This window comes from Mycobacterium sp. JS623 (assembly GCF_000328565.1).
GTDB lineage: Bacteria > Actinomycetota > Actinomycetes > Mycobacteriales > Mycobacteriaceae > Mycobacterium.
In genome coordinates this window covers 628,497-683,296 of record NC_019966.1, presented here as the reverse complement: position 1 = coordinate 683,296, position 54,800 = coordinate 628,497, and the positions used below count along the sequence as shown (strand labels likewise).

Sequence of the window (54,800 nt, the reverse complement as noted above, 5' to 3'; positions counted from 1 at the left end):
TCATCGAAAAGTAGGCCACCTAAACTCATGACCTGTGAGCAAGAGCCCGCTGCGCAGGCTGTCCGAGAGTCTGCTGCTGACCAGCATGCGGCCAGCCCTGACCGAACAGGCGCTGCGCCGCCGCCGCGACCCCGTTGACCTGGCGGGCAAGCGCGTCCTGCTGACCGGGGCGTCGTCGGGCATCGGCGAGGCCGCCGCCGAGAAGTTCGCCCGCCGCGGCGCCCGGGTTGTGGTCGTCGCGCGCAGGCAGGAACTGCTCGACGCCCTCGTGGAACGCATCACCCAGGCAGGCGGCGACGCCACAGCACATGCGGCGGATCTGTCCGACCTCGACGCCGTCGACGAACTCGCCGCCAAGGTCGAGCAGGACCTCGGCGGCGTGGACATCCTGATCAACAATGCAGGCCGGTCGATCCGCAGACCGCTCGCAGAGTCGCTGGACCGCTGGCACGACGTCGAGCGGACGATGAAGCTGAACTACTACTCTCCACTGCGGCTGATCCGCGCCACCGCGCCCGGCATGATCGAGCGCGGCGACGGGCACATCATCAACGTCTCGACGTGGGGTGTGCTGAGCGAGTCATCGCCGTTGTTCTCCGTGTACAACGCATCAAAGGCGGCGCTATCGGCGGTCAGTCGAGTCATCGAAACCGAGTGGGCGAGCAAGGGCGTGCATTCGACGCTGCTGTACTACCCGCTGGTGAAGACGCCGATGATCGAACCGACTCGCGCCTACGACGGTCTGCCAGGGCTGACCGCAGCCGAAGCCGCCGACTGGATGATCACCGCCGCGCGCACCCGCCCGGTGCGCATTGCGCCGCGGATGGCCGTCACCGCACACGCGGTGAACAGCTTCGCGCCCAACGCGGTTGACGCGATCATGAAGCGGCAACGGGTCCAGCCCAAAGACTGACCATGCCGCATCCCGATATCGCCACGATCGCCGACATCGTGCGGGTGCACGCGGCCGAACGGCCCGACGCCGTCGCCCTCGTCGTCGGCGACAGCACGATCACCTTCGCCGAGCTCGACGCCCGCTCGAGCCAAGCTGCACAGGCGTTTTCGGCCGCCGGCGTTGGGTACGGCGACCGGGTGGCGTTCATCGAAAAGAACGGAGCGGAGTTCTTCGAAGTCGTCTGCGGGCTGGCCAAACTCGGAGCCGTCGCCGTGCCGGTGAATTGGCGCCTGGCCGCACCCGAGATGTTGCACATCGTCGAGGATGCGCAAGCGAAGGTGGTTGTCGCCGGCTCGCAGTTCTTCGACCACGTGGAGGCCATCGAGGACCGGCTCACGGCGTCTATCGTGGCCGTCGGCGACCACGCTCGCTGGCCGGACTTCGACACCTGGGTGTCCAGTCAACCCGCCGAAGATCCCGGCGTCACAACGGAATCCGATGATGTTGCGTTCCTCATGTACACCTCGGGAACCACCGGGCCGCCCAAGGGCGTCATGCTGAGCAACAACAACTATTTCAGCAAGGCCACCGGCATCGCGGACAAGTGGCGGTTCGATTCCGAGAGCGTGAGCCTCGCCGTGATGCCGATGTTCCACATGGCAGGCTCGGGTTGGGCGTTGGTGGGGCTCGCTGAGGGCTGTACCACGGTGGTGCTGCGCGATGTCGATCCGCCCGTGATTCTCGATGCCATTGCGCGGCACCGTATTACCAACATGCTTCTGGTGCCCGCCGTGATCCAGATGCTGCTTGCCACGCCCAGCGACACCGACTTCTCGAGCGTGCGGGCGATTGTCTACGGCGCCTCGCCGATCACCGACGACGTTCTGGTCAAGGGGCTGAAGCGGTTTGGTTGCGAGTTCCTCCAGGTGTACGGATTGACCGAAACCACCGGCTCTATCACACAACTCGACGACCACGATCCACTGTTGCGGCCCGGGCTGTTGCGCTCCTGCGGCAAGCCCTACCCGTGGGTGGAGGTGCGCATCGTCGACAAGACGGGCGTCGGCGTCCCGGAGGGCACCGTCGGCGAGCTGTGGACCCGGTCCTCCCAGAACATGCTGGGCTACTGGAACAATCCCGATGCGACGGCCGCGACCGTCACGCCCGATGGCTGGCTGAAGACCGGAGACGCCGGCTACCGCGATGCCGAGGGCTACATCTATCTGCATGACCGCGTGAAGGACATGATCGTCTCGGGCGGTGAGAACATATCGCCGGCCGAAGTGGAGAACGTGCTGATGGCACACCCCGCTGTCGGTGACGTCGCGGTCATCGGCGTCCCTGACGAGAAGTGGGGCGAGGCGGTCAAGGCGATCGTTGTGCCTGCGGCCGACACGAAGCCGAGCGAGGCCGAGCTGATCGCCTACGCCCGACACCGGCTCGCGGGGTTCAAGTTGCCCAAATCTGTTGGCTTCGCTTCAGCACTGCCCCGCACTCCCAGCGGAAAGCTGCTCAAGCGCACGCTGCGCGAACCCTATTGGGAGGGTGTCGGGCGGCGGATCGGCTGACGCGGCGTGATAGACACAAGGTCATGGAGATCCTGGCCAGCCGGATGCTCATTCGGCCGGCCGACTACGAGCGGTCGCTGCGGTTCTACCGCGACGAGCTCGGCCTTGCGATTGCGCGCGACTACGGCGCGGGCACGGTGTTCTACGCCGGTCAGTCGCTGATCGAACTCGCGGGCCATGGCACGCCGTGTGCGGGCGGCACAATGTGGCTACAGGTCCGTGACGTCTACGCGACCGAGCGGGAACTCACGGACCGCGGCGTCGAGATCGCCCGCGAGGCAAAGCAAGAGCCGTGGGGACTACATGAAATGCATGTCGTCGACCCCGATGGGGTTCTGTTGATCTTCGTCCAGGTGCCTGAGAACCACCCCTTGCGGCGCGACACCAGAAGCTGACGGCCCCCCGCTCGCCAGAGCAGAGGGCCGGCAGATGGAGAGATTCAGCTGGCAGGTGCTCCCAGCGGCCACCCGACGGAGGCCAGCCGCGCAGCGACCTGATGGATCTCCTCCGGGTTGGGTTCTTTTTCGATCACCGCCTGCACGGCGTTACGGATCTCGTCTTCGGTAACGGTGTCGGAATCGCTTGCCTTGAGGACGGATTGCGCGGCCTTGATGACCTCCTCCTCCGTCAGCGATCGCTTCAGCAGCGCCAGCAGCGGAAAGTAATCCTTCTGTGGAACACCTTCGGGGTAGCCCTCGTGCAGCCACCCGAGCACGTTGTCCAGGACAGTACGGTTCTCGGTCATTGTGATCAGCCCTTCTTTACGCCGGGGAACGGATCGATGCCGAAGTGGTGGATGATCGTCCCCCTGGTGATCCAGAGCAGCGCGGCCACGACCACCAGTCCGACGAGCACGAACAACAACAGCCCGAAATACTTCAGCATCGGGTTTGGCGCGGTGATGGTGCCGTTCGGGTGTTCGCCGCCGGCCCCGGCCGAGAAGGCGACCATGCCCGCCGCGAAGACCGCGGGCAATCCGGCGCCGAGAACAAGTCCCACAATGAGGACCTTGATGATGGCTTCTAGATAGTGCATCAACGCTTCCTTTGTTCGTCGTGGCCGGCCGGCTAGACCGCCGCGGTGTCCTTGGGGGCCTTGGCGGCCTCGCGGACCTCGGCGGGTACAACCGAGTTGGTCGAGTCGTCCCAATCGGCGTTGACGTTCTTGCTGTCGACCTTCTGCTGCTGGGCGCGCCAATACATGTAGCCCGACAGAGCGACCAGGATCAGGAAGATGACGCCGTCACCGACGAGGTCCGAACCGGTCACCGACTCGATGCCCTCCGAGATCCAATACGACAGCGCGCCAACGAGTGCCGCCGCGGGCAGGGTGACCAGCCACGCGACGACCATGCGGCCGGCGACGGCCCAGCGCACCTCGGCGCCCGGCTTGCCGACGCCGCTGCCCAGGATCGAACCGGTCGCGACGTGAGTGGTGGACAGCGCCATGCCTGCGGCACTGGAGCTGAGGATGATCGCGGCCGACGACGCCTCGGCGGCCAGCCCCTGTGGCGACTCGATCTCGACGAGACCCTTTCCGAGAGTGCGGATTACGCGCCAACCACCGATGTAGGTACCGAGACCGATAGCGAGGGCGCAGCTGAAGATGATCCAGAACGGCAGGCCGTCCTTCTTCACGTCGCCAGTCAGATGGCCGGTGGTGATCAGCGCGAGCGCGATGACGCCCATCGTCTTCTGCGCATCGTTGGTGCCATGCGACAGCGCCACAAGCGAGGCGGTTGCGATCTGGCCCCAGCGGAATCCCTCTTCACGGCGCTTTACCATGACACTCCGGGTGATTCGGTACACCAGCCAGGTGCCGCAGGCCGCGACGACGCAGGCGATCACGGGAGCGGCAATCGCGGGGATCAGCACCTTGGAGGTGATGCCACTCCAGTTCACACCCGCGGTCCCTAGGGCAGCGAGGCCGGCGCCGATCAGGCCACCGAACAACGCATGCGACGAGCTGGACGGGATACCGAACAGCCAGGTGAGCAGGTTCCAGAGAATGCCGCCGATGAGGCCGGCGAAGATGATCGTCAGACCCATCGACGGGGTGATGTTCGGGAGCAAGTGCCCGCTCTTGCCGTCTTGCACCTTCAGCACCGACGTGGTGACGGTGACGGCGACCTCGACCGAGAGGAACGCGCCGACGAGGTTCAGCACGCCGGCCAACAGCACCGCGGTCTTCGGCTTGAGGGCACCGGTGGCAATCGAGGTCGCCATGGCATTGCCGGTGTCGTGGAATCCATTGGTGAAGTCGAATGCCAGTGCTGTCGCAATCAGCAGCACCAGGATGATCATCTCTGCGCTCATGGCTGCTAATTCTGGGGCCCTGATGGCAAATTTGACCAGCCCGCTAGCTACTATAAAGGGGCCCTGTGAGCTGCGACTTTGCCATCCCCAGTGAGGTGTTCATCTAGTGTTCACCCCGCGGGCGAGATGCGTTTGTCTAGCCCCTCGGTCCGCACCGCGGCCGACCGGTTTCTGACTGGAGGGCCCACCGTTACGATCGCGCTGTGACCAAGTTCCTGGCAAAGATCGTCGCGTGGATCACCGCCGGCTATCCGGAAGGTGTCCCAGGCGCCGATCGTGTGCCGCTCTTCGCGCTGCTGCAACGGCGGCTTGGCGATGACGAGGTCAAGGCGGTCACCAAAGAGCTGATGGATCGCGGTGAGTTCGACAACGTCGACATCGGAGTGCTGATCACCGAGATGACCGACGAGCTGCCGACCCCCGACGACATCGAACGGGTGCGGGAGCGCTTGGCCGCCAAGGGATGGCCGCTGGACGATCCTCGTGAGCCCGAGGAGACCGAATAGCCGTCCTTCGCCCCGTCGCCGTCAATGCTGGCACTTCAGCGCTGTCGCTGTTGCCGGCGTTGGAGGACGCGCTGGCCGGCCGCGGCGCGCTGCTTCCCGTCCCGGCCGATGACGAACGTCAAACCTCTTTGCTGACAACGTCATTGCGTGCCGGGGAGTCGATCGAGGATGACGTCGCTGTGGTGGTCTCGACGTCGGGCACGACGGGTGTGCCCAAGGGCGCGATGTTGCCCGCATCGGCTTTGATGGCCAGTGCCGACGCCACCCACCGTCGACTGGGCGGTTCAGGGGCCTGGCTGCTGGCGCTGCCCGCGTATCACGTCGCGGGATTGCAGGTGCTGGTGCGCAGCATCGTCGCGGGAACCAAACCAGTTGCAATCTCCGCCGGATTCGACGCGACCGAATTGGTATCCGCCGTCGGATCGTTGGGCCGCGGGCGCCGGTATGCGTCACTGGTGGCCGCGCAACTGGACAAGGCGCTGCGCGACGCCGAGGCAACGGGCGCGCTGGCATCGTTGGATGCGGTACTGATCGGCGGCGGGCCGATGCCGCAGGGATTGGCCGAAAGAGCTTCAGCCGCAGGTGTTTCGGTGGTGCGAACATACGGGATGAGCGAGACGGCCGGCGGCTGTGTGTATGACGGCGTCCCCCTCGACGGAGTGCAGGTGCGCATCGAGGATGGCAGGGTCATCCTCGGCGGCGCGACGCTGGCGAAGGGCTACCGCAACCCCGTGCAGCCCGACCCGTTCGCCGAACCGGGCTGGTTCCGCACCGATGACATTGGCACCGTTGACGATTCGGGTGTGTTGCGGGTGCTTGGCCGGGTCGATGATGCGATCAGCACCGGCGGGTTGACAGTGCTGCCGCAGTTGGTGGAGGCGGCGTTGGCGACGCACCCAGCGGTCGCGGAATCGGCGGTGTTCGGCGTCGCGGACGAGCGGCTGGGCCAGAGAGTGGCCGCCGCGGTGGTCGTCGCACCCGGCCATGCGGTACCGGCTTTGGACGAGCTACGCGCGCACGTCGCGTCGACACTGCCGTCGACGGCAGCGCCGCGCGAGATCCACATCGTCGACGAACTTCCCCGCCGCGGCATTGGCAAGCTCGACCGCCGCGAGCTCGCCGCCCGATTCGGTTAGCTGCCGAGGGTCTTCGTCGACGTATCGTGCCCGTCATACGGCTGAGCGCTCTGCCCGCGAACGTTCCGTACCGCTCGAAAAATCTGCGAAAAGTCGAGCGGTAAGGAACGTTCGGCCCGTTGAATCGGGTGACGGTGACGCGTCGGCAGACAGCCCGGTACGGCTGTGCTCGTAGCTGGTCTGGGGATTCTGGACGACGTCGGTCATCGGCGGAGTGTGACAAACGTGACCGACCGCAAAGTGAACGCAAGGAGGATGATGAGGCAATGCGTCGCGAAGTGAACACCGTCGATGAGCTGCGTGCGATCGTCGGGCAGCCCGACAAGTACGTCGCCAACAAGGTGAAGGACCGGCTGTCGCCGATTCATCGTGACTGGCTGGCGCATTCGCCGCTGGGTTTCGTCGCGACCACCGATGCGCAGGGCCGCGTCGACGTGTCGCCCAAGGGCGACCCGCCGGGATTCGTCCATGTCATCGACGACACGACGATCGCGATTCCCGAGCGGCCGGGCAACAAGCGGGCAGACGGCTACCTCAACATCCTGCAGCAGCCGTATGTCGGCACGGTGTTCCTGATTCCCGGTCGCGGGGATACGTTGCGGATCAACGGTTCTGCGCGCATCCTGGCCGATGCCGACTACTTCGACGCACTGGTTGTCAAGGGCAAGCGACCGATCCTCGCGCTCGAGATCGACGTCGAGGAGGTGTTTTTCCACTGCGCCAAGGCATTTCTGCGTTCGGACGCCTGGGATCCGTCGACGTGGAATCCGACCGCGGTTCCCAGCGCCGCGCAGCTGGCCAAGGCCATCCGCTACGACTGGAGCTTGGAAGAACTGGAAGCGCGCTACAGCGAAGACAACGTCCGCAAGGTGTTGTACTGACCTGTGCACACAAGCTCTCATTTCGGGAGCAGCGCGATCATCTGCTCGGCCGACGCCTTGAGCTGTGCGGGCTTCACGCCGCCTTTGTGTAGCGCTTCCTGTCCTCGCATGAAGGCCAGCAGAGTTGTGGCCAGCGCTTGCGGATTCTGCTTCGCGTCGATCGTTCCGTCGCGCTGCGCCTCTTGGATGCAGTCAGCGAGTTCGGTCGTCCACGCCGCGTAGGCACGCTCGACCGCCTGTTCAACGGCGGCGTCGGTGGCGCTCAGTTCGGCGGCGCTCTTGGCCATCATGCAGCCGCGACGTGACGTATCGGCCGCGATGGCCTTCAGCTGGCCACGAATGTGTCGCACCAGCCGGTCATAGGCGCTGTAGCGGGTGTCGTGGAGTTGGGCGCGGATCCGATCCAGCGTTGTCCCGATGTAGTCGTCGAGCGCGCGCAGATACAGACCGTGCTTGTCGCCGAACGCGCCGTACAGGCTGCCCTTGCCCAAACCGGTGACGGACGTCAGGTCGTCGATCGACGTGGCGGTGTACCCACGCAGCCAGAATTCGTCGCGCGCAGCGGCGACGACATCGCTTTCATCGAACGTACGAGGGCGAGGCATGCCTCCAGGTTACGTGGTTATGGACCGATCGGTACGGATCAGCCCTTGACGAGGATCGCTCGCGTAAATTTGCCGCGTCTCAGGGGTCCAACACGGCCCGGGCGATGCACCGTCGCGCGCCAGCCGATGCGTCACCGATTCGTCAGACGAGTCGACGCCGCCGCGCAATAGGCTGGCGGTGTGCGGGTTGGTCGCAGGGAGGCGGTGGCGGTCACTGTCGGCGTGCTCCTTGTCGTCGCCGCGTTCGTCGTGCCGCATCTACACCTCGGGATCGTCACCCCGCTGATCAACGCATCCGCCAAACGGCTCTACAGCTTCGCCGACACGGCGCCGATCTTCGGCTGGTGGAACGCGCATGTCGGCTGGGGCACCGGCCCTGCAATCGTCATCGGCGCCGCCGCTGTGCTGTGGGGACCGACCGTGGCCCAGCGGCTGCCGTGGCGCGCGCTTCCCTGGGTCACCTGGGCGACGTCCTGCGCGTGGGCATTCTCGCTCGCGATGATCGACGGCTGGAACCGCGGCTTCGCGCATCGGCTCGTCGCGCAACACGAGTACCTGCGCCAGGTGCCGACCGTCACCGACATTCCTGAGGCGGTCCGCACATTCGCCAGCAGAATCCCTGACTTCCAACCGAATTCGTGGATCACGCATGTATCGGGGCACCCGCCGGGCGCACTGCTGACCTTCGTCTGGCTCGACCGCATCGGGTTGAGCGGCGGCGGGTGGGCGGGAGTGCTGTGCCTGCTCGTCGGTTCCAGTGCGGCGGCGGCGATCGTCGTGGCGGCCCGCACGTTGACGGACGAGGGTGTGGCGCGATCGGCTGCGCCCTTCGTCGCCGTTGCACCGACGGCCATCTGGATCGCGGTGTCGGCCGACGGCTACTTCGCCGGGGTAGCGGCGTGGGGCCTCGCGCTGTTGGCGTTGTCTGTCCGACGCGCGGTGCGGTGGCCGGCCGTGGTCGGTGCCGGTGCGGGGCTGCTGCTCGGCTGGGGCATCTTCCTGAACTACGGCCTGGCGTTGATGGCGCTGCCCGCGGTGGCGGTGCTTCTCGCGGCAGTGGATTGGCGCGCTGCATTGGGTGCGCTGGCTCCTGCCGTGCTGACCGCGGTGGCCGTCGTCGTCGTGTTCGCGGTCGCGGGGTTCTGGTGGTTCGACGGCTACACGCTGGTGCAGGAGCGCTATTGGCAGGGCATCGCGAACGACCGGCCGTTCCAATACTGGTCGTGGGCGAACTTCGCATCGGTGGTCTGCGCGATCGGGCTTGGCAGCGTCGCCGGTATCGGTCGAGCCTTCGACATCGCAGCGGTCAAGCGCCGCTCCGGCCTGCATCTGGTGGTGCTCGGCGCACTGCTGGCACTCCTGTTCGCCGACCTGTCCATGCTGAGTAAGGCTGAGACAGAACGCATTTGGCTGCCGTTCACAGTCTGGCTCGTCGCGGCCGGGGCGTTATTGCCACCACGCTCACAGCGTTGGTGGCTTGCGGCCAACGTCGTCGGGGCGCTATTGCTGAACCACTTCATCCTGACGAACTGGTAGTCAGCCTCGTCTGCTGCTGCACACGCGACAGCTTCTCCGGATTGCGCACGATGTAGAGCCCGGTGATCCGGTTGTCGTCGATGCGCGCGGCCACAACGCTGTCGATCTCGCCGTCGATGCGGAGGATCAAGGCCGGGCCGCCATTGATTTGCACAGGCTCGACCGAAACTTCACCGACGATTCTTGGCAGACCAAGGCCCAGCACACGCGCCACCCGACGGGCGCCTGTGATGGGCTGCAGCAGAGCCTGTTTGACGCCGCCGCCGTCGCTCAGCATTACGACGTCAGGTGCGAGGGCGTCGACGAGGCTTTGCAAATCGCCGGTTTCGATCGCCCGCTGGAATGCCTCCAGCGCGTCTCGCGTTTCCTCGGGCGACACGACGCCGCGAGGGCGGCGTGCAGCGACGTGTGACCGCGCGCGGTGGGCGATCTGACGGACCGCAGCCGGAGTCTTGTCGACGGCGTCGGCGATCTCGTCGTATTCCAGCGCGAACACGTCGCGCAACAGAAACACCGCCCGTTCGGTCGGGGTGAGCGTCTCGAGCACGAGCAGCATCGCCATCGAGACGCTGTCGGCCAGTGCGACGTCCTCGGCGACGTCGGCTGTGGTCAACAGCGGCTCAGGCAGCCAGGGCCCGACGTAGGACTCCTTGCGCCTGCCGAGCGTGCGCAACCGGCCCAGCGCCTGACGGGTAGCGATCCGGACGAGGTAGGCGCGCTGATCACGCACGGTGTCGAGATCGACGTCCACCCAGCGCAGCCACGTCTCCTGAAGCACGTCTTCGGCGTCGGCCGCCGAACCCAGCAGCTCGTATGCCGCGGTGAAGAGCAGGTTGCGGTGCGCCAGGAACGCCTCGGTGGCAGCGTCGGACATGCGGCTCCTTTCGTCTGTCACCACCAGACACCGGCCATGGCCATTTTGTGACACCCGGGTGGTTGTGGTGCACGTCACGCCATCGCGCTGTCACAGCGAGCGGTCCGTCGGCATCTCATGTTCGTCCGTGCACACACGACTGAGGAGAAGAGATGAACGCCCGAATGAACATCGTGGAAAACGAGCTCGCCGCCAAGTTCGCCAAGCGGTTCATGGGCGCCAGCCTGGTGCTCGACCAATCGTCATTGCCGAAGGCCACGCAAGAGTTGGTGAGTCTGCGGGCTAGTCAGATCAACGGCTGCGCCGTGTGCATCGACATGCACACCAAGGAAGCAGCCGCCGCCGGTGAAGACGCGGTCCGGCTGAACCTGGTTGCGGCGTGGCGCGAGGCCACCGTCTTCACCGGGGCCGAGCGGGCGGCGCTGGCGCTCGCCGAGGAGGGCACCCGGCTCGCCGACGCACACCTCGGCGTGTCCGACGAGACCTGGGCGCAGGTCCGCAAGCATTACGACGACGACCAGGTCGTCGCGCTGGTGTGCCTGGTCGCGTTGATCAATGCGGCCAACCGGCTCAACGTCATCGTGCGGAATCCGGCAGGCTCGTATCAGGCCGGGATGCTCGCCAGTATGTCCAGCTGAGGTAGAGCGGCACGCAGGCCCACACGACGGCGAGCGAAATCCACAGGCCGACAGGGTAATTGCGGTCGAGCACGGTCATGTTGTCCGGCCGCATACCCGGTTTGCCGTAGACGGGGATGGCCAGCAACACCAGCACGACGCTGCACAATGCGGCCACCGCAATCGGTGGCCGCCACCTACCCGGGAGCAGCCTGCGGGCCGCGAACCCCAACGCCACGCAGACCGGCGCGAACACCAAGTCGTGCAACACAATGCCGACCAAAGCCCACACCAGGATTCGCATGATGATCACCGGCGGGTTCTCCCACAGCAGGACCGCACCGTAGCCGCCAAGGGCGATGCCAAGTACGACGAGAACAACCCTCACGGCGCCACCACCTCGACGCGGGACAGCCATTTCGTTTGCAGCACACCGGGTCTGGTCGGCGCGATCAATCGACACGGATAGCCGTGGTCGAGGTCCAGGGGCTGACCGTTGAGCTTCAAGGCGATCAATGTCTTGTCGTCTCGGGCATGGCGCGCGGGCAGCACCGTCCGCGAGTACGGCCCCGGCGGCTCTAGAGAGATCATCCGCACATCCGAGTCGCGCGAACCACCTACCGCGGCAACGAGATCCGCTAGTACCACCCCGGTCCACTCGGCGTCAACGCTCCATCCTTCGACGCACGCGATGGGCAGCCGGTGTGTGGTCTGTGGCATCGCCTGCAGATCAGCAACGGTGAACGCCCGCGTCGTCGCTCCGTTCGTCAGCGTCAAGCGGTAATCCGGTGACCGCGCGCTGCGCAGCACTCCCGCGGCGATCGCCGACCGATTGATCGGAACCCCTTGCGGCCCCTGACCTGAGCGCGGCGCGAGCACCGACACCTTGCGCAGCAGCGGGATCGTCTGCCCCGCCGTGACCACCGTCGCCAGCGCGACCGCAAGCCACGTTCCCCTCAGCACGGTGCGCCGCGTGGGCCCGGCGACGACCGGCGCACTGTCGAGGGTTTCGCCAAGCACGCGACGGATGACCGGCAGCTTCACGCCGATGTGCACGAGCACCGCGCCCGCCGCGACGTACGCCATCGCGTAGTGACTGGTGGTGAAGAAGAACTTGAACGCATACCACTGCGCGATGTTCATCAGGCCAGTCGACAGCTGAAACAGCATCGACCCGACCAGCACCAGGATCGACAACCGCTCGATCTGCCGGACCAGCCCGCCGATGATGGGCCGCTCGAACAGTTTCGGCCACACCGACCACAGCTTCACGATGATCAGCGGAATGGCCGCAATGCCCGAGATGACATGCAGACCCTGGGTGACGCGGTAGAGCCAGACCGGTCGGGTGGGCCACCAGAACCAGGGCTGAGGGTGCTGGATGAAGTGACTGATCAGCCCGGTCACGAAACACACCGCGACCGCGATGCCCAATGCGAGGCCGACGCGCGCGGTGACGGCTGTGCCGCGAAGGGTTTCGGTCTTCATCTCGCCGCCAGACTGGCCACCACGCGGCGGCCGATCGGATGGACTTCCGCGACGGCCAGACCGACGTCGTCGGCCAACCGCGCCGCACAGTCCACGCCGACCGACGCCCACCGGAACCACGGGCCGATCGTGCGCCTCGATTCGAGCCGAACCCACCCGCTGTGGATTCCGTCGATCGCTGAGTCGAATTCGGCGAAGCAACGACCGCGCGGGCGCAGCAGTTCGGCTGCCCGCCGCAGGATTCGCCATGGGTCGCCGCCGAGGCCGACATTGCCGTCGGCCAACAGGACGTTGTGCCAGCGCCCAGTCCCCGGCAGCGGATCGAACACATCGCGACGCAAGGCCGGGGCGCCGCTGCGGCGCGCCAGCGCGACCGCGGTGGCAGACTGGTCGACCCCGAGGGCGGGCACGCCACGCTGGACCAGATGGGCCACCAATCGGCCAGGGCCACAACCCAAGTCGATGGTCGGGCCCTGGCACAGCCCCACCACGGCATGGTCGAACTGTTCGTCGGCGTTTCGGCCGCCGAGCCAACTGCGCACCGGTAGCCGATCGACCCGGCCGTCGTCGTGGCGAACCCAGCACCGCTCGCCATCAAGGGCGCGATCATAGAGATTACCGAGCATGCGAGAGCCCCTCGGTTGCGCGCGCGAACCGGCTGTCGGGCGCGCAGTTCCGCCGGACCGCGTCGACGTCATCGACCGTGTCCACATCCGCCAGGGTGGGAACCAGGCTCACATTGACTGCAGTGTCGTCAAGAGCGGCCAGCGTTACAGCGCCGGTGTCGGCCCGCGACATCGGAATCGTGCGCACGCAGTCGGCCATCGCGGGAGTGGTCACGCCGAGCACCCACCAGCCGCCGTCTCGAGCGAGCCCGAGCACTGCGTCGGCTGCGAGCAGTTCGCGCGCGCATTCCCCGATCAGCTCGCCGGTCACCTGCGGGGTGTCCATGCCGATCTGCAGCACCGGTAGCCCACCGCTGGAAGCGGCGGCGTCGAGGTGCGCATTCGCCAACCGCTCGGCGAAGCTCGCGCCGCGCTGTGACACCACGGTGAAATCGGCCAGCCGGGAGCGGATCTCCGCGCCCGCGGACGCGCCGTCGAGGTTTCCCGTCAACGCCACCACCCGCTCCGCGACGGGCGCATGGGCGACGGCATCCAGCGTGTCCAGCAGCGCCGCAGCGGCGATGTCGGCGGCCGCCCGATCCCCGACTGCGGCTGCCAGCCGGGTCTTCGCCTGGCCGGGGACCGGCGCCTTGGCGACCACGAGCACTGCGACGGGGATCATCCAATCACCCGCCAGAAGTCCAGCGCCGCAATGAAACTCCCGCGGATCGAGCCGCTCACCTTCGACTTCCCGCCGGTGCGCGGGCCGTATGCGACGTCGTGTTCGACCACCCGCCAGCCCGCCTGCGCCGCGCGCACCAGCAGTTCCAGCGGATAGCCGAACCGACGGTCCGTCACCCCCAGCGCCAGGAGCGCCTCGCGGCGGGCCACCCGCATCGGCGCGATGTCGTGTACCGGCAGCCCGTAGCGGGTGCGCAGCCGCCAGCACACCGCGGCGGTGCCAAGGCGTGCGTGCCAGGGCCACCGAAGTCCGTTGACGGCGCGGCGCCTGCCGATCGCCATGTCGGCGCCACGGTCCAGCTCGTCAACCAACGCGGGCAGTTCGCGTGCGTCGAGCGACCCGTCGGCGTCGATGACCGCCACGATGTCCGTCGTCGCCGCGACCACCCCGGCCTGGACGGCCGATCCGTAGCCGGGCCGCTGTTCGGCGACCACCTCGGCGCCGTGCCGACGGGCCACCTCCGCGGTGCCGTCGGTGCTGTTGTTGTCGACCACCAGCGCCCGATACCCGTCGGGCACCGCCGCGAGCACGCCCGGCAGCGACGCCGCCTCGTTGAGGCAGGGCAGCACCACCGTCACGTCGGGCATATCTGTGGACGGTAGGCCGTCCAAGACGCCCGCGGCAACGAATGAACAGTGACGGAACAATGACATAGGCGCTGGTAGCGGCGCCGCGACGATAAGGTCACAAATATGACGCGAGTGCTGATCGCCGACGACGACATCGTGGTGGGCGATGTCGTGCGTCGATACCTGGAGCGCGACGGCCTCGACGTCTCGATCGCACACGACGGTACGGAGGCGCTGCGACTGCTCGGCTCTCAGCGCATTGACGTCGCGGTGCTCGACGTGATGATGCCCGGACCGGACGGTCTGACGCTGTGCCGCAATCTGCGGCAGCGCAGCGGCTACACCATGCCCGTGATCCTGCTGACCGCGCTTGGCGAGGAAGACGACCGCATCGCCGGCCTGGAGGCCGGAGCAGACGACTACTTGACCAAGCCGTTCAGCCCGCGGGAGTTGGCCCTGCGCGTGCGTTCGGTGCTGCGGCGATCACCGTCGCCGTCGAGCGTGCTGCCGCTGGATCTCGCCGTTGGGAACATGACCGTGTCCACGGCCGCCCGCTCGGTGACCATCGACGGGCAGCCGGTCAGCCTGACCAACCGTGAGTTCGACTTGTTGATGTTCTTCCTCACCCACACCGACACCGTGTTCTCCCGTGAGGCGCTGTTAAAGCAGGTGTGGCACTGGGACTTTGGTGATCTGTCGACAGTCACCGTGCACGTCAAACGCCTGCGCTCCAAGCTCGGCGAACACCACCGGGTGCAGACGGTGTGGGGCCGGGGATATCTGTGGATCGGCGGCGATGAGCGCCTGCGCGAGGAGCAATCCTGATGCCCACTGACCTATGGGAGATCGCCGCGTGGGCACTGGCATGTTCGGTGCCCGTCGTGCTGGCCGGAGCGATCATCATCAGGCTGGCCCGATCGTGGTCGCTGGCAGTCAGCATGGTGGCGCTCGTGCTGATTCCTGTGTTAGCGACGTTTACGGGTGTGCTCGGCGCAAGCGGATTCATGATCACTGACACGTTCGAGCGGACCGCCGTCGTTCTGGTGATCGTGTCGGTGGTGACGATCCCGGCGGCGGTGATGCTGGCGCGCTATCAGGCCCGAAGGACGGTGTGGGAGCAGGAGATCCGCGATTCTGAGCGGGCTGCCGAGCACTCGCGGCGTCGACTGGTGGCATTCGTCAGCCACGATCTTCGTACGCCGCTGGCCGGGATTCGGGCGGTGTCGGAGGCGATCGCCGACGGTGTGGTCCCCGATTCAGAGGTCCGAGTACACGCGAAAACTATTGAACAGGAGTCGATTCGGCTCTCCGAGATGGTCGACGATCTGTTCGAGATGTCGAAGATCAACGCGGGCGCGGTGGAGCCGGTGTTCGACAGGGTGGCTCTCGATGAGGTTGTCGACGACGTGCTCGCCGCACATCACATCGCGGCAGAGCGTGCAGGCGTGGCGTTGAGGGCGGACCTGCCGGACAAGCCGGTGCAGGTACTTGGCAGCGACCGCGCGCTGGTGCGGGTGCTGTCCAATCTCGTGGCGAACGCGATCGCACACACGCCGTCGGGCGGCAAGGTGCTACTGGCGTTGGGGTCTGACGAGAACGGTGCATGGGCCCGCGTCGACGACACCGGGGTCGGCATCGACGAGGCGGATCTACCGCGGGTGTTCGACGTGGCGTACCGCGGCTCCAACGACCGGGTGCCGCGGGCGGACTCGTCGCTGCCGAGCGGGTCGGGATTGGGGTTGGCGATCGCCGCGGGGCTTGTGCAGGCGCATCGCGGCACGTTGTCGGCGCACAACTTGGCGACCGGTGCGCGGTTCGAGGTGCGGCTGCCGCTGGCGGAGTAGGCTGGCCCTTGTAGTTGAGTGATCGTTCTATTATCGTCGTTCACTATGGCAAACAAGGCGCTGCGCAAGTTCAAGTTCGAACGACGGGTCGGCCGCACTGTGGTAAATCCCCTGATCGCTGCGATGGACCGCATCGGCATCCGCTCAACGCTTGTGGTGGACCTGGAAACCACCGGGGCCAAGACGGGTCAACCGCGCCGCGTGCCGCTTACCGGTCGCGCCGACGACCGGGGTGTCTGGGTGATCTCGCAGCACGGTCGCCGCGCCGGTTGGGCGCACAACATCGCGGCAAATCCGAAGGTGCGCGTGCGCATCGACAACCAATGGCGCAGCGGCACAGCAACTTTCGAGCCCGACGACGATGTCCGCGCCCGGGCTCGCAGTTTTGGCGGCAACGGCAAGCTCGGCCAGTCGGCCGCCGTCCTGGCCATGCGCGCGATGGAGAGCGACCCGATCTCGGTGCGCATCACCTTCGACGACTGAAAGACCCCGCGTTTCGGCCCCTCCGGGGCGGGTACTCCTGACGCCGGTCGCAGCGACAAGGAGGGTCCATGAAATCGGGTGCAAGGACGGGCATAGCGCTATTCGGCGGGGCGGCGGCAATGGTTCTGGCCGTCGGATGCGGCGGCGGCGATAAAGGCGGATCAACCAGCACGACCACGACAACGACGACGACAACAACCTCGGCGACCACTACTGCTCCGATGACCACGACCGGAACCGCGGTGCCCGGCGCCCCTACCGGCGGTGGCGGCACAGAGGGCGGCGGTGGCGGCGTCCCGGGCGGCCCGACAGGTGGCGGGGGCCCAGGAGGCGGCGGTGGCGGCGTGCCCGGCGGTCCCACCGGTGGCGGTGGTCCCGGCGGCGGTGGCGGCGGCATTCCCGGCGGTCCGACCGGCGGCGGGGGCCCCGGCGGAGGCGGTGGCTGCGTGCCCGGCGTCGGCTGCGTCAGCGTGCCGTAAGTCGGCTACTCGGGCAGCGAATTGCTCAGCCGCTCCGTGGCGGCCAGGTAGTCCTCGATGAACTCGCGCACCACCTCGCGGGCGGGCTTCACCTTGTTCATCAGCCCCACACCCTGCCCGACGAAGTAGGTGGCCAGCGCCCGCGCGCCGGGGTGCCCTTGTGACGCCAGCGCGTCGACCCGCCGAATGGTCGGCTCGGCCAGCATCGACTGCAGCGGCAACGGCAGCGGTTTCCTGCCGCCGTCGTTCGGCTGCCACGCGTCCGTCCACTCCGACTTCAGTTGCCGCGCAGGCTTTCCGGTGCGTCCTGCGGACCTAATGGTGTCGCGCGACGTCGCCTCGAGCATCTTCTGCACGGTGTGCGGCGCGGTCTCGGCCTCCTCGGTGGTCAGCCATACCGATCCGGTCCACGCGCCGTCCGCGCCCATCGCGACGGTCGCGGCCATCTGCCTGCCGGTCACGATCCCGCCGGCTGCAAGCACCGGCACCGCGCCATCGATGGCGTCTATTACTTCAGGGATGAGAACCAACGTCGTCACCTCGCCGCAGTGGCCACCGGCCTCGGTGCCCTGCGCGACGATCAGGTCCACCCCGGCCTGCACCTGCTTGACGGCGTGCTCCTTGGCACCCACCAGCGCGGCGACGGGCACGCCCCGCTCCTTGCCCGCGTCGATCATGTAGTCCGGCGGCACGCCCAGCGCGTTGGCGATCAGCTTGATCGGATGACTGAACGCGACCTCCAGCAGGTCCTTGCCGGTGTCGCCGGACAGGAACGACGGCCCGGTGCGCGGGGACTCCTCGGGTTCGATGTCATGGGCCGCAAGCAATTCCGCGATGAATCCGCGGTAGCCGTCAGGGATGCGGGAGGCGAGTTCACCCGGTGCGAGCTTCTCGCCCTTGCCCTCGAACTTGGCAGGGACGATGAGGTCGACGCCGTACGGCTTGCCGTCGACATGGTCGTCGATCCACGACATCTCCTTGTCCAGCCAGTCGGGCGTGAATGCCGTCGCACCGAGCACGCCAAACCCGCCCGCGTTGGTGACGGCTGCCACCACGTCCCTGCAGTGACTGAACGCGAACAGCGGGAAATCGATGCCGTACTGCTCACAGATGGCTGGCTTCATGCCACCAGTATTACTAAGTGAAACCTGTTGTCGACAAGCGGCCCGGCACGCCTCTAAGCACGGAGGGAATCGATCAACCGGTCCGGCGCAATTCCCTGATTGACTGGGCGCGCGGGCGCTTGGTCGCGAAGTCGTGCTCGCGCTCGCGGCTCGAACCGAGCGCCGTCGCACTGCGGGGTATCTATCCGCGTAACGGCGCGTAGGCGAACTCACGCAACCCGTCGCGCGGGTCGACCGCTGCCCGGAAACCCCACACGTCAGCCGCACGGGACGGATCGGCCACGATGTGGCGCACGTCGCCGCTGCGGTACTGGCCGGTGACGAGCGGCAGCACGTCGCCGCGGGTCTCACACAGCTCGGTGGCCATCTCCAGGATCGAGATCGGCCGCCCGGAGCAGACGTTGAACGGCTCGAATCCGCCGAGCCCGGCGTCGACGGCAGCGACGTTGGCGGCGGCGACATCGTCGACGTGAACGAAGTCGCGCATCTGCCCGCCGTCCTCGAAAACCCTTGGCACGTCACCTGCTTCGAGCTCCGAGCGGAAGATCGCCGCCACCCCGGAGTAGGGCGTGTCGCGTGGCATGCCTGGGCCGTAGACGTTGTGATAACGCAGCGCGACGACCGAGCCCCCGGTCGACTCGGCCCACGCCAGCGCGTAGTGTTCCTGCGCGGTCTTGCTCGCCGCGTAGAGGCTGCGGGGCCGAAGCGGCGCCTCCTCGTCGACCAGCCGCCACTGCACCGGCTGTGCGCACGTGGGGCAGCGGTGTTCAAAGATTCCTGCGTCGAGGTCGGCCCGCGCGCGTGGCAACGGGTCGACGAGCCCGTGTTCTCCGCACTCGAATCGGCCCTGCCCGTACACCACCATCGACGACGCCAACACCAGCCGCTGGCAGCCCGCGGCGAACATCTCCGCGAGCAGCACCGCGGTGGCGAAGTCGTTGTGGCTGCCATAGGACGGCGCGTCGGCAGCGTCCACGCCGGCGCCGACGACTGCCGCCTGATGACAGACGACGTCGACACCCTTCAGCAGCGGGGCCAGCGCGGCAGCGTCGCGCACATCGACGCGCTGAACATCAAGTGGGAGTTCGGCATTGGGGCCATGCGCGGTCGGGAGCATCGCGTCGACCGCGGTTACCTCGTGGCCTGCATCAGCCAGCGCCGCGGCCACCCGCGTCCCGATGAATCCGGCCGCGCCGGTGAGTAGCACCCTCACGGCAGATCGAAGGGCAGCTCGACGCCGTCGTGCGGCAGGCAATGGGTACACGTGCGTTCGGTGTCGACGTTTTCGATGGCCTCGCGCATCAGCTTTTTGAACGGCACCAGGTTCCGTTCGAATTCGGCGAAAACATCAACAGCTCTGACGGCGCTTCCACTGTCGATGCCTGCGTCGAGATCGGTGACCAAAGCGATAGCGGCATAACACATTTCGAGCTCGCGGGCGAGCACCGCCTCCGGGTAGCCGGTCATGTTGACCAGCGTGAACCCCTGCCTTGCGAACCATTGACTCTCGGCGCGAGTGGAGAACCTGGGCCCCTGAACCACCACCATCGTGCCGCCGTCCACCACGCCGGGCAGGTCGGCGGCCGCCGCCCTCAGTGTGGGACAGTACGGATCCGCAAAGCCCACATGTATACCCCCGGAGTCGAAGTAGGTGTCGTCGCGGCCGGTGGTGCGGTCCACCAACTGATCGGGCACGACCATCGCGCCCGGACCCAGGACCGGTGTCAGGCTGCCGACCGCGCAGGGCCCGAAGATGCGGCGCACACCCAGCGCGCGCATCGCCCACATGTTCGCGCGATACGGCACCGTGTGCGGCGAGAACTCGTGCTTGACGCCGTGGCGCGGCAGGAACGCAACCTCGTGTTCGCCAACCGTTCCGACCGTGATGGGCGCGCTCGGTGCGCCGTACGGGGTGTCCAGGCTGATGGTGCGGGAGTCGGGTCCGAAGAACGTGTAGAAACCGCTACCGCCGATGACGCCGAGCAACTCGCGCTACTCGTCCTTGGCTTCCTCGGCCTGCGGCTGCGAAGCGCGCCGAGCACCATCTCGGATCTCGAACATATCTGTCGCAAAACCGCCTATGGCGTTGGCGACGTCCTTCACGGCGCTGGTGATGATCGAGGCCACCTCACCCACTGTTGATGCGCCGGACTCGACGATCTCCTGCAGGGCGTCCTTGCGGATCTCTGTCTTGCTGAGTCGGTCCTCCATGCGCTCAGTCTGCCACGCCATCCGGCCGTGCAAGACTGACGCTTGTGGCCAGTTTCGCGCAGTGGGTCGAGGGCGCCCGCCCGCGGACGTTGCCCAACGCAATCGCGCCGGTGATCGCCGGCACCGGTGGTGCCGCCTGGCTGCACGCCGCGTGCTGGTGGAAGGCGCTGCTGGCGTTGCTGGTAGCGGTCGCGATGATCGTCGGCGTCAACTACGCCAACGACTACTCGGACGGAATCCGCGGCACGGATGACGTCCGGGCCGGACCGTTGCGCCTCGTCGGCTCCAAGCTGGCGGCACCGCGCGCGGTGTTGACGGCCGCGGTCGTCAGCCTCGGCGTGGCAGCGGCGGCTGGGGTGGCGCTAGCGTGGTTCAGCGCGCCTTGGCTGATCGCGGTCGGCGCGGTGTGTATCGCCGGGGCATGGCTCTACACGGGCGGCTCGAAACCCTACGGTTACCTCGGGCTCGGCGAGGTAGCGGTGTTCGTGTTCTTCGGTCTGGTGGCCGTGCTGGGCACGCAATACACGCAGGCGCTGCGGGTCGACTGGGTCGGGCTGGCGCTGGCGGTGGTGATGGGGTCGTTGTCGTCGGCGGTGCTGGTGGCCAACAACTTGCGTGACATCCCGACCGACAAAGGGTCCGGAAAGATCACGCTGGCAGTGCGGCTGGGAGACGCCCGCACCCGGCTGCTGTACCAGGGCTTGCTTGTGGTCGCGTTGACGCTGACGTTGGTGCTGATGCTCGCGACGCCGTGGTGTGCGGCCGGGCTGATCGCGGCGCCGCTGGCAGCGCGCGCGTCGGGCCCGGTCCGAAAAGGCTTGGGCGGCAAGGACCTCATCCCGGTGCTGCGCGACACCGGCCTGACGATGCTGGCATGGGCAATCGCAGTGGCGCTGGCGTTGGCGTTCGGTTAGGCGATTCGGCGCGCCCGGCGATCAGCCCGAGCTTGAATTTGTCGCCGCCACGCAGGATGCCGAACACGATGTGCGCCAACGCTTCTCGCCGCGCAAGTTACGGCACTTCCCTGCATCTTCTGCCTGAGCCCGACGACGGTTCTCATGACTGCTGTCCCTGATCCGTGCCGAGCACGACTTGCGCCGTGCGCGCATCACCCGAGGGCTCGAGATAATCCAGGGCGACCGTGGCCCCGGGTGCCTTGGAATGCACCGCCGCAAGCAATGCCTCGGCGCTGCTGATCGATTGCCCGTCGACCCTCGTCACCAACGCGCCCCCGGGCATGCCCGCCGCCGCCACCGGACCGCCACTTGTCACGTCGACGATCCGGGCGCCGTCGGCATTCGCGTCGTCGGCAAACCGTGCCCCGAGGAAGCCGTGGGAGGCGGTGCCGGTGGCGATGAGTTCATCGGCAATGCGTTTGGCCTCGTCGACGGGGATCGCGAAACCAAGTCCCACCGAACCGTTTTCACCAGACGTAGAGCCCAACGACGCGTTGGCCGAGTTCATTCCGATCAGCTGGCCGTTCGCATTCACCAACGCACCGCCGGAGTTACCAGGGTTGATCGGGGCGTCGGTCTGGATCGCGTCGAGAGTCGCGCCCTGGTTCGCCGAGTTGGAAGCATTGGCGACACTGGAAGCAGTGGACACCGGACGGTGCAACGCGCTGATGATGCCGGCTGTGACCGTGCCGTCGAGGCCGAGTGGTGAACCGACCGCAACGACCCGCTGGCCGACGTGAAGGTCGGCTGACGAGCCGAAGGTGATCGGCGTGAGCCCGGACATTCCCTCGGCCCTCACTACGGCGATGTCACTCGACGGATCGGTGGCGACGACGGCGAATGGCGCCGTGCGGCCGTCGGCGAGCGTCACCAGGGTGCGCACTCCGCCCGGGTCGGCCGAGGGGGCCTGCTGTGCGGCCGCCACGACATGCGCGTTGGTCATGATCAGCCCGTCAGAGGTCAAGACGATGCCCGAGCCAAGGTCGGCCTGGGTGCCCAGGTCCGTCTGCAGCTCTACGACGCTGGGCATAACCTTCGCGGCGGCTTGCTCAATCGAGTCGGTGCGGAGACTGGCCGCCGGGGATGTGGCCGCCGCCGCCACGGTGCTCCGCGTTGGCGCGTGCGAATACACAGTTTGCGCGGTGACGCCGCCGACCCCCGCGGACACCGCTGCAATCCCCAGCGCAGCGGCGAAGTGCGCGACGCCTCGAGAATTGCTCTGCCGCAGTTGGTCTGGCGAGGTTGCGCTGTCAGCGACGTGCGGAGCTTTAGTCCACTGAGCCTTCTCGAAGTTGCTCGGAAGCGAGTGCCTCGGCTGCGTGGTCATCTCGTCGCGGCCGTCTCTAGGGGAAGCGTGAACATACCTCCTAGAATCGCGGTCGTTGGTGCCCGCTGTCGCTAGCGCTGGCGCCCATAGCCGACTGCTGCCACCGGCAAATCAGTCATACCCGCCAGCTGCAATGAACAGCGTGCGTCAGCGCCGGAATGTCTCGGCGGCCTTGAAATGCGCGTCGCGGTCGCCCATCTCATTGCGGAACCAGGTGTTTCGTCGCCATCGGGCGTACCGATCCTGCAGCCGCGCGATGCGAGGGCTGGCGTGTGCCAGCAGGTCGATCGTGAGGTTTATCGGTATCTGAAGGGGTGGCAGCAGCGCCCAGGGCCACGGGTTGGGCATGTCGTAGGACCGGTAGAAACCGCCCGGCAGGAAGTAGCGGGTGTAACCGAGCTGGATTCGATAGTTGAACTGGTCGCGGATCGCCTTGCGACGACCCGTGCCCTGTTTCGGTGCGAACGCGCGCGGATAGGACTCGATGAGTTCGCGACCGTCCTCCACCGCGCCGAACGCCCGCTTGGCGAAGTAGAGCGTCATCAGCTGGCGGGCTTCGCGCATATCCGCCGGATACCAACGGGGTTGGACACCCATCAGGTGCCCGATGTATCGCCAGAAGTGCATCATCGCCAGGATGTCAGCGGTCGTCGATCGGTAGCCGAGTTTGTGCATGGCCAAACCTGAAGCGAACCCGCCGGACAGCAGCGTGATGGTGGCTTCAGCCTGACTGATGGGTTTACCCCACGCAGCCAGCTGCCACTGCGGGTGCCGGGTGATCCGCTGCCGCAGAAATACGTGCATGATCCGAACCCGCATGGCAGTGGACCGGCCGGGCGCCCCGGGTCTGGTGCCGCCGGGGTCGGACACGTCGATCCAAAAGCGCGCAGTCTCCATGAAACGGTTTAGCGCCGCATCGCCCGCGTACTTGCCGGTCATGCTCAGCGGCTGCACGATCGGGTTTTCGGTGTAGGCGAGCAACGTTCCGACACCATTGAGGCTGAAGACGGCCGGGCCGAACCGTCGGAATAGAAACGCGCCGCGTTCGACGAGATCGTGGTCGACCCACGGTGGATCCTTTTCGAACTCCTCGAACAGTCGCACCATCGACGCCGGCGCGTCGGGAACGGACTCGATGCCGTGTGCGAGAGCCCGGTCCAGCATGGCCCGGCCGTGAGACGAGTTGCCGTCGATGTAGGCGTCTTTTACGAAGGCCTCGGCGACCGGATCTGCGTCGTAGTATGCGTGTGCGAAGTCGAGGATGTGATCGTCCGACGGTAGGGTGTCCACCCTCCGGAATAGCTTGACACCGCGACGTTTACGTTGCCTGGAGCGTCGACTGCGCTTGTCCAAGAATGCTTGGAAGTCTGTCGAGATCTGGTCGGCCTGGGTCTGCGAGATATCGTCGATCGTCACGGGTGTATCCCTTTCGAATTGAGCTTCGCTTCGAAGAACTCGATCGCTCCGCTGGCTTCGAGCGTCACGATATCGAGGCCGAATTCCCCCAGCCACGTTTCGATCTCGCCTGCGCGTGGGGTGTTTCCAAACACCCCGGCGCGACGGGCCATCGCGATCGCGGCGTCCTGGCGCAGACCGCGACCTCTCACACATGACGTTCCCCGCAGCGTCCCACCGGGCTTGAGCACGCGAGTAAGTTCGCCCAGCGCAGCACGGGGGTCGGGCAGACAGTGCAGCCCGTTGTAGGTCACGCATAGGTCAAAGCTGTTGTCGGCGAACTGAAGTGCCGTCACATCGGCTTCGACGAAATCGATCACGTCTTGCGTCCGCCCTCGACGCGCCAACTCGCGCGCCCGCTGGAGCATGTGCGGCGATATGTCGGCCGCGACGTAATGCACGTCCTGCCCGGGACGCAGGACGCGAAAGGCGAAGCCGCCGCCGCAGGGTATATCGAGCACCGAGGTCCCGGCCGGGACGTCGGCAAGCCGCGCGACGTCGGCGAACATGCGCCGCATGTCGGCGCCCCACATCACCCAGGCGCCGACGATGGCGACACGGTCGTGCTTGACGCCGGCGTCATACAAGGCTGCCATGACACGCTCCGTGCGCCACCGCTCCGTTACATCGCTCATCCTTGAGAGCCACCGTCTGGGGTATCAGGAGCGTCCCAGGGCATCGACGCCGAGACCCAGTGGGTCAGTTCCTGCTGATCATTGCTGTGCAAGTGTCGCGGCGGCGTGACGAACGTCGCGTAGGGCCGGCAGCGCAACAGCACCCGGCCTTCCTCCTCTGCTACGGCTTTGACCGCCGGGCGCAGTTCGACTGGTACAGGGTCACCCGACATGCGTTCGGCCACCGCCATCATCACGTCGATGAGAGTTTCGTCGTCGTCGTCGATCACGGCGTCGCAATAGACCTGGAGGTAGGCGAACGGCCAGGTTTCGTCGAGGATGCAGAGGCTGACTTTGCCGTTTCGGGCGACGGCTTTGGCCTTGGCCCGATCGCCCATGGTCGCGACGAGCAGGTCGTCGTTGGCGTCGGGGACGTAGTAGACGATCGACATCGCCGGGCCGTCCGATCGGCGGCCATAGCCGAACACGCAGGTCCGGTGTGTCTGAACGAAGAGTCGCCGTTCAGACGGCAGCATGTCGCGATCCGTCGGCGCCTGGAACGGCTCCTTCGACAGCGGTAGTAGATGTGCCGATGCGCGATGTCGATTCGTGGTGTCAGGGGTGATGCTCATGGCCGATACCCTTCCTGGGCTATTATCGATTGATAATAAAGGTACACTGTTTGGCATGCCGCGCAAGTCCCCGCCGACGAAGGTGCGCCTGCGCCGGAACAGGTCCGATATCCGGGAAGCGCTGCTGGAGTCGGCGCTGGTCGAGTTCGGGGCCAAGGGCTTTGACGGCGCGTCGACGCGTGCGATCGCGGCGCGTGTTCAGGCGCACCAGCCGCAGATCAGCTATCACTTCGAGTCCAAGACGGCGCTATGGACGGCTGCGGTGGATCACATGTTCGGTATGTTGCGAGAGGCGATCTACGGCGTCTTCCCCGCGAAACTCACCGGCGTGGAGGTGTCAGAGCTCGCGGCGGCATTTGCCGACGGGATACGCGGATTCGTGCGATTCGCCGCGGAGCACCCTGAACTCAACCAGATCATGATGCATGAAGGCACCACGCCAAGTGAGCGTTTGACATGGCTGACAGAGACTCACATCAAGCCGTTCTTCACCGGCATCCGGGCGGCATGGCAGATGCTTCGTGACGCCGGTGTCGCCGCGCCGATCGACAGCGACATCGTCTACTACGTATTGATTGGCGCGTCGGCGCTGCCCTTTGTGAACGCCGCGGAGGTGCGCCTGCTCACCGGCCGAGACCCGAAGAGCCCCAACTGGATCGACGCGCACGCAGAAGGACTGGTCTCCACCCTGCTGCCGGGTCTGGCAGGTCTTTAGCCAAACCTGCCGACCAGCCGGCTATCCGGCGACGGACCCGATGCGCGTTTCACTAATCCCTTTCCGGTGATGAGCGGCAGGTCCAACGCCGACAAGAGACCTGGCTTCGCGGCGCAGACGGCCGGAATCGCGTTGACCATCCGGGAGGCTCCGGCCATCCTCGCGCCGAGGTCGTGATCGTGGTCGTCGGCCATCTCGAACTCACACCGCATGCTCGGTGAGCCTTCGATTTCGACGCGGTAGACGCCTTGGCCCGAGGCTCCGCCGAAGCCGAGATCCCGCGGTTGGATTGAGATGTGCGGCTGCGGCCAATCGGGTGCGATGTCGTCGTGCATGCGGCTGACGTGGTCGATGACGAGGGTCGGATGGCCCTCGACGTACCCGGTCAAGGTGGATCGCATCGCGGCGATTGTTCCGGCGGTGATGTGCCCGGTCGGGGTGTCGAACGAGATGTCCGCGGGTATGCGCTCGACCGTCTCCTTGATGTCGTCGATGTGAACCCCGAGGCCGTCGGCCAACTGGTGCAGCACAGGTCCCCAGCCGAAGGTGAACACGCCCGGTGTCGCGGCGAACGGGAGTTCTTCTGGCGGCTTGCCGAATCCGAGGATCTCGTACACGGCCGTCGCGTCCGGATAGGTCGCATAGTTGAACATCTCGGTGACGCGGATGGAGTCGATGCTGCGGGCAACTCCTGAAAGCGCCAGCGGCAGCACATCGTTGGCGAATCCGCTGTCGATGCCGGTGGTGAAGAACGACACGCCACCGGCAAGAGCGGCCTCGCGCAGCGGGTCGGTGAACGCGGGATCGACGGCGTTGGGATACACCAACGGAACGACCGAACACGACACCACGTTCTTGCCTGCACTCAGGATCGACACCATGTCGTTGACCGCCTCCAGCGGCCGCAGGTTAGCGGCAGCCGCATAGACCACCACATCGGCGCCACCGGCGAGCAGTGCTGAGGGATCCGTGGTCGCGATGACGCCGATCGGGTCGATGCCGCACAGTTCGCCGGCGTCTCTTCCGGCCTTCGCGTCGCTGTGCACGACGAGGTCAACCAACTCCAGTTCGGGGTGATCGATCACGCCCCGCAGCGCGATCACACCCATGGAGCCTGGGCCCCACACCGCCACCGGAATTGACATAGTTTCTCCTAATATTAGGACGCTCGTTGCTAGTATTCGGACGGATCGTAAGGAGGGAATCGTGCCCGCGTCAACGCCCAAGTCACCGCCGACCCGGCGGGCAATGGATGTCCTTGATGCGCTGGCCGCGTCATCGGCGGCCCTGACCTCCGCCCAGCTAGCCCGACAATGCGGCATCACCACATCGACGTGCGCGCTGGTACTGGGAGAACTCGAGGACGGCGGATGGGTCGCCCGCTATGACGATCGCCGCTACCGACTCGGCAGCGGGCTCTTCGGATTGGTACGTGCGCTGCGCAACCAGTTTCCACTGCTCGACCAAGGCCGAACCGCATTGGTCAATCTCCACGAGAGCCTGGCGGCCGGCTGTTCGATGTCGCGGATCGACGAAGCCCACCTCACAATCATCGATGCAGTGGGCCACACTAGTGACAGTGAACACGTTGTCGGACAGCGCTTTCCGATCGACCCGCCGTTCGGCCTCGTCGCGATGGCGTGGCGGGACGAGGCCGAGGTAGACCGGTGGCTGCGAGGGGTCACGCCGCGGCTCACCCGGGCCGACATCGATCATTATCGGCAGGTGCTCGCCGATGTCCGCGAACGCGGCTATGGAGCCTGGAGATTCGATGACGCCCACGCGTCATTGCACGACCGTGTCTCCGCACTCTTGGCGTCTCTAGAGCCGACCGCCGCGGTGGCACGGCAGTTGACCAAGCTGATGACGATGGTCAACCTACGGTCGATCACCAGAACACTCGAAACGGATTTGTTGGCAACAGAATTCGTTGTCCTGCCGATATTCGGCCGCACCGGACAGCCCGAGTACCAGATCGAGATCCATGTCAGCCATCCGGCTGCTCTCACACTGGACTCGCTGAACACTGCGTTCAAGAAGGCGCAGAACGAACTGACTCCAGGCGTATCGGCCCCGCTGACACGGTTCTAGCGACTGACGGCGTGGCGAGCTCATTCACCGCTATGTTGGCCATCCCGACTGAGGACCGCGGCGGCGAGAGTGGTCAGGATTTCCGGCATCGTGACGGCGATCTCCTCGTCGTCGACAGGATGAGAGCTGGCGAAGCGGGTGTGTGAGGCCGGCACCGACAGCTTGAGATCATCGAGCACATTTGCTCCCGCGATGCGTGCTGCCTTGCGCGCGTCATCGTGCGCCCACGCCCCGCCGTACTGCCCGTGTGAGGTCCCGATGACAGCCACCGGCTTGCCGGTGATGACGCCGGCACCGAACGGACGCGAGATCCAATCGATGGCGTTCTTGAGGGCGGCGGACATCGTGCCGTTGTATTCGGGGGTCACGAGCAGAAGGGCGTCGGCCGACTGAACTTCGGAGCGGAGCCGATCTGCGGCCGCGACGACCCCTGGTTGATCGATGTCTTCGTTGTACAGGGCGACATCGGCCAGGCCGTCGAAGATTTCGACCGAGATGCCGTTCGGTGCGAGCTTGACAGCCGCCTCGCCGAGGCGCAGGTTGTCCGAGCCGGAGCGCAGGCTGCCGACGAGGACCAGAATTCGGGTGCTCATCGCAGTCCCTTCGTAGCGGATTGGTGCTCAATGACGGATTCGTGGGCGGCAACCATGGCGCCAGTAAATACAACGCCGTCGGCCTAACGAAACTGTGCCGTCACAAAGCTGAGGATCGGGTGTGAACCTTCGCGTCGCGATGAACCGGCATGACCGATTGCAGCAAGCGTCAGTACGGCGAGTGGTGCCAGCCGGGATGACAGGGTCAGCACGGCGCTAAACGCTGAACACCATGACATATAGCGTTGCGCAACAACCGATCAGCGCTATCAAAACCACGAGGAAGAACTTGTCATGACCACTTCGTTACGTCGACCCCACGACGATATTCGGCAGTTCGAAGCCCCATCCAGCTTGGCACAAGACCTACAGGCGGTACTGGTGGATCTAATCGAATTGCATCTGCAGGGCAAGCAGGCGCATTGGAACCTCATTGGCACCAATTTCCGCGATCTGCACCTGCAACTCGACGAAATCGTCGACATTGCAAGGGAATCCAGCGACACGATCGCCGAGCGGATGCGCGCCCTCAACGCCGTTCCCGACGGGCGAACTGACACGGTCGCAGCGTCTACTACGCTGCCGGCGTTCCCGCCCGCCGAGCAGAACACCACCGAGACAGTGGACCTGATCACCATCCGGATCTACGCGGCGGTCAGCACCATCCGTACGGTCCACGATGCGGTCGACGCCCTCGATCCAAGCACCAGTGACCTCCTGCACGAGATCATCGACTCGCTGGAGAAGCAGGCGTGGATGCTCAAGTCCGAGAACCGCAAGGTGTGAGTAGGGTCACGTGAGCGGATGACAGGGCGTCGGCGTCGGGCGGTAGCGGGGTTGGCGTGGCATCGCCACGAGGGTACGCTTATGATCGATTGATAATAGAGCTGGGAAGAGATTCGCCGTGCGACCTCCTGTCGCAGTTGACGAAGAATCCTGTTCCAGCCGCCGCGCAACGCCTGTCAGAACTGATGCCCGACAGGAATTAAGCAAGGAGTCGATGGTCTTGGTGAGCACTGAGTTGAGCTCCGGCGAGTGGACCCTGGATACCGCAGCGTCGTCAATCGGTTTCCAGGCCAAGGCGGCCTTCGGCATGAAGGTCAATGGTCGGTTCGACCGATACGAGTCGGTGATCACCGTGGGTCGCTCTGTGGCCGAATCCGCGATCTCAGCGATCGTATGGACAGACAGCGTGGATACCGGCATCAAGTTGCGCGACGAGCACCTCGGCGCAGACACCGTGTTCGCGACAGCACGGTTTCCAACTCTGGAGTTCCGTAGCACCGCCCTCGTCGAGACGCCCACCGGACTCAACGTCAGCGGCACGCTGCGCGTCCGCGACATCAGCCAGTCAGTCACCTTCCATGCGACGCGGGCGACCACACTGGGACGGCCCCGCTACCACGCCACCGTCGTCGTGTCGCCCAAGGAGTATGGGATCAGCCGACGAGGCACTACCAAGCCGGTCAAGGTCATCCTCGACGCCACCCTGAAGCGAGTCTGACTGGAGCCGGGTGTGCCAGGTCAGCGGTGGATCTGGCTGGCACGCTTAGTGATTTCTCGCCGCGGTGATCCGGCCTTCGAACAAGATTGCGGATGCATTCAGAGTTGGTTTCGAACCGCATGGCCCACAGTGCCCAAGCCTTCCCGGGCGGGTCCTGTGAACAGTGACACGTGTTAACAGAAAGGGCCGATCGAATGTCGAAGTCTGGGTGCAGAGATGAGGTTTCGGTGCAATGAGTCTGACTAGGACGCTGCGACAGAAGTTTCCATTCTTGAGGTACTCGCTCCTGCGCATGGCTTTCGGTGGCCTGAGCGTTATGCGGACGGGTCAGATGGGTGACGGCCGGGAGGAGACGATGGCCGGTTACGTCATCGCCAATGCTCCGGCGGGCGACGTCGACGCCGCGATCGACGCCATCGACAACTTTGCCTACGACAAGTCGATCCTCATGAACGTCGGCGACGAGAAGGGCCAGCTGCTCGACGCCGCCGTCAAGCGCGCGAATCCGAAGCTCGCCATGGAACTGGGTGCCTACTGCGGATACAGCGGTCTGCGGATCGCCCGAGCGGCACCGGGTGCCATGGTGTTCTCTATCGAAAAGTCGAGTGCCAACGCCTCGGTGGCCCGCCGCGTGTGGGCGCACGCCGGCCTCGCCGATCGCGTCACCTGCATCAACGGCACCGTCGACGACGGGACGACGCTCGATGTACTCGCCAAAGACTACGGATTCACTGACGGCTGTTTGGATTTCGTCTTCCTCGACCACTGGAAGGACGTGTACCTGGACGACCTGCGGCGGCTACTCGACCGGGGCTGGCTGCATCCGGGAACGATCGTGGTCGCCGACAACGTCGGCTTTCCCGGCGCACCCAAGTACCGCACCTACATGAAGGAGCAGCAAGGCAAGCGGTGGCAGACCATCGAGCACCAAACCCACGTCGAATATCAGACGCTACTCAAAGACTTAGTTCTGGAGTCGGAGTTCCTGGGCTGAGGCGCGCGCCGGGCGGCCGCGGCTCCGGTCGGTTGCCCGCCGGAACTCCCGTTCCGTCGACCTCAAATAGTTGCTGCCGGAGTGCATTTCACTCGGGGTATTCGGAAAGCTGATCAACAGAGTCCTCGAAGGCGGGCTCGCGTGCCAGGGCCCTGACTTCACCAACCCGATGCACTGAAACGGACGCCACCCGAAACCGCCAAGAACGTTCCAGTGCCCCGATTCTGGCATCGCCGACGCGTATCAAGGGCTGACCGCTAGCGGCAATCTTTGCGTTCCTGCCAACTTCAAAAGTCCACTGTGCCGCTAGCGGAGCAGTGGGCCGGCCCGAACGTTGTGTGGCGGTTCTGCCGTTCCGGCCTACGGTGGAAGTGTTGTTACACAGACTAATTGAGCCGTTTAGAAGGGCTATTGTTCATGTTTACCGATTCCCGCGAAGACCGGCTCGCGCGCCGCGTCGCTGACCTGTACTCCACCGACATCCAGTTCGTCGATGCCCGCCCCATCGAGGCACTGAGCGCGGCGATCGAGCAGCCCGGGCTCCGGCTGCCGCGGATCATGAGCACCGTGATGGGGGCCTATGCGGAGCGGCCTGCGGTTGGAGAACGCGGTGTCAACCTCACTACGGATCCGGCGACCGGCCGCACTTCTCTTGAGCTTCTGCCCTGTTTCCAGACCATCACGTACCGCGAATTGTGGGATCGCGTCGGCGCGGTCGCCAGCGGATTGACCCAAGGCCCGGGGCCGGTCCAGCCAGGCGACCGAGCCTGTGTGCTTGGGTTCGCGAGTGCGGACTACGCGACCATCGACATGGCGTTGGTGCTGTTGGGCGCGGTGTCCGTGCCGCTGCAGACTAGAGCGCCAGTCAGCCAGCTTCGGCCCATCGTCACAGAGACCGAACCTCGCGTATTCGGTTCGAGCATTGGCGATCTCGCCAACGCCGTCGAACTGGTGTTGACGGGCTACACACCTGCGCGACTGGTTGTGTTCGACTACCACCCCGACGTGGACGACCAGCGTGAAGCGTTCGATGCCGCCAAGACGCGGTTGGCCGAAGCGGGCAGCCCGGTGTTGGTGGAGACCCTGGCCGCACTGCTCGACCGCGGGGCGTCGCTGCCTGCAGCGCCGGAGTTCGTTCCCGACGACGATGAAGACCCGTTAACGTTGCTGATATACACCTCGGGCAGCACCGGCGCGCCGAAGGGTGCGATGTACCCGGAACGATTGGTCGCGAATTTCTGGCGCAGGTCGCGTTGGAACTGGGGGTCGAGCGTCGAGCCGTTGATCACGCTGAGTTTCATGCCGATGAGCCACGTGATGGGTCGGGGCATCCTGTACGGAACGCTGGGACAGGGCGGCACCGCCTATTTCACAGCAAGGAGTGATCTTTCGACGTTGTTCGAGGACCTCGCGCTGGTGCGGCCCACCGAACTCAATTTCGTGCCGCGGATCTGGGACATGCTGTTCACCGAGTTCCAGAGTGAGGTGGACCGACGGTCCGTCGACGGCGTCGATCGTGCGGTACTCGAAGCCGATGTGATGGCGGAGCAGGCGCAGAACCTGCTCGGCGGACGGTTCGTTTCGGCAATGACGGGCTCGGCACCGATCTCCGCCGAGAACAAGGAGTTCGTCGAAGCGCTGCTCGACCTCCATCTCGTCGAGGGTTACGGCTCGACCGAGGCCGGGATCATCTACATCGACGGCCAGGTGCGTCGCCCGGCGGTGATCGACTACAAGCTGGTCGACGTGCCCGATCTGGGTTACTTCCACACCGACCAGCCGTTTCCGCGCGGCGAGCTGCTGGTCAAGACGCAGGACTTGTTTCCCGGCTACTACAAGCGGCCGGAAGTCACCGCTGACGTGTTCGATCCCGACGGCTACTACCGCACCGGCGACGTGGTGGCCGAGGTCGATCCCGATCAGCTCGTCTATCTGGATCGGCGCAACAACGTGCTCAAGCTCTCGCAGGGCGAGTTCGTCACCGTGTCGAAGTTGGAGGCGGTGTTCGGTGACAGCCCGCTGGTCCGCCAGATCTACGTCTACGGCAACAGCGCCCGCTCCTACGTGCTCGCCGTCGTCGTGCCGACCGACGACACTTTGAACCGAACCGGCGGGGACGTGGAATCGCTGAAGTCGGCGATCAGCGAGTCGCTGCAGAACATTGCAAAGGACGTCGGACTGCAGTCCTACGAGATACCCCGCGACTTCATCATCGAGACAACGCCATTCACCTTGGAGAACGGCCTACTGACCGGCATCCGCAAGCTGGCACGGCCAAAACTGAAGGTGCACTATGGCGATCGACTGGAGCAGCTCTACACCGAGCTGGCAGACAGTCAGGCGAACGAGTTGCGCGCGCTGCGTCAGAATGGTGCCGACCGGCCGGTGCTGGAGACCGTCATCCGCGCCGCTGGTGCGGTTCTCGGTGCTGCGGCAAGTGATCTGGAGCCAGACGCTCATTTCAGTGACCTCGGCGGAGATTCGTTGTCGGCGTTGACATTCGGCAATCTGCTGCGTGAGATCTTCGACATCGACGTGCCCGTAGGCGTCATTGTCAGCCCGGCAAGCGACCTGCGGTCCATCGCCGGCTACATCGAGGCCGAGCGGCGACCCGGTGCCAAGAGGCCGACGTTCGCCTCGGTGCACGATCGCTCAAACAAACCCATCACCGAAGTGCTTGCCAGTGATCTCACTCTGGACAAGTTCATCGACGCGAAGACTCTTGCCGCCGCCTCGACCCTGCCGTCGCCAAGCGCCGAAGTGCGGACTGTCCTGCTGACCGGAGCGACCGGATTTCTCGGACGCTACCTGGCTTTGGAATGGCTGGAGCGGATGAATCTCGTCGGTGGCAAGCTGATCTGCCTTGTGCGTGCCAAGGACGACGTCGCCGCCCGCGATCGACTCGACAAAACCTTCGACAGCGGTGATCCAGAATTGCTGCGCCATTACCGGGAACTGGCCGCCGGCCATCTCGAGGTCATCGCCGGCGACAAGGGCGAGGAAAACCTCGGCCTGGATCAGCAGACATGGCAGCGGCTGGCCGACATCGTCGACTTGATCGTCGACCCCGCGGCGCTTGTCAACCACGTACTGCCGTACAGCGAGCTGTTCGGCCCGAACGCACTGGGTACTGCCGAGCTGATTCGCATCGCGCTGACGACCAAACAGAAGCCCTACACATACGTGTCAACGATCGGAGTAGGCGACCAGATCGAACCGTCCTCGTTCACCGAGGACGCCGACGTCCGGGTCATGAGCCCGACCCGCGCCATCAACGAGGGCTATGCCAATGGCTACGGCAACAGCAAGTGGGCAGGCGAGGTGCTGCTGCGCGAGGCGAATGATCTGTGCGGCCTGCCGGTCGCCGTCTTCCGGTGCGACATGATCCTGGCCGACACCGCGTATGCGGGTCAGCTCAACGTGCCGGACATGTTCACCCGCTTGTTGCTGAGCGTCGTCGCCACCGGCATCGGGCCCGGCTCATTCTACGAACTCGACGCGGACGGTAACCGGCAGCGCGCGCATTTCGACGGACTGCCCGTGGGTTTCATCGCCGACGCGATCTCAACCCTAGGCGCGCAGGTGGTGGACGGGTACGAGACCTACCACGTGATGAATCCGTACGACGACGGCATCGGGCTCGACGAGTACGTCGACTGGCTGACGGACGCGGGTTACCCGATCCAACGCATTTCGGGCTACGACGCCTGGCTGCAACGGTTCGACACGGCACTGCGCGCACTACCGGACAAGCAACGCCAGGCCTCACTGCTGCCGCTGCTGCACAATTATCAGCGACCGGAGAAGCCTATCCGCGGGTCGATGGCGCCCACCGATCGCTTCCGCGCAGCGGTGCAGGACGCGAAAATTGGCCCGGACAAGGATATCCCGCACGTCACGGCGCCGATGATCGTCAAGTACATCACCGATCTGCAGCTGCTCGGGCTGTTATAGGGCCACGGGCAGAACGCTGTCACCGGGCACGAGCAGTCCGAACGGGGGCTGCTCTCCGACCCGCCAGGTGCCGTCCTGCAAGCTTCGACCCGCCGCGCGAGCCCTGTGTAGGGCACGCCGCGCCACCGACAGCTGTTGAGTCTCCCAGCCCTTCAGCCGATCCGGGATGTACGGTGCACTGGTGCCCTGCAGCGCGGTGCCGAGCTGCCACGCATCGTCGGCCGCCTTCGCGGTGCCCACACCGACGTGTGGCCGCAGCGCGAACGCCGCATCGCCGATCAGACAGCTCCGCCCGAACGCCATCCGCGGCACCTCGATGTCGACAATCACCTGGATGAATGGCTCGGCGGTTCGTTGGATGACCTCGGCCAGCGGCGCGGGCAGGTCCGCCGCCGACGAATGGAGTTGTTCAATGTGGCGGGTCTGGACCGATCCGGCAGGCACGGTCAACTCTGCCCTGACACCGTTGCGGTCGGTCAGCAGGTCGGTGAGACGGTCTCCGGGCGCGATGTTCTGATACCAGAGCCAGTTGAACAGCACAGAGCCACTCGGGCCGGGAATCGGGTAGGCCAACAGGTGACCGCGAGAGAGGATCCGGTAGGTGTACGCATCGAGCAGGATGCTCGCCGAACGGCCGCTGAGTTGGCCAATGTCGACGGTGCCGCGCCAGGCCAGGTAGCCCGCGTAGCGAGGCTGGGCGTCGGGGACCATGATTCGGCGTGCCGTCGACCGAATACCATCGGCGCACACCACGAGATCGGCGGCCAGTGTCTGACCGTCGGTCAATGACACTGTCGCGGCATCGCCCCGGTTATCCAGGCGCGCAAGCTCACTCGACAGGTGGTAGTGGTCGGTGCCGAAGGCGTCCAGCAGACCTCGATACAATTCGACGTACGAGGCGAACCGGTAGGCGCAGGGTTGCTCGTCGATGATCGCGCCGTCCGCATCGAGATACTGAAGCCTGCGGGCGGGCATGCCAATGTCGGCAATCGATTTGCCTGCCCGCTCCACAAGATAGCGAACCGTGCTCGGGTGCGCGACGATTCCGGTCCCGCGCCCCTCCAACGGATTAGAACTACGTTCCAGAACGTCGACGTCCCAGCCCTGGTCTCGGAGAATCAAGGCCGCGGTGAGTCCGCCTAGAGACCCTCCGATCACAATGGCCCGCGTCATGCGGCGCCTTCACCGGCGAGAACTGTCGACGCGAACGGGGAAGGAGGGACCGTGGTCATAGGTCTCAGGATCGCCGCTGTGCGGCCAGCTGTCGTTGGCGCTGGCCGCCAACGTTGTGGGCGTCCGCGCTACCCGCGTCATACCCACTAGCCGGGGAAATCAGCGACCGCCCAACCAGATTGCGCGAGAGGCAGTCCCGCCGCGCGTAGGCTTTCGGTATGCAGCCCCGTGCAGATCTCTACCTCGACCGTGCGCGCGCGGACTCATTTGGTGCCGCGGCGCGAGTCTACGACGCACATAGGCCGCGTTACCCCGATCAGCTCATTGATGACCTTCTGATGCAGAGACCTCAAGCGGTGCTCGATGTTGGCGCTGGTACCGGGATCGTTTCCGAGCAACTCGTCGCGAAGGGAGCCAATGTTCTTGCAGTTGAGCCAGATCCGCGCATGGCTGAAGTCGCGAGGGACAAGGGAATTCGCGTCGAGATCGGCACGTTCGAGAACTGGGACCCCGCGGAGCGCCGCTTCGACCTCGTCGTGTTCGGGTCGTCCTTTCATTGGGTCAATCCCGATATTGCGTTGCCGAAGGTTCATCGACTGTTGACCAGCGGTGGACGTCTTGCATTGATGTGGAATCGGCTGTCCCCAACACATCCCACTCACAGCGACCTCGCGGAGATATACCGGGACTACATGGATCCGGGCTCATCCGTGTTCGGCGGCTCGCCGAAGGATCGCGTCGACACCGACCGTCGCACCGGGCGGATGATCGCCTCAATCACGGCTTCCGGATTCACAGTTGAGGAGCGTACGTACCCGCGAGACGCCCACTACTCCACGCAGCAGTGGCTTGACTTCGCATTCACCCATTCGAACCACCTTGTCCTCGCCGCCGGAAAGGCTTCGGAGCTTCGAGCCCGGCTGGCTGAGCGCATCGGTCCACGAGGCGTCTCGGTGAGCGGAGATGCCCTTTTGATGTTCGCAACGCGCTCATAGGACATTGCGATCGATGCATGGCAATGGTGCCGCGTGCTACCAGGTAGCAGGTAGTTGTCGACGCTGAGCGCCCGGAAACGCCGATGGCGGCTGGCCATAATGACATCCGCCTTCGCAACCTCCATTCTCAAATTGGTACGAGTCACACATCGAAGTGAGACCCGTCGGTAGCGCAGATGTCCGTCAGCCGAATCGGACCGGAGCGCGACGTGCGGATCCGCAAGAGCGAACACACGTTCCACGTGAAAGTCGTTGTGCTGAGGAGGATCATGACCGGAATCGTCGTCCTCATCTTCATGGGGTTCCTCGTCTACGGCATCTGGCGGACCGTCACCAAATCAGCATCCAATGAAAGGCTCAAGTGCTCCGTGTGCGGCACCACCAGGCGGGCACTCCACTGGATGAGAAGCTGGGAGGACTGGTACTGCTGGCCGTGCAAGGAACAATGCATCCAGGCCATTCTGAACACCCTCATCTCATGACGCTGATCGCTGACCGCTGGAAGCTAGCAGGTGGTCACAGATTCCGGCTGGCGTGCTCGATTTGCCAATGTTGCAGTTTCACAATCGAGTAAGTGAACGCTCTCAGCTCGCGCCGCAAGGTGATCATCCTGATCTCATGCTGCCTGAGTCTGCTGATCGTGTCGATGGACGCGACCATCGTCAACGTCGCGATCCCTTCGATCCGAACGGAGTTGCATGCGTCGGCTTCTGAGCTGCAATGGGTGATCGACGTCTATACGCTTGTGCTGGCCTCATTGCTGCTGTTGTCCGGGGCCACCGCCGACCGATTTGGCCGCCGGCGCGTCTTCCAGATCGGGTTGACGATTTTCGCCGTCGGATCGCTGTTGTGCAGCCTGGCGCCCGACATCCACACCCTGATCGCGGCCCGACTGCTGCAAGGAATCGGCGGCTCGATGCTGAATCCTGTTGCGCTGTCGATCATCAGTCAGGTGTTTGTCGGCCGGGTGGAACGCGCCCGGGCGATCGGTATCTGGGGGGCCGTGATGGGCATCGCGATGGCGCTCGGCCCGATGCTGGGTGGCGCACTGATCGAGCTCGGTGACTGGCGCGCGGTGTTCTGGATCAACTTGCCGATCTGCGCGGCCGCGATCCTGCTCACCGCGATCTTCGTGCCCGAGTCGCGGTCGACCACAATGCGAGACGTCGACCCGATCGGCCAAGCGCTGGCAGTGGCGTTCCTCTTCTCCGTCGTTTTCGTCCTCATCCAGGGACGAGAGATGGGCGGAAGCGCCGCTCCGTCCGTCGCGATATGGACCGTCGCCGTGTTGGCACTGTTGGGATTCCTCCGCTACGAATCCCGGCGCAACGATCCGTTCATTGATCTGCGGTTCTTCCACAGCATCCCGTTCGCGTCGGCGACGGTGATCGCGGTGTGCGCATATGCAGCCTATGGCGCCTTCCTGTTCATGATGTCGTTGTACCTACAGGGTGCGCGGCACTACTCGGCGTTCCACTCCGGCTTGATGTATTTACCGGTTTCTGTTGCAGCTCTGACTCTGTCGCCGTTGTCGGGTCGGTTGGTCGGCCGCTTCGGCACTCGGCCATCTCTGGTCGCGGCCGGAATCATGATCACCGCGGCGACGATGATGCTGGCCCGTCTCACCGTCACCGCTCCGGTGTGGACAGTGGTGGCGATCTTTGCGGTGTTCGGTGCGGGCTTCGCGATGGCGAACGCACCGATCACGACGACGGCGGTCAGCGGCATGCCGACGGATCGTGCAGGAGCGGCCTCGGCGGTGGCGTCGACCAGCCGTCAGGTCGGCGTCAGTATCGGTGTGGCGCTTTGCGGTTCGCTTGCCGGGGCGGCTCTGACCGCAAGCACTGCCCAGTACACCGCCGACGCCAGGCCGTTGTGGCTGATGTGCGCAATGCTGGGGCTCGTAATTACCACACTGGCCATATGGTCGACATCGCGACCCGCGATTCGTTCGGCCGTGCGGCTCGCACCGCTCATCGCGGGGACCGCAGGAAGACAGGAGAACGCGTATGGCGCGTAATCGGTTGGCCATCCTGCATCCCGGCGCCATGGGCGCGGCCGTAGCCGCGTGCCTGATCGGTCGCGGCCACGAAGTCGGCTGGTTGCGCACCGGCCGTAGCGAAGCGACATTGCGCCGCGCCGAGCAGTCCGGATTGACTCCGTTCGACGACGTTGCCGAGCTGCAGGCCAACACCGACGTTGTGTTCTCGAATTGCCCGCCGCACGGGGCGCTCGACGTGGCCCAACAGTTGACGGGCTTCCGGGGAATCGTGTTGGACGCCAACGCCATCAGCCCCGAGGCGTCGGCGCTGAAGATGACGTACGCGGCCTGGACCAAGACCACCGCGGCGTGGTTGGTCTCGATTCGAAGACCGCTGCCGCCTACGGAGTCGAAGACGACCTGGTAAACGAATGGGCGACAAGCCAACCCCATCTTGCAGGCGCGTGGCTGCACGCCCGGCAGCAGAGCCACGAGAAGGGCTGGCGGTGGGCCTACGAGCTCACCGAAGTCGGTAGAACCTTCGCGGCCGTAGGGCAACCCGAAGGCTTCGGCGCCGCGGCCAGCGAGGTCTTCGCGACGTCATCGGCGCCATGAAGATCCACCGGTCACGACGACACGGCGCAACTGCCGCGGTCGGCTCGTACCGGACCCGAAGCGGTGGGCCGGATGTCGAAGTCGAAGATCGCGGTAGGCAGATACAGCGAGCAGCACGCGTTCGGAATGTCGACCACGCCGCTGACCCGGCCTTCGATCGGCGCCGCTCCGAGTAGGAGATACGCCTGCGCACCGGAGTAGCCGAACTTCTCCAGATAGGCGACGGCGTTGAGACAGGCATTGCGATACGCCATCGTCGCGTCGTTGTAGAGCTGCGTGTCGCTGCCGTGGTCAACCCCGATGCCGATGAACGTGACGAATTCGGAGTAGCGCGGTTCGACGTTGCCGGGCATCAGGATCGGGTTGGTCGTCACCGCGTAGGTTTCCATCCCGCCTTTGATCAGGTCGACGTGGAAGTCGATGAAGCCGCCCATTTCGATGGCCCCGCAGAACGTGATCTCGCCGTCGCCCTGGCTGAAATGCAGGTCGCCCCCGGAGAACAGGGCACCGGGCACGTGGACGGGATAGAACACTCGTGAACCACGGGTGAAGTTCTTGATGTCGTGGTTGCCACCATTCTCGCGGGCGGGAACCGTGCGAGCACCGTCGCGCGCGATCGCGCCGAGGGTGTCACCAGTTGCGGTGCCGCCCAGCGTGTTTTCCTCCAGCGGCGGCAACGCCAACGCCGGGACGCGCTCAGGATCGGTGTCGATCAGCGCCCGTTCCCTGGTGTTCCAGCGTGCCAGCAGCTCGGGCGACGGTGCGGTGCCGAACAATCCGGGATGCGTGATGCCCGTGAACTCGACACCGGGAATATGGCGCGAGGTGCACTTCTGACCGGCGAAATCCCAAATCGCCTTGTACGCATCGGGGAAGCGGTCGGTCAGGAAGCCGCCGCCGTTGGCCTTCGCGAAGATCCCGGTGTAGCCCCAACCCTGACCGGGGACATCGCCGACTTCCTGGGGCACCGGACCGAGGTCGAGGATGTCGACGACGAGGAGGTCACCCGGCTCGGCACCCTCGACGTAGATCGGTCCGGACAGCATGTGGGCGTGGGTCAGGTCGACGTCGCGAACGTCGTTGGCGGAGTCGTTGTTGCCGATCTGGCCGTCGGTCCACTCGCGGCACTCAACCCGGATCGACTGGCCAGGGCGAACGGTGGCAGCGGGCGGGATGGCGGGGTGCCACCGGTTATGGCCGGGTACGGCCTGATCGCGCATCGAGTGGGCCTGGTCGACGGAGAAGACGACGTCTGGCACGAGGACCTCCAGTGTTAGGGGCGGGGCAGCCGGGCGTGGCGGGGATCGGTAGTGATCGGGGTGGTTCGCCGCGAACGGCCCGGCACGGACGAAACAACCTGTGGCGCATCGGCGCTTCGGGCATCGGCGTCGAGCGCGCGGCGAAGGCCGGGGTCCAGCGCACGCAACGCGGGTGCTCGGAACACCCGCGAAGATGTCTCGCCGCAGGCGGGGCAGGGCGCGGTAGTCGCGGCCTCTGCCATCGGACGCACGAGATCGAAACCGCCGCAACAGCGGCACCGGTAGCCGTACGTGGGCAAACGAACCTCCGTCACTCGACGCTGGACGCTTTCAAGAATTGCGGTCCGGCGTCCCGATATCGTCAATGCTGGCCCCAATCCCGACTTTCCGCCACCTGGAATCTCAGCACTCGCTGTAGTCGGAGGCACACATCTCGTTTCGCGGTTTGGCGGATCGGTCATCATCGGGCGAGCCATCGCTCGGCATTCGCGCGGATCGAGCGTTCCAAGTCACTGCCGCGGGTAGCGAAAACGTGGTCGACGCTAAATCCACTGACGACCAACACGTACGCCAGCGCCGCGTACTCCCGTGGGAAGGAGCGCGCCAGTGCGGTGTCAATCTCGACAGGACCATAGGGCAACGCGAACATCGAGAAGTCGTAGACCGAGTCGCGACGCGCGATGCGCCAGACACCGCCGCGGCGTTCCACCTGATCGATGAAACGGTTGTGGGTGTTGGCGCCGAGATCGAGTTCGGTGTTCTCTACGACGATCACTGCATTCGTTTCGACCACCGCCCGGTCGCCGGTGAACGTCACAACGGGATCAGCGATGAGATGTTTTGCCCTGAAGGCCGTTCCGCTCATTCGCCGAGAACCCTCGACGAATTCGCGCGCAAGGCCCGAGAACCAGGTGACCTCAATCGTCGCGTCAGGGTGGAATAGCTCGAGAAGTTCCGCCCAGTTGCCACTATCCCGATGAATCCATCCGGTCATGAGGCCCCTGATGGCTTCGATATCTGGCAACCGGGCTGGTGTCGCGACGCCCATATGTCCTCCTCCTACACACCGCACAGACGGTGTGGGGACACCTCGCTAAAGCGTGGCCCTCACCGCGCGCGCCTCGCGAGGTGTTCGCAGTCGGAGATCAGTAAGCACTTGCCTTCCAAGCGAATCCAGCCGCGGTGGGCGAAATCGGCAAGCGCCTTGTTGACCGTCTCCCGGGAGGCGCCGACCAACTGCGCAATCTCTTCCTGCGTCAGCCCGTGTGACACGCGCAGCGCGTCACCCTCCTGCGTGCCGAACCGCTGCGCCAGCCGTAGCAGCAGCTTGGCCAGCCGGCCTGGCACGTCGGTGAAAATCAAATCAGCCAGGTTGTGGTTGGTGCGACGAAGTCGGCGGGCCAGCACTCGCAACATCTTTTCAGCGATTTCGGGACGATCGGCGATCCACGCACGCACAATCTCGCGGTTTATCGACACCGCGCGCACCTCGGTGATGGTGGTGGCGCTCGACGTCCGCGGTCCCGGGTCGAAGACCGACAATTCACCGAACATGTCCGACGGACCCATGATAGTGAGCAGATTCTCGCGGCCGTCCGGCAAACGGCGGCCGATCTTGACCTTCCCCGAAATGACGATGTACAGCCGATCGCCAGGGTCGCCCTCCGTGAACACCGTGTGCCCGCTTCGGAAGTCGACAAGACGCAGGTCTTGCGTTAGTGCGGACACGGCGCTGGGGTCGACCCCCTGGAACATTCCTGCCCTCGCCAGGACCTTGTCCAGGCCAGCGCGGTCGGCTTGCCACTTCGCCCACTCGTCGTCCAGCCGGGAGGCGTGGTGCTCGACGCGTGGCCAAAGGCCGATGTTGATCACTTCCTGGTCGGCAGTCATCTGAATTCTCCGATCAGGCGGGCAGTACCCCGCATCGTGGTCATCAAGTTCTCGGCTGCGACGTTGCAATTGCCACGATTGCGGGCCTGCGAGCACCTGTCGCCACCGCTGGCGCCCATCCACCCTTGCCGCTAGCGGGAAGATGTCACTACCTGCTAGCACCCACGACAGGCGATGCACCGGGCTGAACGCCGGAGTGTATTCGGATATATTGCTCCCCCACCCCCTTGGGTTGGGGTGGGTCAGGTGCCCGCTTTCGGTGCCGTCGGCGGGATCGATGACGCACTCGATGAGAGCGGGACGTCCCGATATGAGCACCCCGTACCTGCCAACGGGAGTGACATCGCTGGCTGACATGGACGCGACTCTGCGCTCGTCGCGAAAAGCCCACTTCTGCAAAGCAACTCACTAGTACGCATCGCGCCTTCCTTCGCGACAGCTGCCCGGATGAAGCGCCCCGGCCACGAGAACGCCGTTCGGATTTCACGCTGGCGGCCAGACAAGGTTCTGGCTAACGGGCGGACTCGAAGTCGTGTCAGCGGTGATGGCTTCCGTTTGGAGGAACGCAATTCTGGAAAATGAACCGCCTCAACCGGCAAGCGAGAGGAACCGATGACGGTCGACAACCATTCTCGCGCACGACTTGAGCCTGTCGCGGTGAAAGTGCCGGAGATAACCGCGTCGTTCTGGGTTCTCAAGCTGCTGACGACCGCGATGGGTGAAGCGGCGTCGGACTATCTGCTTGGCACGATGAGCCTCGTCGGCCTCGGTATCGGCCTAGCAGGTGTCGCACTTGCCCTGTGGGTCCAGTTTCGGATACGTCGGTACAACGCCTTCGCCTACTGGGCGGCGGTGATGATGATCGCCGTGTTCGGCACCATGGCCGCCGACACCCTCCACCACCAGCTCGGGATCTCGTTTGGGGTGTCCACCCTGGTCTGCGCGATTGCGGTCGCGGCGACCTTCCTGGCGTGGTACCGAGTCGAGCACACACTGTCCATACACAGCATCACCACGCAACGCCGCGAGGTGTTCTATTGGCTGACAGTGTCGTTCACGTTTGCCCTCGGAACCGCCGTCGGCGACCTTACCGCAAGCTCACTGCACTTCGGATTCGTCGGATCGATAGCGCTGTTCGCCGTCGTGATGTCCGTTCCGGCTTTGGGCGCTTGGCGTTTTCGCCTCAACAGCGTCATCGCATTCTGGTCGGCTTATATCGTCACCCGGCCGCTCGGTGCCTCCGTTGCGGATTGGTTGAGTAAGCCGGCCAAGTCCGGCGGCCTCGCCTACGGCGACGGTCGGGTCGCCGCCATTCTGCTGGCGTTCGCCCTCATGCTGGTGATCGATGCGGCCGTCAGTCGGCGAGCTCTTACATTCGAACCATGACCGTGCCGTTCTCCTGGAACCTGCCGTACGCCTGGCCGAGGACGCCCGTTCTCGCGCGGAACGTCGTCTGCACATCGCAGCCTCTCGCCGCGCAGGCGGGCCTGGCGATGCTCACCGAAGGCGGTAGCGCGGTCGATGCGGCCCTCGCCGCCGCGATCACACTGACTCTGGTCGAACCAGTGTCGAACGGCATCGGCTCGGACGCATTTGCAATCGTCTGGGACGGAAGGCAATTACACGGATTGAATGCCTCCGGCCGATCACCCGCGGCATGGACGCCGGAATATTTCCAGGGCCGCCCCGTGCCGGCGCGGGGCTGGAACTCCGTGACGGTGCCGGGCGCGGTGTCGGCGTGGGTGGAGCTGCACGCCAAGTTCGGCAAACGTCCGTTCGCACGGATCTTCAAGCCGGCGATCGGCTACGGCCGCGACGGATTCCTCGTCTCGCCGACGATCTCCTCGCAGTGGGCGGCGCAGGTCGGGGAGCTGCGCTCACAGCCCGGCTTCGCCGAGGCGTTCATGCCGGGCGGTCGGGCGCCCTGGCCGGGGGAGCTGTTTCGCCTTCCAGAGCACGCGGCGACACTTGAGAAGATCGCCGCGACGAGCGGCGAAGCGTTCTACCGGGGCGAGCTCGCCGAGACGATGGCGGCACACTCGGCCGCAAACGGTGGGGCCATGATGGCCGCAGACCTCGCCGCGCACCGCGCCGACTGGCTCGACACGATCACCACCGACTACCGGGGCTACACGATTCACGAGCTCCGGCCGAACGGTCAGGGCATCGTGGCATTGATTGCGCTGGGCATCCTCGAGCACTTCGACATGGCCTCGCTCCCAGTGGATTCGGCCGACAGCGTGCACCTGCAGATCGAGGCACTGAAGCTCGCGTTTGTCGATGCGCTTGCCCACGTCGCCGACGTCGATCACATGCAGGTTCAGCCGGGACAACTCCTTGACAAGGAATACCTGAAGCAGCGCTCGACGCTGATCGACCGAACCCAGGCGAAAAGAGTGACAGCCGGGACTCCCCCCAAGGGCGGCACCGTATACCTCGCCGCAGCCGACGCTTCCGGGATGATGGTTTCGATGATCCAGTCCAACTACATGGGCTTCGGTTCGGGAGTGGTGGTGCCCGGCACCGGGATATCGCTGCAGAACCGCGGCACAGGCTTTGTCACGACACCCGGGCACCCAAATCTGGTCGGCCCCAACAAACGTCCGTACCACACCATCATCCCGGGGTTCATGACCAAGGACGGCGTGCCCGTGATGAGCTTCGGCGTGATGGGCGGAACCATGCAACCACAGGGACATCTGCAAGTCGTGGTGCGCATCGCCGACTACGGCCAAAACCCGCAGGCAGCATGCGACGGCCCACGCTTCCGCTGGGTGCAGGGCATGCAAGTAAGCGTCGAGGACGGCTTCCCGCCTGCGACGCTGGAGGAGCTGCGTCGTCGGGGCCACGAGATCGTCACCGTCGATGATTACCACCAATTCGGCAGCTGCCAGGCGATCTGGCGGCTCGATGACGGTTACCTCGCGGCGAGCGATCCGCGCCGCGACGGCCAGGCCGCAGGCTTCTGATAGGCCGTGGTGCGCTGACCCAACCGGAATTCCATCTCATCATTGCCAGCTGCGGGCCTTGCTTATTGAAATCGCGATAAAGCCTTGCCATTTCACCGCTCCGGGGTAGCAGCCGCGTTAGCCGCCGTGCAGATTGAAGCTAGCCACCATGACATTGGGCCCGCGAAGCACGAAGATCAGTCTCGCGTCTCGGCTGGACGGTCAAACACCGGCGCGATGACCGGCTGGGACTCGGAGGAGGGGCATCCGTGAGGAACGACAAGATTCCTGTTGCGGGCGACCTGCTCGGGCAGGGTGAGCCTGGGCGCCCCGCGGTGGGGCGCGGCCCGAACGCCGGTGGTGAGTTCTCCCAAGAGGATTACCACCATCCCTCGGCGGGCTGGGGCGCGGCGCGCAGCGTGGCCAAGGTGCTGGCGCAGAGCCGGGAGGTGGTTGCCGGCACCCGGGCGATCCAGCTGATGAACCACGAGAACGGCGGCTTCGATTGCCCCGGGTGCGCATGGCCGGATGACACCAAGGGTCTGCATCTGGATATCTGCGAGAACGGGATCAAGCACGTCACCTGGGAGATGACCCGCAAGCGGGTCGACCGCGATTTCTTTGCCCGCCACACGGTTACTGAGTTGTCGGCGTGGACGGACTTCGCGCTCGAAGACCAAGGCCGACTCACCGAACCAATGGCATATGACGTGGAGTCGGACAACTATGTGCCGATCTCGTGGCCGGAGGCATTCGAGCTGGTGGGCTCCACGCTGCGGAGACTGGACAGCCCGCATCAGGCGTCGTTCTACACGTCGGGTCGGCTCAGCAACGAGGCGACGTTTCTCTACCAGCTGTGGGTGCGGGAGTTCGGAACCAACAACCTGCCTGATTGCTCGAACATGTGCCACGAGGCCAGCGGCCGAGCGATGACCGCGTCGCTGGGCACGGGTAAGGGCACCTGCGACCTGGACGACTGGGACAAGGCCGACCTGCTGATCGTGATGGGAGTCAACGCCGCATCCAACGCGCCGAGGATGCTGACGTCACTCGCTGAAGCCCATCGCCGTGGCGCGCAGGTCGTGCACATCAACCCACTGATCGAGGCGGCCAGTCGCCGCACGATCGTGCCGCACGAGATCCTCGCAATGGCTACCTTCCACGCCACCAAGACCGGCACCATGAACGTTCAGCCGCGCATCGGCGGAGACCTGGCTTTGCTTCGCGGCGTCGCCAAGGTTGTACTCGAGCGCGCCCAGACCGACCTCAAGGCCATTGACCGCGAGTTCGTGGCGCGGTATACAACAGGTTTCGAGACCTACCGGTTGCTCGTCGAGGCGACGGGCTGGCAGGAAATCGTGCACCAGTCGGGTGTCGACGAAGCGACGATCCGACGATTGGCCGAGGTCTACCTGGGTGCGGATCGGACCGTGGTGGCCTGGTGTCTGGGGTTGACCCAGCAGGAACACGGAGTCGACACCGTGCGCGAGATCGTGAATCTCCTTCTGCTGCGCGGCAATATCGGCCGTGAAGGGGCCGGCCCGTCACCGGTACGGGGCCACAGCAACGTCCAGGGCAACCGCACCTGCGGCATCGATCACCGGCCGTCCAAGCAGCTGCTGGACCGGCTCGAAGAGGTGTGCTCGATCACCCCGCCGCGCGAGCACGGACTGGACACTGTCGACACCATCCAGGCGATGCTCGCCGGTGACGTGAAGGTGTTCGTCAGCATGGGCGGTAACTTCGCGCTGGCCACCCCGGACACCGAAGCGACGTTCGCAGCGCTGCGCAACTGCGAGCTCACCGTCCAGGTCAGCACCAAACTCAACCGCAGCCATCTGGTCCACGGCCGCAAGGCGCTGATCCTCCCCTGCCTCGGGCGCACCGAGAAAGATATTCAGCAGACCGGCGAACAGGGCGTCACCGTCGAGGACTCGATGAGCATGGTGCACTTGTCATTTGGGATGAAGAAGCCGGCCTCCCGTCAGTTGAAGTCCGAGTGCGCGATCCTGGCCGGTATGGCTCGGGCTACCCTGCCGACCTCCGCCACACCGTGGGCGTCCTACATCGAGGACTACGACCGGATCCGCGACATCATGGCCAAGGTGTTCGACGGCTTCGAGGACTTCAACCGCCGCGTCCGACTACCCCTGGGATTCCGGATCCGGCAGCCGGCGCGCGAACGGGTCTTCCTCACCGCGTCCGGATCGGCGGAGTTCTCGTCCGCACCGATGCCTGATGCGGTGCCGCCGCCGGGACGGTTGACGCTGAGCACCGTTCGGTCCCACGACCAATGGAACACCACCATTTACTCCGATGACGACCGCTATCGCGGCCTGAAGAACCTGCGCACCGCGCTGTTCATGAACGCCGACGACATGCGTGAACGCGGACTCGGTGAGTTCGACCCCATTGACATCACCAGCTTCGCCCGCGACGGCAGCACCCGCACGGTATACGGCTACCGCGCCGTCGCTTATGACACCCCGCGCGGCAACGCATTCGGTTACATGCCCGAGTTGAACGTGCTGTGTGCGATCGCAGACCACAGCGAGCAGAGCGGACAACCGTTGACCAAGCAACTCATCGTCGAAGTCAGCCCCGCGACGGCGGGCCCGACCACCGATCCAACGGATGCACCGGCCGCCCGCCGGTTCTGATTATCGGCCGCCGCAATCGGGGCGGCGAGGATCGCCACCGCGGCAGCTTCCGCTCCGAAAAGCGTTGTGTTGCAGGGTATTTCGCGAAATCATCGGCGGTCGGAGAACCGAATGTCCAGGCTGCGCAGATATGTCTGCAGCCCTGCATCCTGCACCGGAATGAGATGCGCCGGTGCACCGGACTCGTTGAAATGCGCATGCCACAGTCCTGGTGGCGTGACGAACGCGCCCCCCGGCTCCCAGTCGACGCGGGTCGGATTGACAATGTCGCCCCGCTGGTCCAACCGGCTGCCCAGCAGCGTATAGCAACCGGGCTCTGCGTCGAGGATCAGATCGAGCGCGACCGACTGGTGGCGGTGCGGGCGCTGCACCTGATCCGGTGGCAGCAGGCCGAACATCGCCCACAGCACGTGGGTGATGGTCAGCGTCTGTTCCTGTTCAGCGTTGGCCAGCAGGACGCTGACCCGGCTCTTGTCGTTTGCCCCTGGGCGCGATGCGATCTCGTCAAGTCGGTCCACCGCGTCCTCGCGCCGGAATTTCGTTGCTTTAAAACGTGGTTCGGCAGCCTCTGCGCCGAGGTGACGAAGCAGCGGCTCGTCGTGCACCCAGTACAGTGCAGCGTCGGAGTGGGCGTAAAAGGTGGTTTGGCTACGGGCGGGCAGAGTCAGGAAATCACCCTTCTCCCACTGCACCAGCCGACCGTTGACCGCCGAGAATCCCCGGCCGCTGATCACGTAATACAGCTGTGAGGTGGCATTCGGATCGGTGGCGATGTGCTCACCGGCACGGATTCGCACGAAATGCGCCACCAAAGCCGGGCTGGTCGCTGGTCCATGAGCGATTCCCAGTTCATGCGACAAGTCCAACGGAATGATCTGAGTGGGTCCGTCGGAATACAACTCGCGGCTAAATGCCCTGACGGGAATCTTCGAAGTGTGACCGGATCCGATCGGGTTCGCGGCCTTGGAGTACTCGAAGTACCGCGCATCCTCGGCCCAGTCCTCGAAGCGCCCTTCGAACCCGTACTCGGCAACATTTGTCATCGGCGCAGGAATCGTCGGGTTCAACGCATCCTCATCAAGTTCGCCGCGGACGAGATCTGTTGTCACTATTCCTCGTTTCTTTGGGCGCCTCTGTTCAGCGCAACTCGACCCCATCTCAGCATTGCGCTCGACTGCTAGAACTACATCGGCGCCAACAGGCAAGCACTGAGTACCGCTGGCAGGAGCCAGCAATGGACGTCAGCAGTGACGACGTGAGGTCGCCGAGGGCCGACTATGGCTGTGTGAACGTCCTTCTAGTAGGCACGATTGAGCCGTCGCTCGCCAACGCGATTCAGGCGAAATATCAAGCGCTGCAATTGCCTAACGATACAACCCGCAAGGCGTTTCTCGCCGAGCATGGAGCGTCGATCAGCGCCATCGTCGACGGTGGGCCTCCCGGTGTGGACGCGAAGCTGATGAAGGCGCTGCCCAACCTCGGCGCCATCGTGCACCACGGAGCCGGCTACGACACCATCGACGATGACACCGCACGCCGGCTCGGCATCGGGGTCAGCAACACCCCCGACGTGCTCAACGACACCGTTGCCGACACGGCCGTCGGTCTGATGCTGGCGACGATGCGCGGCCTGTGTACGGCCGACAGCTTTGTCCGGTCCGGCCATTGGCCTCTCGAAGGCAGTCATCCGTTGGGGCGAGACCTGAGCGGTTCACGAGTCGGCATTCTCGGCCTTGGCCGAATTGGGTCAGCCATCGCGCGGCGGCTCGTCGGCTTTGATTGCGCCATCGCCTATCACAGTCGCCACCAAGTCCCCCGCTGCCCGTTCCGCTACGTCGCGTCGCCGGTCGCGCTGGCTGAGTCGGTTGACGTGCTGGTGATTGCGACCGTTGGCGGCCCAGGAACCAAGCACCTAGTCGACCGGACAGTGTTGGAAGCTCTCGGACCGTACGGCTATGTCATCAACATCGCCCGGGGCAGCGTCGTCGATCAGGACGCTCTTGTTGACCTGCTTGTTGCGCGGCGGTTAGCGGGCGCCGGACTCGACGTTTTCGCCGAAGAGCCTTACGTACCACCGGAATTGTGCGAACTGGACAATGTCGTGCTGTTACCACACATCGGCGGCGCGACAGTCCGCAGCCTCTCGCTGATGAGGGAGCTGGTGTTACGGAATCTCGACCAGTACCTCAGCTACGGGACGTTGACTACGCCGGTCGTACCACCGAACAGGCGCGCGCATAACAGGTTTCACAAGTGTTCCGGTTTCAGGGCGTGAGGTCACATTTATTGGTAACGATGAGGCGGCGGTCATGGATGTTGCGATCTGCGTCTCCTACGAGCCGGGTCCCGACGATGCGACGGTCGCAGTCATGCCGCTGTTCCACGACGCGGTCGACGCTACTTTCCCGCGGCCTGCTTCAGGTGAGCGATCTCGTTTCCCCACACCGACTGCGCGCCCGTATCACCGATGCGGTACAGCTGGATCATCGATGAAACGCCGACAACGACCGCCAGCACCGCGACGGTGGTGGTCGCCCACGACCGACGCTTGTCGGATCGGCGTTCGGCGACGTGCAACACCGCAAGCGCGACCGCCACGAGGAACAGTCCGACAGAGAAGTAGATCAGCCACCCGCCGCGCTCGGCGTGCTCTTGCAAGATGGGATCGGGGTGGCGTCGCAGGTCGTAGAGCCACTCACCGGCATCCGTGGTAATCGGTGTCAGCACCGTTGTGACGGCGGCCAGGATCAGTGCGAACCACACTGTATGGCCCCGTCGCACAGCCGGCCACACCGCACACACGATCTCCAGCACAGCAGTCAACGGCACGAGGACCACCAAAAAGTGAACGAACAACACGTGGGACGGCAGCCCTTGCAAAACGGTCATGGAAGTCCTTGCTCACGGGAACGCGTAATAGCGAGTTCGATCATTCCCGCAGCGGCTGACGAAAACCTGTGCGGCTGCTGACAACGCAGAAATGCGCGCATTCGTCGTAGCGCATGAATCGGAGTACGAACCGCGCACCACTTCCCCGTCGGTCGCCGCAGTGTCCAGTTCGAGTTCAGATATAGCTGACGGGATAGTTCAATCTCGATAACTGGCACGCGCCGTGCACTTTGGCGGGCGAATGCGCGGCGCAGAACACAACTACGGGAAGCGCCTGCGTGGTCGAAGCGAAGTCCGAGCAGCACGAGCGACCCCTCCCCGGCGAAGCAGCGTTGTCGCGGCTGACCGCTATGGATGACCCCTGCTAGCTGCAAACTTCCTCGGTCCAAGGGGTGCGGGTTGTCCTTCCGGTGCACCATGGGTCCTAGACCGCCCGCCGCGTTCGCAAGAAACACAAGCTCCGGGCCGGGCAGAAGGTGGTGACTCGAGTGCGCGTGGTAGTGGCCGACGACGATTTGTTGCTTCGGGAGGGCTTGGCCAGCCTGCTGGATCGCTCGGGATTCGAGGTGAGTGGGCAAGCCGGCGACGGTGTGCAGTTGCTCGCGGCGGTCCGCGAGACCAAGCCCGACTTGGTGGTGGCCGATATCCGAATGCCGCCCACCCACACCACCGAAGGGCTCGATGCGGCACGGGAGATTCGCGACGAGTTTCCTGAAATCGCCATCATGGTGCTGTCGGCTCACGTGGATGTCGAGCATGCGATGGAACTGTTGGCCAGCGGGCGCAGCATCGGTTACTTGCTCAAGAATCGGGTTACGGACGTAGCGGATTTCGTGGACACGCTCGAGCGCATCGCCAACGGGGCTTCGGTAGTCGATCCTGCGTTGGTGTCGGAGTTGGTCTCGGCACGGCGGCGCGACGATCCACTGGCTGCACTGAGCGCGCGCGAGCGTGAGGTGTTGGCATTGATGGCCGAAGGGCGTTCCAATGCCGGTATCGCCCATCGGCTTTGGGTGACCGAAGGCACCGTGGAAAAGCATGTGCGCAGCATCTTGACCAAGCTGGACCTTGCGGAGACCGGCGACGATCACCGCCGGGTGCTAGCGGTGATCGCCTTCCTCGAGTCGCGCTGACTCGCCGACGAGATCGTTGATGGCGCCGCACGTCATCGCGGACTTGGACAGGAAGCCCACGGCCGGGCTGGTTTCGATCAGTTCCATGAAGTCCTGCTCGGCGTGGGTGGAGATCAGAATCACCGGTGATGGTGACGACCCACCTAGCCTGTGGAGTTGCTCGGCAACTTCGAAGCCGCTCTCGTCGCCGAGATCGATGTCGACCAGCGTCACGTCGGGCCGCAGTTCGTCGAAAAGCGCGAGCGCGTCAGCGCTAGTCGACGCCACCCCGATGACCGTGATGCCCTCGCATTCCAGCAATCCGCGCGCGGCGTCGACGAAATCCGCGCTGTCGTCGACGATTAGACAGCGCATCGGTTCACTCGTAGCGGCATAGGTTTAGTTTGGCAGCGTCGCGATCGGTGCGCATTCCTACTACCTGCAAATCTTCCCCCTCAACACCACCGGTTGCAGCTAGCCGGTATGAGCAGATTCCGACCACCAGGGGCCATCGAGTGGTATCAGCGTTGCCGACACAGGCTGGCGCGCAGGTGATCCTGGAGAGTACCAACGCAGACGCAGGCCTGCCGATGCTCGATGAGATTGGAACAGCATGAAGATCACCACGTTGGGCCGTAGCGGTCTGGAAGTCTCGCGCATCGCCTTTGGCACATGGCAACTCGGCGGCGACTGGGGTCAGTTCGACGAGGACGCAGCCATCGCTGCGATCCGCCGAGCCCGCGACCTGGGCGTGAACTTCTTCGACACCGCGCAGGCCTACGGCTTCGGCGCGTCCGAGGCCATCCTCGGCAAGGCGTTGCGTGACGATCTCCGCCGCGAGCGCGACGAGCTCATGATCGCCACCAAAGGCGGTCTGCGCCAAACTGATTCCGACCTCGTCCGCGACACAAGCCCGGAGTGGCTACGCAGAGGGGTGGATGCCAGCCTGACCGCGTTGGGTATCGACCACATCGACCTGTACCAGGTGCACTGGCCCGATCCCACCGTGCCGGCCGCCGAGACGGCGGGCGCCCTGGGTGACCTGATCACCGAAGGAAAGATTGGCCATGTCGGCGTGTCCAATTACAACACCGCGCAGATGGCCGAATTCTCAGCCACATTGCCGGTCGAGACGTTGCAGCCGCCCTATCACCTCTTCCGCCGTGAGATCGAGGACGAGGTCCTGCCGTACTGTGTCGAGAACAATATTGGCGTGCTGGTGTACGGGCCGTTGGCACACGGCCTGCTGACCGGAACGATGAGCGTGCACACCGATTTCGAGGACGGCGACTGGCGCGGAACGAGCAACGTCTTCAGGGGCGGCACGTACCGTCGCAACCTCGCCACGGTGCGTGCGTTGGAGAAGTTCGCAGCCAACCGCGGCATTACCGTCAGCCAGTTGGCCATCGCGTGGACGCTGGCGAACCCGGCCGTGCACGTCGCGATCGTCGGTGCTCGGCAGGTCGGCCATATCGAAGACAGTCTCCGTGCCGCCGACATCTCGCTCACCGACTCAGATCTCGATGAGATCGAAACGATCATGGACGAGGCCACACCGGTTGCCGGACCGTCCCCAGAGGGCATGCCGTGACCACACCGATGAAAACCGTTGCCGTACTCGGCACCGGGACAATGGGCGCTCCGATCGCCCGCAACCTGCTGCATGCCGGGTTTCACATGCGTGTTTGGAACCGCACGCTAGCCAAGGCCGCCGTGGTGGGGGTCGATGCTCACCGAACGTCCACTCCTGGCGAAGCCGCCGCGGGCGCCGACGTGTTGATCACTATGCTCGCCGACGGCGCTGCCGTCGAACAGGTCATGACCGGCCCGACGGGAGCGCTGTCCATGCTCGGGGCGGACGCGGTTTGGATCCAGATGAGCACGGTCGGTACTGAATGGACCGACCGACTCTCGGGTATGGCGGACAGGCATGACGTCACGTTCGTCGATGCGCCGGTTTCGGGT

59 protein-coding genes (1 of these 59 only partly in view) are annotated in these 54,800 nt (G+C 65.0%); 31 read left to right on the top strand and 28 right to left on the bottom strand.

Features of this window, described 5'->3' with window-relative positions; all coding sequences use genetic code 11:
* Positions 1-34: 34 nt before the first annotated feature.
* From MYCSM_RS03215 to MYCSM_RS03205, 3 genes are read left to right on the top strand one after another with little or no spacing between them, the layout of a single operon-like run.
* The gene (locus MYCSM_RS03215) at positions 35-913 is read left to right on the top strand and encodes an SDR family oxidoreductase (protein ID WP_015304696.1); all 879 of its coding nucleotides are present in this window, start codon (positions 35-37) and stop codon (positions 911-913) included.
* 2 nt (positions 914-915) lie between these two features.
* A complete protein-coding gene (locus tag MYCSM_RS03210) occupies positions 916-2,463 on the top strand; it encodes a long-chain-fatty-acid--CoA ligase (RefSeq protein ID WP_015304695.1) in 1,548 nt (515 codons plus the stop codon).
* 23 nt (positions 2,464-2,486) lie between these two features.
* Positions 2,487-2,858, top strand: a complete 372-nt coding sequence (locus MYCSM_RS03205; RefSeq protein WP_015304694.1) for a VOC family protein — start codon at positions 2,487-2,489, stop codon at positions 2,856-2,858.
* A 44-nt stretch (positions 2,859-2,902) separates the two neighbouring features.
* On the opposite strand, the gene MYCSM_RS03200 is transcribed toward MYCSM_RS03205, so the two are convergent.
* The 3 genes from MYCSM_RS03200 to MYCSM_RS03190 are packed head-to-tail and all read right to left on the bottom strand — an operon-like array spanning position 2,903 to position 4,778.
* Positions 2,903-3,208: a DUF3349 domain-containing protein gene (locus MYCSM_RS03200; RefSeq protein ID WP_015304693.1), complete on the bottom strand. Its 306-nt coding sequence runs from the start codon at positions 3,206-3,208 to the stop codon at positions 2,903-2,905.
* A 5-nt stretch (positions 3,209-3,213) separates the two neighbouring features.
* Positions 3,214-3,498, bottom strand: coding sequence for a hypothetical protein (locus MYCSM_RS03195; RefSeq protein ID WP_015304692.1), 285 nt, complete (start codon positions 3,496-3,498; stop codon positions 3,214-3,216).
* A 32-nt stretch (positions 3,499-3,530) separates the two neighbouring features.
* On the bottom strand, positions 3,531-4,778 hold the full coding sequence (locus MYCSM_RS03190; RefSeq protein ID WP_041311239.1) for an inorganic phosphate transporter: 1,248 nt from the start codon (positions 4,776-4,778) through the stop codon (positions 3,531-3,533).
* A 203-nt stretch (positions 4,779-4,981) separates the two neighbouring features.
* Between MYCSM_RS03190 and MYCSM_RS03185 the strand changes: the two genes are divergently transcribed.
* From MYCSM_RS03185 to MYCSM_RS03175, 3 genes are all read left to right on the top strand, one after another.
* Positions 4,982-5,284, top strand: a complete 303-nt coding sequence (locus MYCSM_RS03185; protein WP_015304690.1) for a DUF3349 domain-containing protein — start codon at positions 4,982-4,984, stop codon at positions 5,282-5,284.
* 47 nt (positions 5,285-5,331) lie between these two features.
* Complete coding sequence (gene menE / locus MYCSM_RS03180) at positions 5,332-6,420, top strand: o-succinylbenzoate--CoA ligase (RefSeq protein WP_232425771.1); 1,089 nt, start codon at positions 5,332-5,334, stop codon at positions 6,418-6,420.
* Between the two features lie 266 nt (positions 6,421-6,686).
* Complete coding sequence (locus tag MYCSM_RS03175; RefSeq protein WP_015304688.1) at positions 6,687-7,301, top strand: pyridoxamine 5'-phosphate oxidase family protein; 615 nt, start codon at positions 6,687-6,689, stop codon at positions 7,299-7,301.
* Positions 7,302-7,318: 17 nt separating this feature from the next.
* Here the strand turns inward: MYCSM_RS03175 and MYCSM_RS03170 are convergent, their stop codons facing one another.
* Positions 7,319-7,906, bottom strand: coding sequence for a TetR/AcrR family transcriptional regulator (locus MYCSM_RS03170; protein ID WP_015304687.1), 588 nt, complete (start codon positions 7,904-7,906; stop codon positions 7,319-7,321).
* Between the two features lie 180 nt (positions 7,907-8,086).
* Between MYCSM_RS03170 and MYCSM_RS03165 the strand changes: the two genes are divergently transcribed.
* Positions 8,087-9,442, top strand: a complete 1,356-nt coding sequence (locus tag MYCSM_RS03165) for a hypothetical protein (RefSeq protein WP_041311238.1) — start codon at positions 8,087-8,089, stop codon at positions 9,440-9,442.
* On the opposite strand, the gene MYCSM_RS03160 is transcribed toward MYCSM_RS03165, so the two are convergent.
* The gene (locus tag MYCSM_RS03160) at positions 9,423-10,316 is read right to left on the bottom strand and encodes an RNA polymerase sigma-70 factor (RefSeq protein WP_015304685.1); all 894 of its coding nucleotides are present in this window, start codon (positions 10,314-10,316) and stop codon (positions 9,423-9,425) included. The two genes, MYCSM_RS03165 and MYCSM_RS03160, sit on opposite strands and share 20 nt — an antisense overlap.
* Positions 10,317-10,468: 152 nt before the next feature.
* On the opposite strand from MYCSM_RS03160, the gene MYCSM_RS03155 reads away from it, so the two are divergent.
* A complete protein-coding gene (locus tag MYCSM_RS03155; protein WP_015304684.1) occupies positions 10,469-10,954 on the top strand; it encodes a carboxymuconolactone decarboxylase family protein in 486 nt (161 codons plus the stop codon).
* Here the strand turns inward: MYCSM_RS03155 and MYCSM_RS03150 are convergent.
* The 5 genes from MYCSM_RS03150 to MYCSM_RS03130 are packed head-to-tail and all read right to left on the bottom strand — an operon-like array spanning position 10,893 to position 14,355.
* Positions 10,893-11,321 (bottom strand): hypothetical protein, encoded by a 429-nt coding sequence (locus tag MYCSM_RS03150; protein ID WP_015304683.1) that lies wholly within the window; start codon positions 11,319-11,321, stop codon positions 10,893-10,895. The two genes, MYCSM_RS03155 and MYCSM_RS03150, sit on opposite strands and share 62 nt — an antisense overlap.
* Positions 11,318-12,421, bottom strand: a complete 1,104-nt coding sequence (locus MYCSM_RS03145; RefSeq protein WP_015304682.1) for a molybdopterin-dependent oxidoreductase — start codon at positions 12,419-12,421, stop codon at positions 11,318-11,320. Before MYCSM_RS03145 ends, MYCSM_RS03150 begins: the two co-directional genes overlap by 4 nt.
* Positions 12,418-13,047 carry a methyltransferase domain-containing protein gene (locus tag MYCSM_RS03140; protein ID WP_015304681.1) on the bottom strand — a complete coding sequence of 210 codons (630 nt, stop codon included), beginning with the start codon at positions 13,045-13,047 and terminating at the stop codon, positions 12,418-12,420. The genes MYCSM_RS03145 and MYCSM_RS03140 overlap by 4 nt, the downstream gene beginning before the upstream one ends.
* Positions 13,037-13,708 carry a TIGR04282 family arsenosugar biosynthesis glycosyltransferase gene (locus MYCSM_RS03135; protein WP_015304680.1) on the bottom strand — a complete coding sequence of 224 codons (672 nt, stop codon included), beginning with the start codon at positions 13,706-13,708 and terminating at the stop codon, positions 13,037-13,039. The genes MYCSM_RS03140 and MYCSM_RS03135 overlap by 11 nt, the downstream gene beginning before the upstream one ends.
* Positions 13,705-14,355 (bottom strand): glycosyltransferase family 2 protein, encoded by a 651-nt coding sequence (locus tag MYCSM_RS03130; RefSeq protein ID WP_041311236.1) that lies wholly within the window; start codon positions 14,353-14,355, stop codon positions 13,705-13,707. The genes MYCSM_RS03135 and MYCSM_RS03130 overlap by 4 nt, the downstream gene beginning before the upstream one ends.
* A gap of 105 nt (positions 14,356-14,460) precedes the next feature.
* Between MYCSM_RS03130 and MYCSM_RS03125 the strand changes: the two genes are divergently transcribed.
* From MYCSM_RS03125 to MYCSM_RS37695, 4 genes are all read left to right on the top strand, one after another.
* Complete coding sequence (locus MYCSM_RS03125) at positions 14,461-15,162, top strand: response regulator transcription factor (RefSeq protein ID WP_015304678.1); 702 nt, start codon at positions 14,461-14,463, stop codon at positions 15,160-15,162.
* A complete protein-coding gene (locus tag MYCSM_RS03120; protein WP_015304677.1) occupies positions 15,162-16,181 on the top strand; it encodes a sensor histidine kinase in 1,020 nt (339 codons plus the stop codon). The genes MYCSM_RS03125 and MYCSM_RS03120 overlap by 1 nt, the downstream gene beginning before the upstream one ends.
* 45 nt (positions 16,182-16,226) lie before the next feature.
* On the top strand, positions 16,227-16,664 hold the full coding sequence (locus tag MYCSM_RS03115) for a nitroreductase/quinone reductase family protein (protein WP_015304676.1): 438 nt from the start codon (positions 16,227-16,229) through the stop codon (positions 16,662-16,664).
* Between the two features lie 68 nt (positions 16,665-16,732).
* Positions 16,733-17,143 (top strand): hypothetical protein, encoded by a 411-nt coding sequence (locus MYCSM_RS37695; protein WP_015304675.1) that lies wholly within the window; start codon positions 16,733-16,735, stop codon positions 17,141-17,143.
* Positions 17,144-17,148: 5 nt separating this feature from the next.
* On the opposite strand, the gene MYCSM_RS03105 is transcribed toward MYCSM_RS37695, so the two are convergent.
* From MYCSM_RS03105 to MYCSM_RS03090, 4 genes are all read right to left on the bottom strand, one after another.
* Positions 17,149-18,267 carry an NAD(P)H-dependent flavin oxidoreductase gene (locus MYCSM_RS03105; RefSeq protein WP_015304674.1) on the bottom strand — a complete coding sequence of 373 codons (1,119 nt, stop codon included), beginning with the start codon at positions 18,265-18,267 and terminating at the stop codon, positions 17,149-17,151.
* 181 nt (positions 18,268-18,448) lie between these two features.
* Positions 18,449-19,480 carry an NAD-dependent epimerase/dehydratase family protein gene (locus tag MYCSM_RS03100; protein ID WP_015304673.1) on the bottom strand — a complete coding sequence of 344 codons (1,032 nt, stop codon included), beginning with the start codon at positions 19,478-19,480 and terminating at the stop codon, positions 18,449-18,451.
* A complete protein-coding gene (locus MYCSM_RS03095) occupies positions 19,477-20,253 on the bottom strand; it encodes an S-methyl-5'-thioadenosine phosphorylase (protein WP_015304672.1) in 777 nt (258 codons plus the stop codon). Before MYCSM_RS03095 ends, MYCSM_RS03100 begins: the two co-directional genes overlap by 4 nt.
* 6 nt (positions 20,254-20,259) lie before the next feature.
* Positions 20,260-20,478: a hypothetical protein gene (locus MYCSM_RS03090; protein ID WP_041313081.1), complete on the bottom strand. Its 219-nt coding sequence runs from the start codon at positions 20,476-20,478 to the stop codon at positions 20,260-20,262.
* 44 nt (positions 20,479-20,522) lie between these two features.
* Here MYCSM_RS03090 and MYCSM_RS03085 point away from each other — a divergent pair, with 44 nt between their 5' ends.
* Positions 20,523-21,392: a 1,4-dihydroxy-2-naphthoate polyprenyltransferase gene (locus tag MYCSM_RS03085; RefSeq protein ID WP_015304670.1), complete on the top strand. Its 870-nt coding sequence runs from the start codon at positions 20,523-20,525 to the stop codon at positions 21,390-21,392.
* A 142-nt stretch (positions 21,393-21,534) separates the two neighbouring features.
* Here the strand turns inward: MYCSM_RS03085 and MYCSM_RS03080 are convergent, their stop codons facing one another.
* From MYCSM_RS03080 to MYCSM_RS03065, 4 genes are all read right to left on the bottom strand, one after another.
* The gene (locus MYCSM_RS03080; protein WP_442928511.1) at positions 21,535-22,464 is read right to left on the bottom strand and encodes a S1C family serine protease; all 930 of its coding nucleotides are present in this window, start codon (positions 22,462-22,464) and stop codon (positions 21,535-21,537) included.
* A gap of 444 nt (positions 22,465-22,908) precedes the next feature.
* Positions 22,909-24,177, bottom strand: coding sequence for an oxygenase MpaB family protein (locus MYCSM_RS03075; protein WP_015304668.1), 1,269 nt, complete (start codon positions 24,175-24,177; stop codon positions 22,909-22,911).
* A complete protein-coding gene (locus MYCSM_RS03070; protein WP_015304667.1) occupies positions 24,174-24,812 on the bottom strand; it encodes a class I SAM-dependent methyltransferase in 639 nt (212 codons plus the stop codon). Before MYCSM_RS03070 ends, MYCSM_RS03075 begins: the two co-directional genes overlap by 4 nt.
* Positions 24,813-24,847: 35 nt before the next feature.
* A complete protein-coding gene (locus MYCSM_RS03065; protein WP_015304666.1) occupies positions 24,848-25,462 on the bottom strand; it encodes a pyridoxamine 5'-phosphate oxidase family protein in 615 nt (204 codons plus the stop codon).
* Here MYCSM_RS03065 and MYCSM_RS03060 point away from each other — a divergent pair.
* A complete protein-coding gene (locus MYCSM_RS03060; protein ID WP_232425713.1) occupies positions 25,461-26,177 on the top strand; it encodes a TetR/AcrR family transcriptional regulator in 717 nt (238 codons plus the stop codon). The two genes, MYCSM_RS03065 and MYCSM_RS03060, sit on opposite strands and share 2 nt — an antisense overlap.
* On the opposite strand, the gene MYCSM_RS03055 is transcribed toward MYCSM_RS03060, so the two are convergent.
* Positions 26,174-27,322: an NAD(P)H-dependent amine dehydrogenase family protein gene (locus MYCSM_RS03055; protein WP_015304664.1), complete on the bottom strand. Its 1,149-nt coding sequence runs from the start codon at positions 27,320-27,322 to the stop codon at positions 26,174-26,176. The genes MYCSM_RS03060 and MYCSM_RS03055 overlap by 4 nt on opposite strands.
* A gap of 103 nt (positions 27,323-27,425) precedes the next feature.
* On the opposite strand from MYCSM_RS03055, the gene MYCSM_RS03050 reads away from it, so the two are divergent.
* Positions 27,426-28,268 (top strand): helix-turn-helix domain-containing protein, encoded by an 843-nt coding sequence (locus MYCSM_RS03050; protein ID WP_051073696.1) that lies wholly within the window; start codon positions 27,426-27,428, stop codon positions 28,266-28,268.
* A 20-nt stretch (positions 28,269-28,288) separates the two neighbouring features.
* On the opposite strand, the gene MYCSM_RS03045 is transcribed toward MYCSM_RS03050, so the two are convergent.
* Positions 28,289-28,861, bottom strand: a complete 573-nt coding sequence (locus tag MYCSM_RS03045) for an NADPH-dependent FMN reductase (RefSeq protein WP_015304662.1) — start codon at positions 28,859-28,861, stop codon at positions 28,289-28,291.
* A 294-nt stretch (positions 28,862-29,155) separates the two neighbouring features.
* Here MYCSM_RS03045 and MYCSM_RS03040 point away from each other — a divergent pair, with 294 nt between their 5' ends.
* From MYCSM_RS03040 to car, 4 genes are all read left to right on the top strand, one after another.
* A complete protein-coding gene (locus MYCSM_RS03040; protein WP_015304661.1) occupies positions 29,156-29,647 on the top strand; it encodes a Dps family protein in 492 nt (163 codons plus the stop codon).
* A gap of 223 nt (positions 29,648-29,870) precedes the next feature.
* The gene (locus tag MYCSM_RS03035) at positions 29,871-30,365 is read left to right on the top strand and encodes a YceI family protein (RefSeq protein ID WP_157681266.1); all 495 of its coding nucleotides are present in this window, start codon (positions 29,871-29,873) and stop codon (positions 30,363-30,365) included.
* 232 nt (positions 30,366-30,597) lie between these two features.
* On the top strand, positions 30,598-31,359 hold the full coding sequence (locus MYCSM_RS03030) for an O-methyltransferase (RefSeq protein ID WP_015304659.1): 762 nt from the start codon (positions 30,598-30,600) through the stop codon (positions 31,357-31,359).
* Between the two features lie 417 nt (positions 31,360-31,776).
* On the top strand, positions 31,777-35,313 hold the full coding sequence (gene car / locus MYCSM_RS03025) for a carboxylic acid reductase (RefSeq protein ID WP_015304658.1): 3,537 nt from the start codon (positions 31,777-31,779) through the stop codon (positions 35,311-35,313).
* Here car and MYCSM_RS03020 read toward each other — a convergent pair.
* Positions 35,308-36,486 carry an FAD binding domain-containing protein gene (locus MYCSM_RS03020; protein ID WP_015304657.1) on the bottom strand — a complete coding sequence of 393 codons (1,179 nt, stop codon included), beginning with the start codon at positions 36,484-36,486 and terminating at the stop codon, positions 35,308-35,310. The genes car and MYCSM_RS03020 overlap by 6 nt on opposite strands.
* A gap of 218 nt (positions 36,487-36,704) precedes the next feature.
* Here MYCSM_RS03020 and MYCSM_RS03015 point away from each other — a divergent pair, with 218 nt between their 5' ends.
* The 5 genes from MYCSM_RS03015 to MYCSM_RS37690 all read left to right on the top strand — a co-directional run bounded on the left by MYCSM_RS03015 (position 36,705) and on the right by MYCSM_RS37690 (position 40,077).
* Positions 36,705-37,481 (top strand): class I SAM-dependent methyltransferase, encoded by a 777-nt coding sequence (locus MYCSM_RS03015; RefSeq protein ID WP_015304656.1) that lies wholly within the window; start codon positions 36,705-36,707, stop codon positions 37,479-37,481.
* Between the two features lie 176 nt (positions 37,482-37,657).
* On the top strand, positions 37,658-37,963 hold the full coding sequence (locus tag MYCSM_RS03010) for a hypothetical protein (RefSeq protein ID WP_015304655.1): 306 nt from the start codon (positions 37,658-37,660) through the stop codon (positions 37,961-37,963).
* Positions 37,964-38,055: 92 nt separating this feature from the next.
* Positions 38,056-39,501: a DHA2 family efflux MFS transporter permease subunit gene (locus MYCSM_RS03005; protein WP_015304654.1), complete on the top strand. Its 1,446-nt coding sequence runs from the start codon at positions 38,056-38,058 to the stop codon at positions 39,499-39,501.
* The gene (locus MYCSM_RS03000) at positions 39,491-39,889 is read left to right on the top strand and encodes an NAD(P)-binding domain-containing protein (RefSeq protein ID WP_051073695.1); all 399 of its coding nucleotides are present in this window, start codon (positions 39,491-39,493) and stop codon (positions 39,887-39,889) included. The genes MYCSM_RS03005 and MYCSM_RS03000 overlap by 11 nt, the downstream gene beginning before the upstream one ends.
* Positions 39,832-40,077: a DUF1932 domain-containing protein gene (locus MYCSM_RS37690; RefSeq protein WP_198344988.1), complete on the top strand. Its 246-nt coding sequence runs from the start codon at positions 39,832-39,834 to the stop codon at positions 40,075-40,077. The genes MYCSM_RS03000 and MYCSM_RS37690 overlap by 58 nt, the downstream gene beginning before the upstream one ends.
* 11 nt (positions 40,078-40,088) lie before the next feature.
* On the opposite strand, the gene fmdA is transcribed toward MYCSM_RS37690, so the two are convergent.
* The 4 genes from fmdA to MYCSM_RS02980 are packed head-to-tail and all read right to left on the bottom strand — an operon-like array spanning position 40,089 to position 43,118.
* Complete coding sequence (gene fmdA, locus MYCSM_RS02995) at positions 40,089-41,336, bottom strand: formamidase (protein WP_015304653.1); 1,248 nt, start codon at positions 41,334-41,336, stop codon at positions 40,089-40,091.
* Between the two features lie 14 nt (positions 41,337-41,350).
* The gene (locus tag MYCSM_RS38970; protein WP_442928510.1) at positions 41,351-41,797 is read right to left on the bottom strand and encodes an FmdB family zinc ribbon protein; all 447 of its coding nucleotides are present in this window, start codon (positions 41,795-41,797) and stop codon (positions 41,351-41,353) included.
* Positions 41,797-42,384 carry a nuclear transport factor 2 family protein gene (locus MYCSM_RS02985; RefSeq protein ID WP_015304651.1) on the bottom strand — a complete coding sequence of 196 codons (588 nt, stop codon included), beginning with the start codon at positions 42,382-42,384 and terminating at the stop codon, positions 41,797-41,799. Before MYCSM_RS02985 ends, MYCSM_RS38970 begins: the two co-directional genes overlap by 1 nt.
* A 59-nt stretch (positions 42,385-42,443) precedes the next feature.
* Positions 42,444-43,118, bottom strand: a complete 675-nt coding sequence (locus MYCSM_RS02980; RefSeq protein ID WP_041313062.1) for a Crp/Fnr family transcriptional regulator — start codon at positions 43,116-43,118, stop codon at positions 42,444-42,446.
* 765 nt (positions 43,119-43,883) lie between these two features.
* Here MYCSM_RS02980 and MYCSM_RS02975 point away from each other — a divergent pair.
* The 3 genes from MYCSM_RS02975 to MYCSM_RS02965 all read left to right on the top strand — a co-directional run bounded on the left by MYCSM_RS02975 (position 43,884) and on the right by MYCSM_RS02965 (position 48,834).
* On the top strand, positions 43,884-44,612 hold the full coding sequence (locus MYCSM_RS02975) for a COG4705 family protein (RefSeq protein WP_232425711.1): 729 nt from the start codon (positions 43,884-43,886) through the stop codon (positions 44,610-44,612).
* Positions 44,609-46,195: a gamma-glutamyltransferase family protein gene (locus tag MYCSM_RS02970; RefSeq protein ID WP_015304648.1), complete on the top strand. Its 1,587-nt coding sequence runs from the start codon at positions 44,609-44,611 to the stop codon at positions 46,193-46,195. The genes MYCSM_RS02975 and MYCSM_RS02970 overlap by 4 nt, the downstream gene beginning before the upstream one ends.
* Before the next feature lie 248 nt (positions 46,196-46,443).
* Positions 46,444-48,834, top strand: a complete 2,391-nt coding sequence (locus tag MYCSM_RS02965; protein ID WP_015304647.1) for an FdhF/YdeP family oxidoreductase — start codon at positions 46,444-46,446, stop codon at positions 48,832-48,834.
* Between the two features lie 89 nt (positions 48,835-48,923).
* Here the strand turns inward: MYCSM_RS02965 and MYCSM_RS02960 are convergent, their stop codons facing one another.
* Positions 48,924-49,877, bottom strand: coding sequence for an AraC family ligand binding domain-containing protein (locus MYCSM_RS02960; RefSeq protein WP_051073860.1), 954 nt, complete (start codon positions 49,875-49,877; stop codon positions 48,924-48,926).
* 191 nt (positions 49,878-50,068) lie between these two features.
* Here MYCSM_RS02960 and MYCSM_RS02955 point away from each other — a divergent pair, with 191 nt between their 5' ends.
* Complete coding sequence (locus MYCSM_RS02955; RefSeq protein ID WP_015304645.1) at positions 50,069-51,109, top strand: 2-hydroxyacid dehydrogenase; 1,041 nt, start codon at positions 50,069-50,071, stop codon at positions 51,107-51,109.
* A gap of 122 nt (positions 51,110-51,231) precedes the next feature.
* Here the strand turns inward: MYCSM_RS02955 and MYCSM_RS02950 are convergent, their stop codons facing one another.
* On the bottom strand, positions 51,232-51,723 hold the full coding sequence (locus tag MYCSM_RS02950; RefSeq protein ID WP_015304644.1) for a DUF2231 domain-containing protein: 492 nt from the start codon (positions 51,721-51,723) through the stop codon (positions 51,232-51,234).
* Between the two features lie 476 nt (positions 51,724-52,199).
* On the opposite strand from MYCSM_RS02950, the gene MYCSM_RS02945 reads away from it, so the two are divergent.
* Complete coding sequence (locus MYCSM_RS02945) at positions 52,200-52,856, top strand: response regulator (RefSeq protein ID WP_442928509.1); 657 nt, start codon at positions 52,200-52,202, stop codon at positions 52,854-52,856.
* On the opposite strand, the gene MYCSM_RS02940 is transcribed toward MYCSM_RS02945, so the two are convergent.
* A complete protein-coding gene (locus MYCSM_RS02940) occupies positions 52,824-53,210 on the bottom strand; it encodes a response regulator (protein WP_015304642.1) in 387 nt (128 codons plus the stop codon). The genes MYCSM_RS02945 and MYCSM_RS02940 overlap by 33 nt on opposite strands.
* Positions 53,211-53,448: 238 nt before the next feature.
* Between MYCSM_RS02940 and MYCSM_RS02935 the strand changes: the two genes are divergently transcribed.
* Together MYCSM_RS02935 and MYCSM_RS02930 are read left to right on the top strand one after the other, a co-directional pair.
* Positions 53,449-54,426, top strand: coding sequence for an aldo/keto reductase (locus MYCSM_RS02935; RefSeq protein WP_015304641.1), 978 nt, complete (start codon positions 53,449-53,451; stop codon positions 54,424-54,426).
* A protein-coding gene (locus MYCSM_RS02930) for an NAD(P)-dependent oxidoreductase (protein WP_015304640.1) crosses the window boundary here: on the top strand, positions 54,423-54,800 show its 5' end (the start). The gene runs 537 nt beyond the window's last position; only the first 378 of its 915 coding nucleotides appear in the window; it begins with the start codon at positions 54,423-54,425; its stop codon lies beyond the right edge, outside the window. The genes MYCSM_RS02935 and MYCSM_RS02930 overlap by 4 nt, the downstream gene beginning before the upstream one ends.

Coding starts and splice junctions, on each gene's coding strand:
- MYCSM_RS03210 (WP_015304695.1), top strand. CDS start 916: ATGCCGCATCCCGATATCGCCACGATCGCCGACATCGTGCGGGTGCAC.
- MYCSM_RS03205 (WP_015304694.1), top strand. CDS start 2,487: ATGGAGATCCTGGCCAGCCGGATGCTCATTCGGCCGGCCGACTACGAG.
- MYCSM_RS03200 (WP_015304693.1), bottom strand. CDS start 3,208: ATGACCGAGAACCGTACTGTCCTGGACAACGTGCTCGGGTGGCTGCAC.
- MYCSM_RS03195 (WP_015304692.1), bottom strand. CDS start 3,498: ATGCACTATCTAGAAGCCATCATCAAGGTCCTCATTGTGGGACTTGTT.
- MYCSM_RS03190 (WP_041311239.1), bottom strand. CDS start 4,778: ATGAGCGCAGAGATGATCATCCTGGTGCTGCTGATTGCGACAGCACTG.
- MYCSM_RS03175 (WP_015304688.1), top strand. CDS start 6,687: ATGCGTCGCGAAGTGAACACCGTCGATGAGCTGCGTGCGATCGTCGGG.
- MYCSM_RS03170 (WP_015304687.1), bottom strand. CDS start 7,906: ATGCCTCGCCCTCGTACGTTCGATGAAAGCGATGTCGTCGCCGCTGCG.
- MYCSM_RS03160 (WP_015304685.1), bottom strand. CDS start 10,316: ATGTCCGACGCTGCCACCGAGGCGTTCCTGGCGCACCGCAACCTGCTC.
- MYCSM_RS03155 (WP_015304684.1), top strand. CDS start 10,469: ATGAACGCCCGAATGAACATCGTGGAAAACGAGCTCGCCGCCAAGTTC.
- MYCSM_RS03145 (WP_015304682.1), bottom strand. CDS start 12,421: ATGAAGACCGAAACCCTTCGCGGCACAGCCGTCACCGCGCGCGTCGGC.
- MYCSM_RS03140 (WP_015304681.1), bottom strand. CDS start 13,047: ATGCTCGGTAATCTCTATGATCGCGCCCTTGATGGCGAGCGGTGCTGG.
- MYCSM_RS03135 (WP_015304680.1), bottom strand. CDS start 13,708: ATGATCCCCGTCGCAGTGCTCGTGGTCGCCAAGGCGCCGGTCCCCGGC.
- MYCSM_RS03130 (WP_041311236.1), bottom strand. CDS start 14,355: ATGCCCGACGTGACGGTGGTGCTGCCCTGCCTCAACGAGGCGGCGTCG.
- MYCSM_RS03125 (WP_015304678.1), top strand. CDS start 14,461: ATGACGCGAGTGCTGATCGCCGACGACGACATCGTGGTGGGCGATGTC.
- MYCSM_RS03120 (WP_015304677.1), top strand. CDS start 15,162: ATGCCCACTGACCTATGGGAGATCGCCGCGTGGGCACTGGCATGTTCG.
- MYCSM_RS03115 (WP_015304676.1), top strand. CDS start 16,227: ATGGCAAACAAGGCGCTGCGCAAGTTCAAGTTCGAACGACGGGTCGGC.
- MYCSM_RS37695 (WP_015304675.1), top strand. CDS start 16,733: ATGAAATCGGGTGCAAGGACGGGCATAGCGCTATTCGGCGGGGCGGCG.
- MYCSM_RS03105 (WP_015304674.1), bottom strand. CDS start 18,267: ATGAAGCCAGCCATCTGTGAGCAGTACGGCATCGATTTCCCGCTGTTC.
- MYCSM_RS03090 (WP_041313081.1), bottom strand. CDS start 20,478: ATGGAGGACCGACTCAGCAAGACAGAGATCCGCAAGGACGCCCTGCAG.
- MYCSM_RS03080 (WP_442928511.1), bottom strand. CDS start 22,464: ATGCCCAGCGTCGTAGAGCTGCAGACGGACCTGGGCACCCAGGCCGAC.
- MYCSM_RS03070 (WP_015304667.1), bottom strand. CDS start 24,812: ATGGCAGCCTTGTATGACGCCGGCGTCAAGCACGACCGTGTCGCCATC.
- MYCSM_RS03060 (WP_232425713.1), top strand. CDS start 25,461: ATGGCCGATACCCTTCCTGGGCTATTATCGATTGATAATAAAGGTACA.
- MYCSM_RS03065 (WP_015304666.1), bottom strand. CDS start 25,462: ATGAGCATCACCCCTGACACCACGAATCGACATCGCGCATCGGCACAT.
- MYCSM_RS03055 (WP_015304664.1), bottom strand. CDS start 27,322: ATGTCAATTCCGGTGGCGGTGTGGGGCCCAGGCTCCATGGGTGTGATC.
- MYCSM_RS03050 (WP_051073696.1), top strand. CDS start 27,426: ATGGATGTCCTTGATGCGCTGGCCGCGTCATCGGCGGCCCTGACCTCC.
- MYCSM_RS03045 (WP_015304662.1), bottom strand. CDS start 28,861: ATGAGCACCCGAATTCTGGTCCTCGTCGGCAGCCTGCGCTCCGGCTCG.
- MYCSM_RS03040 (WP_015304661.1), top strand. CDS start 29,156: ATGACCACTTCGTTACGTCGACCCCACGACGATATTCGGCAGTTCGAA.
- MYCSM_RS03030 (WP_015304659.1), top strand. CDS start 30,598: ATGAGTCTGACTAGGACGCTGCGACAGAAGTTTCCATTCTTGAGGTAC.
- car (WP_015304658.1), top strand. CDS start 31,777: ATGTTTACCGATTCCCGCGAAGACCGGCTCGCGCGCCGCGTCGCTGAC.
- MYCSM_RS03020 (WP_015304657.1), bottom strand. CDS start 36,486: ATGACGCGGGCCATTGTGATCGGAGGGTCTCTAGGCGGACTCACCGCG.
- MYCSM_RS03015 (WP_015304656.1), top strand. CDS start 36,705: ATGCAGCCCCGTGCAGATCTCTACCTCGACCGTGCGCGCGCGGACTCA.
- MYCSM_RS03010 (WP_015304655.1), top strand. CDS start 37,658: ATGTCCGTCAGCCGAATCGGACCGGAGCGCGACGTGCGGATCCGCAAG.
- MYCSM_RS03000 (WP_051073695.1), top strand. CDS start 39,491: ATGGCGCGTAATCGGTTGGCCATCCTGCATCCCGGCGCCATGGGCGCG.
- MYCSM_RS38970 (WP_442928510.1), bottom strand. CDS start 41,797: ATGACCGATCCGCCAAACCGCGAAACGAGATGTGTGCCTCCGACTACA.
- MYCSM_RS02985 (WP_015304651.1), bottom strand. CDS start 42,384: ATGGGCGTCGCGACACCAGCCCGGTTGCCAGATATCGAAGCCATCAGG.
- MYCSM_RS02970 (WP_015304648.1), top strand. CDS start 44,609: ATGACCGTGCCGTTCTCCTGGAACCTGCCGTACGCCTGGCCGAGGACG.
- MYCSM_RS02960 (WP_051073860.1), bottom strand. CDS start 49,877: ATGACAAATGTTGCCGAGTACGGGTTCGAAGGGCGCTTCGAGGACTGG.
- MYCSM_RS02955 (WP_015304645.1), top strand. CDS start 50,069: ATGGACGTCAGCAGTGACGACGTGAGGTCGCCGAGGGCCGACTATGGC.
- MYCSM_RS02950 (WP_015304644.1), bottom strand. CDS start 51,723: ATGACCGTTTTGCAAGGGCTGCCGTCCCACGTGTTGTTCGTTCACTTT.
- MYCSM_RS02940 (WP_015304642.1), bottom strand. CDS start 53,210: ATGCGCTGTCTAATCGTCGACGACAGCGCGGATTTCGTCGACGCCGCG.
- MYCSM_RS02935 (WP_015304641.1), top strand. CDS start 53,449: ATGAAGATCACCACGTTGGGCCGTAGCGGTCTGGAAGTCTCGCGCATC.